Raw genomic sequence first — 57,671 nt, 5'->3', positions numbered from 1 at the left:
TCGATTCGCCGCCGGCGTTGAGCACAGGGAGGTTCTCACTGGTCGTGTTCGTGTATCTCGAAGCGCCCGAACGAAACGCAAGGGTTGCCACGAACTGGAATGGTGAACGTGGCAACTTTGGTTTGTCTCTTAACGAGAACGGATTGCTGCAGGTCCGCATCAGGAGCGGCGATGGAGAGGTATCGTCCATCGAAGGTGGATCAGGATTACCGCTGAAAACGTGGCGGCACATCGTTGTGACTGCTAATGGTGAGCAATTGCAGCTCTACGAAGACGGGAAACTCGTCTCGTCCAAACCCTGTGCAGTCGTGGCAGCCAGCGACTCCGATACGGTCTGGTTCGGAACCGACGCCAACGCGGCGCAGGTGTGGGACGGCCGGATCGATGAGGTGGCATTATTCGACAGAGCACTTGCCGCGGAAGACGTCGCGGCCCTTTATCGCACCGCTCAAGAGGAGATTGCCAGATCACGATGATGACAACCAAACGGGCAAGAGTGCCCGTCCCACAAAGAAAGCTACAACTCATGAACCTACCCACGCAATTCTTTTTCACCATCGTTTTCTTGGCAAGCTATGCTGCCCATCTGTCGGCAGCCGAGACGCGACCCAATATCGTGTTTCTGGCGGTGGACGACATGAACGATTTCGTCGGATGTCTGGAGTCACGCCCGGGTGCGGTCACACCCAACATCGATCGGCTTGCCTCTCGTGGCGCGTGCTTTACCAATGCACACACCGCCGGCGTGTTTTGTGCGCCCAGTCGGGCGGCTATTTTTTCCGGCCAGCACGCTTCGACAACCGGATGCTACAACACGCCGAATTACTTTGTGCATCATCCAGAGATTGAATCGCTGCAAATGAGCTTTGCCAAAGCGGGCTACACGACGCTGGGCGCTGGCAAGCTGTTTCATCATCCTGCCGGAGCGATTGACAAGCGTGGTTGGACAAAGTTTTTTCTGCGAAATCAGTTCCAACGTGAAGGCGGTTGGGCTCTGGAATCGTGGAGCAGCGACACGCCCGTGCCACAGCCCTTTCCGGCCAGCATCTACAACCAAGGCAAAGAGATCACCGGAGGACTGTTCCTGGAATGGGGAGCGATTTCGAACGACCAGGAAGAGGAAATGGCCGACACGATACGAGCCAACTGGGCTGTCGAACAACTGGGGCAAACACACGACAAGCCGTTTTTTTTAGCCTGCGGCTTCTATGCTCCTCATTACCCCAACTACTGTCCGCAGAAGTATTTTGATTTGTACGATCGAGACGCCATCGAGACTCCGGCGTTCAAAGAAGATGACTTGGACGACCTGCCGGACAAGATTCGTAGGCAACGCCAGAATCGCAAGGCCCTTCACTATGACAAACTGGTTGCGATGGGTGCCTGGAAAGACGCGCTGCACGGATACCTTGCCTGCACCAGCTACGCCGATGCAATGGTTGGACGAATTTTGGATGCACTCCAAGCAAGCCCCTCTGCCGACAATACCATCGTCGTGCTGTGGAGCGATCACGGTTATCACCTCGGTGAAAAAGGCCAGTGGGGCAAACACACGTTGTGGCAGCGGACCTCCAACGTGCCGTTCGTGTGGGCCGGCCCCGGCGTGGCCGAAGGTGCTCGAACGGACGTGACGGTCAGCCTGATCGACATCTATCCGACGCTGGTTGAAAAATGCAATTTACCGACACCGCATCAGGAGCTGGAAGGCGTTTCGCTGGCAGCGACACTGAATCAGCCCGCCGAAGCCGAAGACCGAACGGTGTATCTGCCCTACATGAACCCCGGTGAATACGCGGTCATGAATCGCGACTGGCGTTACATCCATTACGACGACACGAACCAGGAACTGTACAACGTCAAAGAAGATCCGCACGAGTGGAACAACCTGGTGTCCGATCCGCAATACGCTGACGTCATCACCACGCTGCAGGCTTCAGCACCGAAGGAATTCGCTGATCCGGAACCCAAGTTGAACGCGAGGCGTGATTTGGTCGTCGAGGGCGAAGCGTTCCGCTGGGAGAAAGGCAAAGGTAACTACGTTCCCCATCCAAAGTACTTGCCCTACACCGACCCTGCAAAGAAGCAAGTACAGCCGAAGAGAGATTGAGCAACAAATGAAACCAACATTTCTCGCAGTGACGATCTTTTGCGTGACCGTCACCCTATCGCACGGCCAGTCAACGGCGCAGCGACCGCCGAACATCGTCTTCATGTTCGCTGATGATCTTGGTTACGGCGACCTCGGCTGCTACGGGCATCCATATGCGAGGACGCCCGCGCTTGATCAACTGGCTAAAGAAGGAACGCGGTTCACGCAGTTTTATGTGACGGGCGTAACCTGTAATCCGAGCCGCACGGGACTGATGACGGGGCTGTTCCCAGCTCGATTCCCGAAGTACGCAGCCGATTTTGGTTTCGGCGAGCGTGTGACGATCACCGAATTGCTGAAGAAACGCGGCTATCGGACGAGTCACTTCGGCAAGTGGCATATTGGCCCGGATGATGCGCACGGCACGTACGGTATCGATACAGTACAAGTCATCGGCAAGAGCCGCGACAAGACCACCGGTGACACCGGGCGTGACGACGACCTGTATTCGGCCGCGATCGACTTCATTCGCGAAAACAGGGACGGGCCCTTCTACGTCAACGTTTGGGGACACGCGACACACTTCCCTGTCAATTCTGCCGACGGACTGGTCGCTGAGTTCAACGATGTCACCGTCGACCGGAACGAATTCTCGCCGACTATGCAGCACAAGTTCGATGAGTGCGTGAAGATCGGCGGCGACCTCGATGAATCCATGCAGCAATACCTCGGCGATGTCTACCAGATCGATCGCAACGTGAATCGTCTGTTGAAGACGCTGGACGAACTTGGGTTGCGGGATAACACCATCGTCGTGTTTTCCAGCGATCACGGCCCCGCACCCGTGATACTGGGCAAGCAGGGGGCCCGCGAGTATTCGAAGAACATGCTCGGCTACGCGGGCGAATTCCGCGGCGGCAAGCACGAGCAATACGAGGGCGGAACGCGCGTGCCGTTCATCATCCGTTGGCCCGACAAGGTCGAAGCCGGTCGAGTCGATACCCAAAACGTCTGCTCGTTCATCGACTGGATGCCGACTTTGTGTTCCATTGCCGGAATCGAAGCACTACCGAAGAAATTCGACGGCGAAGACATGTCCGACATCTGGTTCGGAGCCGATCGCCCGCGAACAAAGCCACTGTTCTGGAAGACCAGCTCCACCGGCGGCACGCCTGCCATCCGAGATGGGAAATGGAAACTCCATCTGCCCCGCAAGCAACGCGGCGAACCGGAACTCTACGACTTGTCGATCGACCCGAGCGAAAGCAACAACGTGGCCCCAGAACATCCTGAGATCGTGAAACAGTTGTCCGTGAAGGTCAAAGCCTGGGGCGCCACGCTGCCGACGAAGTACACCAAAACCAAGGACAAACAAGATTGAGCCAAGCCAAGAAAACGAACACTCACATGAAAACACACCAATTTATTTGTGCAATATTCGTCGTTGCAGCGGCCAGTGGGGGCACGCCACGAACGCTGATCGCCGCCGAAAAACCTAACATCGTACTGCTGTTCATCGACGACTGGGCTTGGAACGGGTCGCCGGTTGCAATGGACGATTCGTTGGTCAACTCGCGAATGCCCGTTATTCAGATGCCCAACATCCAACGCCTGGCTCGCGAAGGCATGAAGTTTCGCAACGCCTATGCATCGCCGCAGTGCTCACCATCTCGCGTCTGCGTGCAGACCGGTCAGTCATCGCCTCGCAACGGCTTCACGGTCTACATGAACGATCGAGGACAGGAGTACTACGACGAGAGCAAGCAGTACGCCGACTTTCCCGTCGTGCCTTGCGTTTCGGACATGACCCTCGACGCCGATGCAGTGACGATCCCCGAAGCACTGAAACCACTCGATTACGTCAGTGCGCACATTGGTAAATGGCACATGCGAGGTGATCCCGACGACGAGGGTTACGTGGAGCACGACGGCGACACTGACAACAAGCCTGGCAATACGTTGAGCACTTTTGCCAAAGACGGCGAGCAGAAACCACGACGACTGCCTGAAAATTTGATCGATCCCAAGTTGATGTTCAGTGTCACCGAAAAGGCGATCGGTTTCATGGAGCATCAGGTCAAGGCAGACAAGCCGTTCTATCTTCAGATCTCACATTACGCCATGCACGCTGGGCAGGAGTGCTTGCCGGCCACGCGGGAGAAATACGCTGATCACCCGCTCGTACAGGCCTGGTATGAAGCCAACAACAAACATAAGGACACGGTTCGTATTGGCGACGACCCTGCGGTTTGGCTCGGCATGGCCGATGACCTCGATGGACGCATCGGTGCCGTACTGGACCGCATCGATGCGCTCGGAATCGCAGACAAAACGTACGTGATAATGGTCTCCGATAATGGCTATCGCCATGAGGAATTGCGTCTTCAGCCCGGTTTGACCCAGCCGCATCACGGGTCCAAGTGGTGGATTTGGCAAGGCGGGATTCGAGTGCCGATGATCGTCAGAGGGCCTGGAATCGCCGCCGGCAGCACGTTCACTGGCAATGTCGTCAACTATGATTTCCTGCCTACGTTTGTTGACTGGGCCGGAGGCGATGCACGCCAACTGGAAGGCATCGACGGCGTCAGTCTGGCTAAATACATGGCGGGTGAGAAACCGGACGATGCCTTTCTGAACCGCAACCTCTACTTCCACTACCCACACTATCGCACCAGCATGCCGCACTCGGCGGTCGTCTCTGGCCAGCGAAAACTATTGCACTTCTATGATCAGCGCGATGTTCCAATGTTATTCGATTTGTCAGGCGACATGGGGGAAGTCCATAACATCGCCGCACAGGAACCGGAAACGCACCGGCGACTATTCAAAGACATGATGACCTATTTTGAGAGTGTTGGCGCAAGGATCCCCAAGCCCAACCCGGAATTCGACGCATCTGCTTACCAGCAGGATAAAGATTACCCAAAACGCAAACTCTGGGGAGCGTTCACCGGAAGCAGACCGCTGGAAGATGACGAGACGTAGACAACATCGAATTAAGGCGAGCGGCAGATAAGTCTGCACTCGCCGTAGTGGACGAGATTACGAGTCCCTGTTGTGAACAACCGTGGCGAGGACTCGTGACCTCGTCCACGACACAAAGTTTTCATCTACTTCTCGCCTAACGGAACCCCAAGACAAATGTACCGGACCCTTTTTGCAATTTCAGTCCTTTGCCTGGCGGCTACGCATTCGCATGCTCAATCGGAGCCGCGAAAGCCGAATGTCATCTTCATCCTTGCGGACGATCTGGGCTATGGCGATCTGTCGTGCTACGGTGCCGAAGACATCGCGACACCGAATATCGACGGGATGGCGGCTGAGGGAACGAAGTTCAGCAGTTTCTACGTTTCGTCTGTCTGTTCTCCGACTCGCGCTTCGCTGATGACGGGAAGCCATTCCACTCGCGTCGGTATCGGCGGTGTGATGTTCCCTCGGAACAATCACGGGCTGAACCCCGATGAGATCACGCTGCCGGAGCTGCTAAAAGGTCAAGGTTATGCCACGGCCATCATTGGCAAGTGGCATCTCGGCAACCAAGACATGTTCCAGCCGCTCAATCACGGGTTTGACTACTGCTACGGAACGCCTTCGTCCAACAGCCAAGGCTTCTATCCCAACATCAAGCAGTATGCTTCCGATTGCGTGTTTCGCAATGGCTACACCCGCGAGAACGTTCTCGAATTGAACGAAGCAAAATGTCCACTCGTGCGGAACAACGTCGTCATCGAAGTTCCCGCGGATCAGACGCAGTTCACTCAGCGGTACACCCGCGAGACCATCCGCTTCATCACCGAGAACAAGCGCAAGCCGTTCTTCGTATACCTGGCGCACAACATGCCGCACATTCCGCTGCATGCATCCGAGAAGTTTGTCGGCAGCAGCAAGCGAGGTATTTACGGTGACACGGTTCAAGAACTCGACTGGAGTACCGGCGAAATTCTGCATTCACTGAAAAGACTCGGGCTCGATGAGAACACCCTGGTCTTCTTCACGTCCGACAACGGTCCGAACACCAGCACAGGTGGCAGTGCCGGAACGTTGAAAGGGGGCAAAGGCTCGACTCTGGAGGGAGGCGTACGAGTCCCGTTCGTTGCTCGCTGGCCAGACAGTATTCCTGCGGGCGCTGAATCTGACGAAGCGATTACGGTCATGGATTTGCTGCCGACGCTGACGCGGCTCGCCGGCGGAGAGGTTCCCAGCGACCGCGTGATTGACGGAAAAGACATCTGGCCGCTACTGGCCGGAAAGCCGGATTCCAAATCACCCCACGAAGCCATTTACTATCTGCGAGGCCGGGGCGTGCAGGCAATCCGCGTCGGCGATTGGAAGTACCGAGTCGCGACCGAAAAACCACCGAAGGAAAAGAGATCAAATCGACAATCCGTCAGCGACAGCAGCTCGAAGAAGGTCAGCGTCGAGACGCTATACAACCTGAGCGACGATCTCGACGAACAAAACAACCTGCTTGCAAAACACCCCGAGATCGCCAAACGGCTGAAGCAGCGAATGGATGATTTCGCAAAAGAGCTCCGCGCCAACTCGAGACCTGCGGGAGTAGCAAAACCTCACCACAGCCAGAATTGAATAGCTACAGACAAGGCGAATGGCAGATAAGTCTGTACCCGCCGTAGTGGACGAGGTTACGAGTCCCTGTTACGAGTCCCTGTTACGAGTCCCTGGTACGAGTCCCTGTTGTGAAAACCGTGGCAAGGAATCGTGACCTCGTCCACTACAGGTAAATTTCCATCTCCGCCAAATCACTGATTTAGCAATATGTGTTTATGCTCGACGATGAATAGACGACTAACATGAAATCCCTCTCTGCTATAGCAGTTGTCCTGCTATCCTCTTCGGTTGCGTCTGCAGCGAGTTCCGAGTGGCCGAACATCGTTGTCTTTCTGACGGACGATCAAGGATACGGTGATCTGGGTTGCTATGGATCAGAAGTCATTGCGACGCCGAATATTGACCGACTGTGCGCCGAAGGCATGAAATTTACCAGCTTCTATGTCCACAACCGCTGTTCACCCACACGTGCTGCCTTTATGACCGGCTGTCATGCTCCCCGAGTGGGTGTTGATAACGTGGTCTACCGGAGAGAAAGAACCGGACTTCACACCGATGAAATCACTGTCGCCGAGCTTCTTAAGACTGCGGGCTATGCGACCGGCATCGTCGGAAAATGGCATCTGGGCGAGTGGGAGGATTTCAATCCGGTAAACCATGGCTTCGACAGCTTCTTCGGTTTCATGGACTGCGATGACAAGAAGACAACCGCAATCTATCGCAATAAGGAAATTGTCGAGAAGATTAAACACAAGACGGACGGAACCCACTCGCCAAAGCTACTCGCCGCTGGCATTGAGTTCATCAAACAGCACAAAGAACAGCCCTTCTTCCTTTACTACGCTTCACCACTGCCGCATGTGAAGTGGCTTCCCCATCCCCGTTTCAAGGGAAGCTCCAAACAAGGTATCTACGGAGATGTGGTGCAGGAGATTGATTGGCAAGTCGGTGAGTTGATGAAAACACTCGAAGAACTCGACCTCACCGAGAACACGCTCGTCGTCTTTGCGTCCGATAACGGACCGCAGCTCAACGTGGAAGGTTACGGGAGTGCTGGAGTGCTGCGAGACGGCAAATGGACTAACTTTGAAGGCGGTATTCGAGTTCCCTGCATCATGCGGTGGCCAAGCGCGATTCCCCCGAATTCGACCAATGATGAAATCACCGCGATCATCGACCTGCTTCCGACGTTTTGTTCCATCGCAAGTGTGGCCCCGCCAGCGGACCGAGTGATCGACGGTCGCAACATCCTTCCTTACATGCGAGGTGAGCAAGTTGACACGCCGATTCATGACACCTTCATCGTGCCTGGTGCCAGCATTCGCCACGGGGGCTGGAAGCTGCTTGTCAAAGGCCAAAAACCCGGCGGCGGAAAGTCAGATCGGGTCGGAAAGACAGATCGAGTCCCCGCACCCGCTGGATCGCTTTTTAACCTGAAAGTCGATCCGAGTGAATCAACCAACGTTGCCGCCGAGTACCCAGATCAGGTCGCCGAGCTGACCAATAGGATGAACGATTTCATGAAAGACCTCGATGCACATTCTCGCCCCATTGGAAGCCTGTCAACGGAGAGCGGCAAGTAAATACTTACCCACCGAAGTGGTCGATTCTCAACTACCTCTCGCCGAAGAATTCAAAATTGAAGATGACAAATATGAACAAAATCTGGTTGGTATTCCTGCTGATTGTCTCATCGTTTGGTGTCACCAGGGCCGACGCGGCTGATCAGCCGATGAATGTGCTGTTTCTGGTTGCCGATGATTTGAACAGTTGGCTGCTGGACGATGCGGATCGCTACGCGGGTAAAGTCGTCGCGCCGAACCTTCGCAAGCTGGCTGACAGTGGAGTCAACTTCACACGCGCGTACACCGCAGCGCCGGTTTGTTCGCCTTCTCGCACCGCATTCTTTTCTGGCATCGCGCCCTGGAAGTCCGGGATCTACAACAACGCGCAGACCATCAACAAGAGTGAGGTCGTGAACGGGGCCGAAGTGCTATCACTGGCAGGACTGTTCAAGAAGAACGGCTACGGCACTTTTGGGTACGGCAAAATCACCCACGGCTGGGACCAGAAAGAACACTGGGATGACAAAGTTGGCCACAAACGCGATCCGGCTCCTCCCGGTGCGCCGCTGGCTGGACTCAGCAGGGGGGAACAGGATTGGGGGATGATCCATCTCACCGAGGAACAAATGAATGACACCGGCGGGGCCAGTAAGGCAATCGCAGTCCTGGAGAAGCAACACGACAAGCCATTCTTTCTGGCGTACGGCACGTTCAATCCGCACATGCCCTGGTATGTCCCGAAAAAGTATTTTGACATGTACCCTCTGGACCAGATTGTCCTTCCCGAGCTTAAGGAGGATGACCTGGACGACCTTTCTCCTTTGGCCAAAGCGGTGAGTGACGGGATCGGGAGCTTCGCCGACAAGGTCATCGAGTCTGGCCAGCACAAAGAGGCGGTGCAGGCCTACCTGGCCACAACTACCTACGTCGACACTCAGTTCGGGCGTGTCCTCGACGCCCTCGAAAACAGTCCGTACAAGGACAACACGATTGTGGTCTTCCTCACTGATCACGGATTTCACCTTGGAGAAAAACATCACTGGCAAAAGACGACGCTCTGGGAGGAGGGCACGCACACTTTGTTGATGTTTCGCGCGCCTGGAGTCAGCCAAACCAGCGACATGTCTGAACGGTTCGTTTCCCTGATGGACATCTATCCGACGCTTGCGGAACTCTGCGGCCTCGCGCCGCCCGCGTACATCGATGGACGCTCGTTAGTTCCGCTGCTCAAGGACCCAAAGGCCCCGTGGGAAAGCACCGCCATCACCGGTTTGTGCGATAAAAGCAAAACAGATCTGGCCTACATCAGCATCCGCAACGAACTCGGACGCTACACCCGTTACGGGGCGAACGAAGAGGAATTCTACGACACCACCAAGGACCCTCATGAGTGGACTAACCAGATCGACACCCCGGAATACGCCACCACCGTCAAAACGCTCCGCGCCCTGGTCCCCAGTTTCGAGGAGGCTGCTCAACCTCTTCCCTCTGCCCTGACCAAGGAGCGCAGGGAAACCCGAGAAAAGAAGAAAGAGAAAAAATAGTCCAACCCTTTCACATCGTGAGCATAAGCTGACCAATCATGAACTCATCACCTCAAAATCACGCTTCACGTCGAACGGCGTTGAAATCAATCGGCGCGACCACCGCGTTGGCCGCGTCTGGCGTCTTACCGTCAACGATTTATGCCGCACCGTCAACTTCCGCTAGCGACAAGTTACGCGTTGGATTGATCGGCGCTGGCGGGCGGGCCAAGTGGCTGACGCGCGCGCTGTCTCGCGAATCCCATCGAGCCGAATTGGTTGCCGTAAGCGATTGTTACCTTCCGCAGATCGACGCCCTTGCGGCTGATAACGAGAAGGATCCGACGGCCGGTGATTCCTGGCGACGCTATCAGAACTACGAACAAATGTTTGAGCAGGAAGATCTCGATGCGGTCATGATCGCGACTCCGGATCATGTGCGCGTGCGAGCGGCAATCATCGCCTGCACCAAGGGCCTGGATGTCTACGCGGAAAAACCGCTCAGTTTCAGCATTCCGGAAGGTCGTACACTGGTCAAAGCGGTGCGAAAGCACGAACGCATTTTACAGGTGGGCACGCAGCAACGCAGCACGCCGATCAATCAATATGCGTGCGAGTTCATTCGTGACGGTGGACTTGGGAAAGTCGCCACGATCCTCGTGAAGAAGTACTCAGGCTCTCGGCCTGCGACCGGCCTCGCCCGACAACCCGTTCCCGAAGGAATGGATTGGAATCGATTTTGTGACCAGGCAACGTTGCTCGATTATCACGAACAGCTTCATCGTCGGTGGCGAAATTTCGATACCTTCACAGGAGGCCCCATCTGTGATCGTGGGTCGCACGCGCTGGACATGGTTCATTTGGCGATGGGTTGGGAGAACGTCGCCCCCACTCGGATTGAACCCACCACAGAAGCGGAGAATGACAGGGATCGCGGTGTGAGGTTGTATTACCCGGACGGCACCGTCATTCGACTGGAAAGCACCGACGGACCGGCCTTTGGCGGAATCTTTATTGGCGAACGCGGCAAAATCGAAATCAATCGTGGGCGTTTTGCCTGCAACCCGAAGGACTTGCTTCAGCCTTTTACCGGCTCTCAAACTGAATCGCATGTCGGCAACTGGCTGGATTGCATTGAAACCCGCGAACAGCCCAACGCTCCGGTGGAAGTCGGCCATCTGATTACCAGCGTCGCGCACCTGATCAACATCTGTCGCATCACGGGCCGCACGATCAACTGGGACGCCACCAAAGAACAAATCATCGGCGATGACGCCGCCAATGCATTGCTGATTAAAGAACGACGTCCCGAGTTTTCACTTCCCAGCGTTTAGTTTTAGGATTTCATATGCTTTCCCATTTCCTCCGTTGTTCGGATCGCGCGAAAACGCAACGGTATTACTCAATCATCGCATTCGTGACGATCTCGTTTTGTTGTGGCTCCGTCGTCGCCGACGATTGGACTACCCTGTTCGAAGGTGACAGCCTCGGCGACTGGAAACCATCACGCGACAACACGCAATTTGCGATTTCCGATGGAGTGATCGTCGGCACGAGCTCCGACCAGACTCATTTTCTGCACACAGTCGAAACGTATGGTGACTTCGAACTCGAATTGGAAGTCAAGCTTCACGACACCGACCTGAATTCAGGCGTTCAAATCCGGACCGCGTTGACTCGTAAGAACCCAAAAGGAGAGCCAAGAGAATCGATCCACGGCCCCCAGGTCGATCTTGGGAGATCTCCCGGACGCAGCGGACACATTTTTAACCAGGGCAATGGTGCCTGGATTACGCCCAAAGAAGACTGGACCCGCAACGAGCTGATGGTCAATGGCGAGTGGAACAAGCTGCGTGTGTTGGCCGTTGGGCCACGAATTCAAACTTGGATTAATGGCAAGCAAGTCGCGGATGTCACTGATGACGAAGCCTACGCAAAGTATCCCTCCGGCGTGATCGCCTTGCAGGTACACGGTGTCAAAAAGTCACCCGAGAGACCACGCCACGTTTCGTTTCGATCCATTCGCATTCGCAGAATCGAATCGTCCAAATAACCCCCATCCCCACCCAACCCCATTGCGAAACGCTGACGACCATGAGTCTTCGCCATTCAGTGCTGAGATCGCTTCGCGCCTCTGTGCGCGATCACGTCCCTGCTTTTCACCTCGTTTGGTCGTGCATCGTAAGCCGCTGAGAAGCCCAACATCATGCTTCTGTATCTCGACGACTGGGCGTGGAACGGCACGCCGGTCCCGATGCTTGATGGCATGGAGAATTCACGCATGCCCGCACTACCGTTCGAGCATGCCGCACTCCACCGTCGTCTCTGGTAGTCGCAAGTTGCCACATTTCTATGAGCGACCGGACCTCCCCATGCTCTTTGACGTGACTTCCGACATGGGCGAAGTTCACAACATCGCACTCGCTCAACCGAAACCAACTACCGGACGACCATGGCAGCACGAGTCGCCGGAGAAGACACCAAGCGACCGAAAGGCGGTGATAGTGAAAGTGACAATTGTTTTGCTCACCATGTCAATGTTCGCTATATTGCTGACCGCTAAAACTGAACGACTGAAAAGGTACTGACGTCAACTAACGGCGCGTCATTGGTCATTGCATGAATCGAAACTCTTTCCGATACGGACTGGCTTGCTTTTTCATTGCGGCAGTCCTCGGCCCGCCTCATTTTGTTCACGCGGGAGATGACGCGATCGATCCGGACGTCTTGTTCATCGTCGTTGACGACATGAACGACTGGATTTCATTGCTTGATCCCGAAGCTCCGATCGAGACGCCGAATCTTGAGCGACTGGCACGTCGCGGCATGTTGTTTACGCGGGCCTACTGTGCTTCGCCGGCTTGCAATCCATCGCGGGCGGCCACTTTAACGGGACTGCGGCCCTCGACGACCGGCGTTTACGGTAACAAGAGCGATTGGCGCGGCGCGGTTCCCAATCGCAAAACGATCATGCAGCAATTCAATGCAGCGGGCTATGACGTGCGTGGAGCTGGAAAGATTTTCCACCATCACTTGGACGGAGCGTTTCACGACGACACATCATTCGGCGATTTCCAACACATGCGCCCACAGAAATACCCGACGAAGAAGTTGAACGGCGCTCCAAAGTATGGCTCCCGTAATACCGACTGGGGACAGTGGCCCAAACGGGTCGAAGACTCGATTGATTTTCATACGGCCGCCTACTGCGCCGAAGCACTGAGTCGCCCAGATCGCGACAAACCACTGTTTCTCGCTTGCGGAATTTACAAACCACATTCGCCGTTCTTTGCTCCTGCTGAATATCACAAGGCATATGACGACATCAAACTGCCCGCTCGAAAACCAGACGATTGGAGCGACCTTCCGCCCGGTGCGGCTTCGTTGGTCCGCAACAAGAAATGGTTCTGGCACGGCATGATGAACGTCGAGAAGAATCAACGAGGCTCTTACCAGAACTTCATTCGAGCATACGCAGCATGCGCCGCCTTTGCCGATGCTCAGATCGGTCGCGTGCTCGACGCGCTGGACGAGAGCCCGCGAGGCGACAGCACGATCGTCGTGTTGTGGTCGGACCACGGCTTTCATTTAGGTGAGAAAGACCACATCGAAAAATTCGCCTTGTGGGAAAAGAGCAATCACATCCCGTTCATTGTGGTTGCTCCGGGCGTGACGAAGCCCGGCAGTCGCTGTGGTCGTCCGGTGGACATGACCGCAATCTATCCGACTCTGCTGGAATTGTGCGGACTGCCCGCCGATCCAAAGTGCGACGGACGCAGCCTCGTGCCGTTGCTGCGAGATCCGAAGGGGAAGTGGGACCGACCTGCGGTGATGACTTACATGCGAGGCAATCACGCCGTACGAAGCGAGCGCTGGCGTTACATCTGTTACGCAGACGGCAGCGAAGAACTCTACGACCACGATGCTGACCGCAATGAGTGGCACAACCTGGCGGACAATAAGCGATATGCAGAGATCGTTGCCTCGCACCGCAGTTGGCTACCAACGACAGAAGCGAAACAAGTGCCGGATTTGAAGAAACCCAAATCGCAAACGGAGACGGTAAGATGACAACCTGCAACCGCATCGAAGCAGAGAAAACGAGATGAACGCGTGAAGACTCGGTGGCGCTGTGGCACCGACATACGCGCCGCTTGAGGACATTGGCGCGGTAGACTCAAAGAGGGTCGGCCTAACGGTCGAACACTGGCTCGACGGCGGGATCATCCAGGAACTTGGAAACGAGAGATTTTGCACGGTATTCTTCCGTTTTTCTCAGACATCTCAGTCAACAAAAACGCTTGCATACAGTTGTTATGCGGCCTGGCAACTCACAAATGACGGTCAATTCCATGGGATCCGGTTAATTTGACCGTCATCGGCTCGACGAAATATCGCTTTCAATAGTGCAGAGGAGCCTCCATGCACGATCACCTCGGCAGTTTGGCTGATGTCATTGGGGGGATTTGGTTTTTTACTCCAAAGGCTATCCCTTTGGGATCACCCACCTGAACGTCAAATCGCTGTTCGCGGTTTCACTCGGTCTGAAGCACGAGGTCGGCCTCGACGGCGCTTATGAGATGCTGGGACTGCAGATGGAAGGCACCCATCATAGAGGAGATGACGACGCCTGGAACATTGCCGGAATTTTGTGCCGGTTGCTTGCAGCCGCACAGAAGTCACACGAGTTCGGTTGGGCTCTTGTAATCGCAGCTCGCAACTTTATTCAGATTGCGTTTCACGAAGTCTGATCACGGCAGCGGAGGTGCCTGAGATGGTGGGCTGCGTGCGCCACGTGAATCTCCAAGATCCTGTCGCGTGGCAATCGGCCGAAACCAGGATGCGGAGCGAAGTTGCCGGAATGATTTGCCAAGCGTTCGACACTGGCAGCCAATGCGTCCACTTCGGCAGCATCGTCCAAATTGTCCGGCGGCACGAATATCGGTGCGGTCCGGATTCCGCGAGGTGAATCGCCACTGAGCACCTTCGTGTTCGGCGACAATTGGTTCTCCGCTTTAGCGACAACTAGTATTCCCGATTACGAATCCGATTTTTATTGAGAGGCCTTTGCTGACCGTCCAGCTGACTTCGTTTTCTTGGCTGTTTCCACGCGATAGCTTGGCACGTTCAACTCGATGATCACGCTGTGGTGAACCAAGCGATCGATCGCCGCCGCCGTCGTCATCGCATCTTTGAAGATCTGGTCCCACTTGCTGAACGCCAAGTTGCTCGTCAACAGAACACTCCCTCTCTCGTAACGTTCCGCCAGCAGCGTGAACAGCACCTCCATCTCTTCTCGATTCTGCTGCACGTAACCCAGGTCGTCGATCATCAGGCCCTCGAAACGAGACAGTTGCTTGATGTACTTCTGCAGGCGAAGATCCCGCTTTGCGATCAGCAACTGTTGCACCAGCAAGCTGCACGTTGTCAGAAGCATGCTCCGGCCTTGCTGGACGAGTTGATTCGCCAAGGCACAAAGCGCGTGACTCTTCCCCGCACCGGGCTGACCGAAAATCAGTACGTTCTCCCGACGATCCAAGAACGATCCCTCCCGAAGACTCTCCAGTTGTCGTGTCACTGACAATGGCAAGCGATCGAAGTTGAACGTCTCCCATGTCTTGCCCAGCGGAAGACGTGAGTTGGTCATTAGACGCTTGATCCGACTCTCGTTGCGGGCCTGGCATTCCAGTTCCGCCAGTTCCGATAAGTATTGAACATGGCTGAGATCCTCCGCGGCTGCTCGGTCGGCCGTCGCTTGAAACTGGTCGCGAAACATCGGCAGACGCAAGCTGCGAAACTGCTCCTTCAGCCGCTCCTCGGTCCGTTCGTTGCTCGTCCTCGTGGGCGGGGTCTTGGGAGGCTGCCGTATCGACGATTCGGTCTTTTTCGATTGGGGCTTTCGTGTGGTTGATTGATTCATCGTTTGGACTCTCCTTGTCAAACGTGTCAAATAATTCGTCATAGTCTTTCAAGTTCGGTGCTTTGACATCGATGTCGGTCACCGGCTTGATCTCGATCGCTTCACTCACCATCAGCCGAACCTGATCGACATCGATGGATTGTCCCGATTGGATTTGAAGACGCAGTGCATTCTGCACCGCATCTTGGCTTTCTCGAGCCGCTAATTGCAGGATCTCAAGATACTTCCTCACCGCCACCTTCTCGCTGTGAGCGTCGCATAGCATGTCATAGGCGATTCGGAAGTGACTCGTCGGGAACATGTCCTGACGGTATTTGTAGTTTTCGAATGCTCCCGGTTTGCGAACCAATGAATCGATCACGTGCCGGTAGTTGATGGCCGATCCGCCGACGCCAGTAAGTCGTGGCATCCGTTGCACGTGGATGCCGTGATGCGTCACATCGATCCACTCGGCACCGATCCGCACATCGACTTTTTGACCGATCAATCGGCTAGGAACCGAATAGATGTTTTTCTTGACATTAATCGTGCTGCTACTGCCGACGATGATGCCTTGTTGGTTGTCATCGGTATCAAGCTTACTATCGGGAAGTGGTCGCAAATGCGAGCGTTCAATTTCAAATCGATTTAAGCGCGCATCATTAGCGCGAACGATCAGGGATCGAACGAAATGCATGTAGTCTTCACGACTGGCGAAGTCGCGACTACCGCGAAGTAGCAATGCTTGGTCGACTCGATTCTTGAGATGACCGTTGGATGACTCAACGTCGCCGTTTTCGTTCGCACAGCGAACGTTGATTCGCTCTGACTTGGTGCCATAGTGATCCATCAACGCTCCATAGCGAGCAGTGAGTTCTTTCTTTGAAGAGTGATTGTTGATCGCAGCGCTAAGGCTATCAGTGCGGTGACGCTCGGGCACTCCGCCGAATTCCCAAAACGCATTTTGAATCCCCTCGCTGAGCGCTTCGAAAGATTCGGAGAAACACAGAGAGACCGACTCGACGTTGGAATACGTCAGGACACAATGAAAGAGCATGTGTTCAAACGAAACGCCCGCGATGGTCACGTTCAGTGTGTTCATGACGGTGAAGTCACTCGCAGCAACCCGAGCCGGATGATGGACCTGCGGGAAGATCACTGCTTTGTCTGGACCTTCTGTACTGCGCCACAATCGGACTCGACGTTCGAAGGTTCGTCGAGTGGAGTCTGGGTAGACGCCTGGATAGCGGTCTTGCAGCCACTGGAAAAGGGTCTTGGCCTGCAGTCGCGGTTCGGCCTCAAGCCTGATCTGCACCTCGTTCCAGACATCGGCGAATGGATCGATGCGAGTCCGGTAATCTCGCGGCTTCTTCCGCTGAGAGGGGAGCCGATTGTCGTTTCGATAATGTCTTGCCGTTTTCTCATCCATCTCAGTCATCCTTGACGATGCGGCCAGTGACTTGCCAGATGCTAGCAAACGCCGCAGTTCTTTAACCTTTCCGTCCGTGACCATCGCAATCTCCGTGAAAACAAGGAGTTACGATGATGACCCGAATCGCAAAATCCGGGAACGCATTGCCTCAACAATTCGGATACCGAACGATGGTGGTTGCCTCAACAGAAAGATACCCAAATCGTAGGTGGCGCCATGGAAATGCAAGCAAAAGCTGCACTGATTGACTCGATTCGTTCGCGATACTACGGCGCACGGAAACGAGACAAGTCGCGGATACTCGATGAATTTGTTGCGATTACCGGACACCAACGTAAGTACGCGCTGCGAATTCTCGCTGAACGCCAAAACACCACCCCAGAGCGTTGTGAAGTCGTGGGCCGCAAAATATACGACTGCGCGGTCAAGGAGGTGCTTGTAACGCTCTGGGAATCTTCCGATCGCCTATGCGGCAAACGCCTCAAAGCGATTCTTCCCGAGTTGCTGAAGTCGATGGAGTCGCACGGTCACATGAATCTTGATGATTCTCTCAAGACGCGGGTGTTGTCGGCAAGTGCTTCAACCATAGACCGACTGCTTCGTCCTATACGTGAGGAAGCGACTGGAAAGAAACGCGTTCGCCCAAAGAAAAAGGTCCGCGCTGCAGTTGCCGTCAAGACCTTTTCCGAATGGGATGATGTCGCCCCTGGGAGTCTCGAAGTAGATTTTGTTGCTCACTGCGGAGGGAATCTATCCGGCCCATTCATACACAGTTTGGTTGCTACAGACGTTGCGTCTGGATGGACGGAATGCATCCCGATTCTGATTCGCGAGCAGTCTCTCGTCGTCGAATCTTTGGAATTGCTGCGGAACAGATTTCCGTTTCCAGTCCTGGGAATAAACACTGACAATGACAGTTCGTTCATCAACGAATCAGTCATCAAATTCTGCGATTCCCAAAGTATCACATTTACTCGATCACGGCCCTATCGAAAAAACGATCAGGCATGGATCGAGCAGAAGAACGGTTCTATCGTTCGCAAACACCTCGGCTATCAGCGATTCTCGGGACCGATCGCATGCCAAACCATCGCACATCTTTTCGATAGTGTTCGTTGGTACGTGAACATGTTTCAGCCATCCTTCAAGCTCTTAAGCAAGACTCGTGACGGCGCCAGGGTAAGCAAGAAGTTTCACTCACCTCAAACGCCATGTGAACGGCTACTTAGTGACTCGCGAGTATCATCCGAATCGAAAGAGTATTTGCGACGCAACCGTCTTGAACAGGACCCGCTAGAACTACTACACGCAATCCGACAATCGCAAGCTGCGCTGGATTCGCTGTCGACGGAGGATTCGCTCTCCCAGGAGCAGCAGATTGATCTCGAAGAATTTCTTTCACAGTTACCGGAGCTATGGAAGAAAGGCGAGGCCCGACCAACTCATCAGCCGAAGCCGATGCGAACGCGAGATTATCGAACGCGTCCAGACCCCTTTGAAGGAGACTGGACGACGATTCTTGGATGGCTTGAAAAATCCCCAGACGCAACTGCGTCGTCGTTACTCGAAAGGCTCATCGAACGATCGCCCGACAAATACAACGGCGGTCAACTACGAACGCTTCAACGTCGCGTGAGTCAGTGGCGGAATATCATGGCAAGGAAATTAGTGACGGGCACCACGGCGACCTAAGTGTCTTGCTCGCCTATGAAAAATGTAACCGCTGGCATAGGGCGGCTTCGCTACGCTCAGCAGCCCTATGCCAGCATTCTTTCTAGTCCTTCCATTTGGGTATCCTTCTCGGCTGAGGCAACACGGCCGGGAAAACCAATCGCCGCTAGACACTTCGGCAGCAGTAGTCGTCGCATCAATGGCCGCAACGGCGCAAACAAAGACATCCAAGCCGGATAGCCATCAACGCTGGGATCCTGAACCAAAACCAAGTGCCGGCAGATTTGTGCTAGCGACCAGTTCCCTTGACGGACATAGCCACTCGCCAACAGTTGCCGAGCATCGTCGACCGCCTCTCCCAGAGTTTCGAATTTCAAATCGCGGAGCGCACCCATGTCGTATCTGCCGTTTACCAAAATCAGAATCAGTACAACGCTCAGTATGACCGACTCGCCCAATGATGAACATGAGTCATGAATTCCCACGCCTTTCAATTCCGACTTGCATGCGACAAAGACCGCGAACACGTGCTGGCGTTACATCGCGATGCATTTGGCGCTGAAGAAGGAGAAGGGATTGCGAACCTCGTCGAGGAGAAGCTCGATGATCTGCCTGCGGAGCCGGTCTATTCGTTCGTTGCCGATTGGGGTGACCAAGTCGCCGGGCGTGTTTCGTTCGCGGCGGTGCGCATCGAAACCGACGAAGAGGCCACCGCACAGATCCCCGCTCCGTTAGCGATAGTCAAACTGGACGGTTGCGTTGGTATCCGCGGTCGCTACCGCTCGAATCCAACAGGCTGAGAATTCCCTCGCGAATCCATGGCGCAGAGACTCGCCGGCGGGAACGTCGAAGCTTTTGTACTGCACCCAATGGCCGTTTCCATCCAGATCAATTTGAAGCGTGATGCGGACCGGCTGGGTGCTGCTGTGCGACATCGTGACGGTCTTTTGGTCGTAACCTTTCATCAGGTAGGGATCCGATGGAATTCCCGGCTCGACCGGGGTGGACAACCACGGCCCCCCACGGCCGACCGGTTTGCCGAGCTTCCAAAGGTCATCGACTCCACCGAACCAAAGACCCACGTTCTGCTTTGCGTCACGGAAGACGTGACCGTCGCTGGCCGCGTCGGCGCGGACCCCGCAAAGCACAAGGAGACCATTCCAGGAGCAGAAGTCCGTGATCTGTTTGGAATGGCTCGACACGGGGCGCATCAGGTTCCATGCGGGCGGCGCGCCGTTGGTGACCAAGGGGATTTCGTAGAACGTGCCATGAATGTTGGCGAGATGACGTTCCGATTGAACTTCGCGCGACGCTCGCGGCCACCCCGAGGCGAACGGTTTGTCGTAGGCGACGTCACCCTTGGGCAGTCGGTACGTTTGTCCTTGATCGTTTACAACCACCGATGCATCGTCGACCGTGAACTCAGGTTCGACGTGTAGCTTTTCGGCCAGAGCTGCGTCAGGTTGCATTGGTTCGAATTCGAATTTGGCTTTGCTAAAGTCGAAGAAGTGATCGTCGTCGGTGATGACTCGCAGATCACGGTTGCGTTTTGCCGGGTACGCGAGACCGGCCAGCACGTCCGTGTCTCGAACGTCTGCCAGCCCAGCGAACAACGCTTTGTTTTCTGCCTTGTCTGCGTCTACGTCGTTTGCCGTCGTTTGATGCAAGAAGGCAGTCGCGACGCAATCGCGATCGGTGCTCAGTCGCAGCCAGACGGCATCAAAATCCTTCGGCAAAACTTTTCCGACGTATCCGTTTCCGGGCACCTCGATGGTCTCAAGGTCGGTCCACGAACCGTCGCCGTTTCGATCGACTTGAAGATTGAACCGAACCGGGGCAGCCTTGTCCGCGATGTCGGTCACGCTGGCCGATGCAGTGGCGACGCTGGCTGCGCCCAGGGCAGAGACTCCAACCGATGTTTCGTCTTGAGATTTCACAAACGCGATGTGAGGTAGGATGTAGGCGCCTTTGCCGTGCTGGACCGCATTGCCGGGGATGACAATTTTGCCCGCAGGAAACTGCCGTCCATAGACTGAATCCCGCACGTTCTTACCCCACGTGATCGAATCATCCGTTGGCTTCCACGATGGCGGTAGCGGCGAGCCGCCTGCACTGTCGAGCCGCCCGTCAACCGCAAGGTAGACCGTTGCGGGTCGGTCGATCACAAACTCGAAACCCTTGGCAGGTTCGCGCCAGTTGCCGCGATCAATGGTCACTCGCGGTAGATCGGCGAGTTCCTTCGGTAGCCCGGTGATCTCGAAGTCGTCGGTTGTTCGAAAAACTTTGTTCGCGATCGATTGATTTCGTCCGACGGCAAGGTGCACGATGCGCCGATCAAATCCAGATACCAGATAGGGGTCCGACGGCGTGTTCGCTTTCACGTCGTCTTCGATCCAAGGTCCGCCATACCCACTGGCGGGCCCCCAGTTCTTCAGATCCTCGTACTTGCCGAACCAGAGATTGCTTTGCGGTTGGCCGGCAAGCGGGTTGCCTTGAATACTGGTTTCATCGGTGGCCAAGACCAGTTGTCCGTTCCAGTCACAGAAGTCCGGAACGTATCGCAGGTGGCTTCCGATCGGTTTGATGCCGGCCGAGTTACCGGCGGAGAATGTTTTTGGAAAGTCGTAAAACATCCCATGCATGTCCATCATCCAACGGCCGTCGGTGATTTCGCGAATCCGTGGCCATTCGGTATACCACCCATGACTGGCATCGTTGCAGTAGGCAGCTTTGGGCAGCAGATACGTGTGCCACTGGCCGTTGTCCAGAACTTTCAAGCGAACGCTGCGGCGGTCCCAGCCCATGCTCCAGATCGGATCGTTGCCATCGCTGCCGCCGGCGATTCCTTGGGGGCCGGTTACTTCGGTGAACTGTCGACGTTCCACAATGTTCCAGTTCGTTCCGTCAAATTCTGCGAGGACACCGCGTTCTTCGGGTGACTTTGCTTTTCCTCCAACGAGCACGTCACTGTAATCACCCACATGGAGCTCGCCGTTATTCGAAATGACAAGCCGCCCCTGTGACGTATAACCGCCTTTGCCGTGCCAACCGGGGACGGGCTTCTTGAATAGTCGCGTCACTGCGAGAGTGTGAACGTTGGCTTCCCAGATGGAGCCTTCCATGTCGATGTAGTAAACCATGTTCGCGGGATCTTTCAGGTGACGCGCGATCGCCGTGACACGGATGGGCATGTCCTGGGGCTGAATCGTGCGCACGTTTCGATCTGCATCGATCAGATGATGACCGATCAAAAGTTGGTTTGACTCGGCATGGATCATGCGACCGGCTGGCGTACCACCGACGCTTTCGGGATGGATGGTCAGCGGCTTGCCGAGATCTGGGTCCACCGAAAACAGTTTGTGCTCGCTGCCGCGGGGCATGTGCGGCGCGTAATTGACCATCCACAATTTCCCGGCCCACGGAACGACTGCTCCGATGCCACATTCGTTATGGCCGTTCTTAAAGTGACCACCGTTCTGGCTGTAGACACCGTAGGTCGTCAGGTGTGGGTAGACGCCGCTGATATGAATATCGGTACGCGGAGTTGACGCTGCCGTGGCGACTGTCTCCCGTGATTCGGCGGCGCTAGCCGCGCTTGTCGTCGGCTGATCGTGTTTGCTCTGGTCGCCTTGGCTGACGGGGCCAGCGGCGAGCGTCGTCGGATCGGGTTGTGCTGCGATCTTTCTCTTGGAGGACTGCAACTCGGTTGCCAGCCGGTCCACTGTTTGGCGGTATTCTAACTTGCCCGCCAGATTCTCCATTTCGACCGCATCGGATTGGAGGTCATACAATTCGACAAGCTGATTCGTGGGATCTTGTTCCGGCTTGGTTTCGATGTACTTCCAGCGTTCGTTGCGCACCGCCCACAGCGGCTGGCTGCCTAATTGCGGTGTCGGGGCTTCGTATAAAAAACTCGTTCGCCAGTCGTCCACCGCTTCACCTGCGACGATTGGCAACAGGCTGCGGCCGTGCAGCGCCGCGGGAACCGTCAAACCGGCCAACTCGTAGATCGTTGCCGTCAAATCGAGATTCAGCACGAGTGCATCGGAGACCCGGGCGGATGTCTGTGGCCCGGCGATTGCCATCGGAACTCGCATAGATTCTTCATAGGGCAAGACTTTGCTGGTGAATCCATGTTCGCCCAGGAACCAGCCGTTGTCGCCCATGAAGATGACCCATGTGTTCTCCTTCAGTTTTTTGACTTCCAGTTCATTCAACACCCGGCCCACCGCAGCATCCATCTGTTCGACACTGGCCCTATAGTCACGGATGTGGCTGCGAATCTTCGACGGATCGTCGTAACCGTATTCCAACGCCCGTGTGCGATTGCGGGCCGACTTCAGATACTCGGGTTTACCGTTTAGATTGTCGTTCCACGTTGCGGGCAGTGGCATTTCATTGGCTTTATAGCGATCGAGATACTCCTGTTTCGCTGGCCACGTGTGCTTGTGGTCCATGTGAGGGACCTGCGTGCACATCCACAACACGAACGGCTTACCTGCGTCTGCTGCCTGGCGAATAAAGCGAATGGACTCGTCGGCCGTCACGTCGTCAACGAATCCGGGCATCGTTTTGGACTCGCCGTCGATCGTGAATCGGCGGTTGTACCACGTTCCGTTGGACCAGCAGGTCGATGCGAAGTCAAAGCCGCACTCTTGGGGCGTCGTTTTGAGGTGCCATTTGCCGGTGACGCCCGTTGCATAGCCCGCTTGCCGAAGCGCGTGAGCAAACGTCGTTTCTTTCTCATTGAGAGAAACGTTGCCAAACGCAGTCACTCCGTTTGCACTGCCGTAGCGGCCGGTCAGACACGCCGCTCGACTGGGCGAGCAGATCGCCAGGGTGACGAACGCGTTTTCAAAGCGAGTGCCTCCGTTGGCGATGCTGTCGAGATTCGGCGTGCGGATCCGCTGCAGGTTTGGAGCACCGTAGCTGTCCCAGCGATGATCGTCGGTCAGAATGAAGACCATGTTCGGCACACGAACTTGTTGCCCGTTCGCCCGCTCTGCAGAGGAGCTTGATACGAAACCGAACAACAGGACCAGGCAAATCAACAAACGCATCAGATATCTCTCAGCTCGCATTAAAAATCATCACGATAATCGACCAACCGAACCTATCAAATCGACGGTCACTCCTCAGTTCCACTCGATGCAGCATTTTCTGCTTCGGCTCACTTAGCAACGAGCGAAAAATAGGTGGGATAGGCTTCCAGCCTGTCGATGCTGAAATGACAGGCTGGAAGCCTATCCCACTTTAAAAGATCCGACACTTCTATTCCGCTCGTTGCTTAGCCCGTACCAATCATGCCAGGCACCAATGCCGCACGAATCAGATGCATGGCCGATAAACGCATTTTCATTGGAAACGTCCTGGCGTCTGCGATTCTGGAGGGGGAAGATGAAGAAAATGTCAGAGAAATTTGACACGGAGGCGATTTCGCATCACCAACGCACGGGAACTCGGCGTTCAGATTTTTGGATCTGAAATATCTGGGGAATTTTTCCAAAACGGCCCTCCAAATGCCGTGGCGGATGACGTTTCCAATACGCAACGTGGGGCAAATTGGCGGCACACATGACGGTGGACCCAAGATGAATGATGCAACAACACAGGCGGATTTTGTGCGTTTGTTTTCGGCCAACCAACGCCGCATTCAAACGTTTATCCTGACGTTGTTACCCGATCGCGATCAGGCACAGGACGTGATGCAAAACACCTCGGTCGTATTGTGGCAGAAGTTTGAGACGTTCCAGCCGGGGACTGATTTCACGGCGTGGGCCTTTCGAATCGCACGACTGGAGGTCTTGAGTCTGGTTCGTCGGCAGGGAAAAGGACGCCTGGTCTTCGACGAGTCAATCTGCAATGGGTTGGCCGATGAGATCACGGATCGGGACGCGATTTCGGACAGCCGACTGCGCGCCCTTGAGGGATGCGTCAAAAAACTGTCCGCCGTTGATCGCGATCTCTTGCAGCGTCGGTACGAAGAGGGCGCGACCATCAAAGCGGTCGCTGAAGCAGTCGGACGTCCGCTGGAGGGAATGTACAAAGCGATGCGTCGAATTCACCGCACACTGTTTGAATGCACTCAGCGGAAGTTGTCCGCAACAGATGAGTCCGTTGCGACTTAGAACCTCGGCACGCGTATACATTTCGACGAAAAGGCAACACCGATGGACACAAATAATCGAGACGAGTTCTTGGAACTGTGCGAATCCGTGCGAGAGCAAACCATTTCCGAAGCGGATTGGCATCGACTGGAAAAGCTGTTGCAGGATCAGGAGCTACGCCGCCTCTATACCGACTACATGGCGATGGCCGGGCAGCTTGGAGAATGCTTGGAAGACTTTGGTGCCGCGCGTGGGGGAGATCCCGATGACGCCAGGCAGATGATGCTGGATGCACTGCTGGAAAGAAACGCCCGGAGCGCACAGGCGACGGTGACGCGACCAACAAAGCGACGGTGGATGATTCACGTCGCGTATGCAACCGCACTTTCTGTCTTGGCGATGCTGCTGTGGCGAGGTCTCGGAACGACAGATAATTCCAAAAAAGTCGCGTTCGCGTCGATCAGCATGGCGCGCGATTGCAAATGGGGTGCGGGAACACTGCCAACGGTCGTGGGATCGCGTCTCAATCCAGGACGACTCGACCTGCTGGAAGGCTTCGCCAAGATTGATTTCGACAACGGCGTGCAATTGTCGCTGGAAGCTCCCACTTCGGTCACCCTCGAATCACTGACGGATTGTGAAGTTCACTCGGGGCAGATGCTCGCACACGTTCCAGGGGCCGAAATCGGATTCACCGTCACGACGCCAACCACGGAAGTTTTGGACCTGGGAACTGAATTCGCTGTTCGTGTCGAAGACGACGGACGCACCGGGGTTCATGTTCTAAGCGGTGAAGTGAACATCACAAACCTGCGTTCCAACGAATCCCAAAGACTTCTCGAGCGTGAGATTGCGGAGGTTGGCAAGAAGGCAATTGCACGTCCCGATGTTGATGTTGAGGGGTTTGGTACACGAGCAGACGATCCCGGCGATGAGCTGAAGGATAGGGAATCACGCTTGATTTCCACCGCCCAAGGCAGCGGCCGCGACGCCTTCATTTGGAGGGAACGTACACGCGGATATGAAGGACCAGAAATGTTGCTCGTCAAACACTGCGTTGCGCATCGTGATCTGTGGGATCGAAAGGTCTATCTGGCATTCGACATTGAATCATTGAAGGGATTCAAATTGGATCAGGCTGAACTTCGGCTCCACCTTGTTCCGAGCGGCCTTGGCTACGTATCGGGTCAGCTTGATTCCACATTTCAAGTTTATGGCCTCATCGACGAATCCTTGGATGACTGGAGCGAGAAGACGATCAATTGGCAAAACGCTCCAGCGAATGAGACGGGAGCCGCCTCGGTCGCGTCTGAGATGACAGTTCCAGTTGGATCCTTTGAAGTCCGCCAAGGTGTGCAAACCGGAAGTGTGAGCGTCTCAGGAGACCGGCTTCGCGATTTCATCGAATCCGACACGAATGGAGTCATCACGCTGATCGTTGTTCGTGAGACACGAGAACGAGCTTGGGACGGAGGTGGGCTGGTGCATGCATTCATGAGTAAGGAGCACCCGTCTGGCTTGCCCCCCACGTTGCGACTGACTGGGACGCAGGAGTCTGACGATTGATCCAGACCCGAATGGCACGGGCATCGGGAAAATGGGATTCGGCAACCGCCGGCGTTTAGCTTCTGGCGACTACTTTTCACACGTACGATGGCCCTTCCGGGCCGTCGTCCGTTGGACTCCCAACGACGACCCAGATAGGACGTCGTACAACGGTCTGCTGATTCGAGGAACCGGACGGGGCAATCGGTGGGTTGAACGCTGACAGCATCGAGCGCGAATGAGATACGGTTTCCTCTTCGATTGCTGGCAACCGCACGATTGCAAATTGACGGGCGACCCACGATGAGACTCAATGGTAGGCAATTGCCAATTTGCATTGTTCAATTTGCAATTTGCAATCTCCCGATCGTTTCCGGTGAGGCACACACGGCTGCGGACGCCATCACGATGACCCAACGGAAATGCTGGTCTTTTCGCACGTCGTTTTTCGATTCGACTGCAATGGTGGATTCTGGCTTTGCCGGCGGGCGTCAGGTTATCGCCGGGGCAGGCCTTGTGTTCAGTGTTCCGGGGGCTAGCTCGAGTCCCATTTCTCGCGTTTCCGATTGCAGGAACGATGCCCAGACCGCCTTGACGTCGGTTCGCTATTTCAAGCCGGCGATAGCCGCCGGCCCGAGGAACTGCACGGGGCAATCGGTGGGTTGAACGCTGACAGCATCGAGCGCGAATGACATACGGATTCCTCTTCGATTGCTGGCAACCGCACGATTGCAAATTGACGGGCGACCCACGATGAGACTCAATGGTAGGCAATTGCCAATTTGCATTGTTCAATTTGCAATTTGCAATCTCCCGATCGTTTCCGGTGAGGCACACACGGCTGCGGACGCCATCACGATGATCCAACGGAGATGCTGGTCTTTTTGCACGTCGTTTTTCGATTCGACTGCAATGGTGGATTCTGGCTTTGCCGGCGGGCGTCAGGTTATCGCCGGGGCAGGCCTTGTGTTCAGTGTTCCGGGGGCTAGCTCGAGTCCCATTTCTCGCGTTTCCGATTGCAGGAACGATGCCCAGACCGCCTCGACGTCGGTTCGCTATTTCAAGCCGGCGATAGCCGCCGGCCCGAGGAACTGCACGGGGCAATCGGTGGGTTGAACGCTGACAGCATCGAGCCCGAATGAAGTACGGTTTCCTCTTCGATTGCTGGCAACCGCACGATTGCAAATTGCAAAATGACCATTTCAAAATGCAAATTGACGGGCAACCCACGATGAGACTCAATGGTAGGCGATTGCCAATTTGCATTGTTCAATTTGCAATCTCCCGATCGTTTCCGGAGAGGCACACACGGCTGCGGACGCCATCACGATGACCCAACGGAAATGCTGGTCTTTTTGCACGTCGTTTTTCGATTCGACTGCAATGGTGGATTCTGGCTTTGCCGGCGGGCGTCAGGTTATCGCCGGGGCAGGCCTTGTGCTCAGTGTTCCGGGGGCTAGCTCGAGTCCCTTTTCTCGCGTTTCCGATTGCAGGAACGATGCCCAGACTGCCTCGACTTCGGTTTGCTATTTCAAGCCGGCGATAGCCGCCGGCCCGAGGAACTGGACGGGGCAATCGGTGGGTTGAACGCTGACAGCATCGAGCGCGAATGAAGTACGGTTTCCTCTTCGATTGCTGGCAACCGCACGATTGCAAATTGCAAAATGACCATTTCAAAATGCAAATTGACGGGCAACCCACGATGAGACTCAATGGTAGGCGATTGCCAATTTGCATTGTTCAATTTGCAATTTGCAATCTCCCGATCGTTTCCGGTGAGGCACACACGGCTGCGGACGCCATCACGATGATCCAACGGAGATGCTGGTCTTTTTGCACGTCGTTTTTCGATTCGACTGCAATGGTGGATTCTGGCTTTGCCGGCGGGCGTCAGGTTATCGCCGGGGCAGGCCTTGTGTTCAGTGTTCCGGGGGCTAGCTCGAGTCCCATTTCTCGCGTTTCCGATTGCAGGAACGATGCCCAGACCGCCTTGACGTCGGTTCGCTATTTCAAGCCGGCGATAGCCGCCGGCCCGAGGAACTGGACGGGGCAATCGGTGGGTTGAACGCTGACAGCATCGAGCGCGAATGACATACGGTTTCCTCTTCGATTGCTGGCAACCGCACGATTGCAAATTGCAAAATTTCCATTTCAAAATGCAAATTGACGGGCGCCCCATGACGAGACTCAACGGTAGGCAATTGCCAATTTGCATTGTTCAATTTGCAATTTGCAATCTCCCGATCGTTTCCGGAGAGGCACACACGGCTGCGGACGCCATCACGATGACCCAACGGAAATGCTGGTCTTTTTGCACGTCGTTTTTCGGTTCGACTGCAATGGTGGATTCTGGTTTTGCCGGCGGGCGTCAGGTTATCGCCGGGGCAGGCCTTGTGTTCAGTGTTCCGGGGGCTAGCTCGAGTCCCTTTTCTCGCGTTTCCGATTGCAGGACCGATGCCCAGACCGCCTTGACGTCGGTTCGCTATTTCAAGCCGGCGATAGCCGCCGGCCCGAGGAACTGCACCAGGCAATCGGCGGGTTGAACGCTGACAGCATCGAGCGCGAATGACATACGGATTCCTCTTCGATTGCTGGCAACCGCACGATTGCAAATTGCAAATTGCAAAATTACCATTTCAAAATGCAAATTGACGGGCAACCCACGATGAGACTCAACGGTAGGCGATTGCCAATTTGCATTGTTCGATTTGCAATTTGCAATCTCCCGATCGTTTCCGGTGAGACACACACGGCTGCGGACGCCATCACGATGATCCAACGGAGATGCTGGTCTTTTTGCACGTCGTTTTTCGATTCGGCGCCGCACCTCAGTTCGACTTTCGCAACCTTTGCCAGACGTCTTGCAAACACTCATTTGCCGTGGCTCGCCAGGTCTCCGCAGAGTATTGGATGCGAGGGGAGCCAGAACCTTGATTTGACTGCGAAACTGCTACTCAATTCCTTCAATGACCTCGAAGTTGTCAAACATGGCATGCACGGTCACGTAGTTGCCGCTTTGATCTTTCGGGGCAAACGACGGGGAGCTTCCGCCATGAAACGTGCTGAACAGGAACAGTTCGATCAGCGTGTTCGCTTCGTTGGCCCCGCGAAACTCGATGCTCCGGGATTCAACCGCCGGTTCGCCATCGACCGAGAACCGGACGAAGCCGTCTTCTTTGCCGGGCGTGTTGACACTCACCTGCATCGAAACATGGTGCCATTTTCCGGGCGTGAAAACCGGACGCTTTGACGTCTTACCGACGCCGAATGTCTTTTCAACACTTTGCTCATAAAGATACGTCGCACATCGCCCCCTGCTCTTGAACAACATCCGGGCGCTCCAGCCGTCCGGTTTGCGGGGGCGGCCGCCCGTGATCGGACGAGCCGGCCCCAGCCCGTGCAGTTTGCCGGATCGCACCCACTGAAAGCCCTCTTCAAAGCAGACGTCGTACGAAAGCGTCGCCTGCTCGACCGCCTTTCCAAGCGGCAACCGCACCACGACGCGCTCGCTTCCCCGATCGTATCCAACGTACTCCGTCCGCAGGGTATCGCTGCCGTCAGGGCCTTTGCCTTTGGCTAATTCGTTGTGTTCGTTCTTAAGTAGTTTTTTGGCAAACTCGTCATCCGAATCGCCGTCGAAATCGACGCGCAGCAACGACTTTGATCGGGGCTTCGAATCGTTCGCAGCCTGACCGGCTTGCTCAAGGTGTTTGCCCAATTGATCCTTGATGGTGGACTGCTCAGGCATGTCGGCGAGATTCGTCCACTCATTCGGGTCCTTCGTGTGGTCGTACAGCTCTTCGGTTCCGTCCTCGTAACGAATGTAGCGGTGCGTTTCGGTTTGGACCGCTGCGTGACCGCGCCGACAATGGATGATCGCCGGGTACGGCCACGGTGTTTGCGGGTCTTCCAGCAGCGATTGAAGGCTGCGTCCTTCACACTTTGAATTCTCAGGCAGGCCGCACATGTCCAACAGCGTTGGATAGAGGTCCAGCAAACTGACGACGCGGCTGGAGCGTCCGGCTTGAATCTCGGGTCCAGAAATGATGAGCGGCGTTCTCGATGAGCGTTCCCAGGTGGTGTGCTTTTGAAACGTGTTTTTTTCTCCCAGGTGATAACCATGGTCCGACCAAAGCACGATGATGGTGTTGTCTTTGTAAGGGCTCTCGTCCAACGCCGTCAGCACACGGCCCACCTGCGCGTCGACAAATGAAAGGCAGGCCAGGTAGCTGTGCAGAATTTCTTTCCAGTTTCCCTCTTCTTTGGCCCATTCGGTTCGCGGATAGCCGTCATTGATCGTTTCCCGGGCAGCGTCGGGAACATCGGCGAGATCATTTTTCAGGTAGGGTGGCAGCGTGATTTTGTCCGGATCGGGATACAGGTCGAACCACTCTTGTGGGACGTGCCAAGGAACGTGCGGCCGCAAAAACCCCACCATCAACAGAAACGGTTCCTCGTGCAGCTCGTCCAATCGTTCCGTTGCCCAACTGGCCGCTTTGTAATCGCTCATCTCGGTGTCGTCGCCAGGATACGGTCCCCAGTCGGTCATGGTCTTTTGGCTTTTCCAGTGGCGTTTTCCGTCGGGCAGCCTGTTCCAGTCGCCTCGTCCGCCTGAAAGGTCCACGCTGCCTTTGGGGACATGCCGGTGCAACAATTTGCCCACCGCCATCGTTTTGTAGCCGTGTTTCTTGAAGTAACCGTGCAGCAGCATCGAGCCTTTCTCGACTGCAAGCTCTTCCACCTCGCTATCCTTGAATTGTCCGCGATAGCCACCGAGCGTCGGAATGCTCATGCCGGTAAAGATGCTCGCTCGAGACGGCCCGCAAAGCGGATAAGCACAGTGCGCATTGTCAAACACCACGCCCCGCTGGGCCAGCTGATCCATATTGGGTGTGATGGCATCCGGATATCGCTGCATAAAGCCGGGCCAATCGTTCATGTCATCGATTGCGATCAACAGCACATTGGGACGTGAACCATTCGGCTGAGCGTTCAGAGTTCCTGGCAGAGCGATTGCAATCGCCACAACGCCAAGCAAAAGCCTTGCTGAGATTCGACGTACGGCACCAAATGGGTTGTCCATGAACGTTTCCTGATGGTTGGCTGAATTTCGTTTGACGAGGGGGGGGAAGATGACTGCGGCAGCGTCAGCTTCCTGATGTAGGTCGGTGGACTGTCCAAATGGGGTTCAGTATACCGAACTGGGGGCCTGCCCCCCGGCGATCGCTCCATCGCAAGACGTTTTGCCATTTGACCTTTGGCGACAGCTTAGGACCGTCGGAAGAAGAAGTGGCGGGGATTGATTGTGGGATAGGCTTCCAGCCTGTCGTTTTCGCCATGACAGGCTGGAAGCCCAGGGCTGTAAGGGTATCCTGCTAGGTCAATCCTAGCAGTTTCGCGGTCGAAACATGAGACGAGGCTACATTCCTTGATCGGTGCGGCTTTTTCTTCTTCGGGCCGCGGACCGATTTTCTGTACTCCTTTAGGTCGATCGTCCGAGCGATCTTCTTCAGCATCGCGACGAGGCCTTTGATTGTCGTCGGAATCAATTCTGCCCACTCGTCCTCGGTGATCGCAATCAACATCCCTTCGGTTTTATCGGAGACATTTTTTGAGACGTGAAAGTGGCTGATCGCTTCCACCTCTGATTCGTCATGGGTCGCAAACAAAGCCGCAAAGATGGTTTGTCGAAGATTGAACGCGAGCAGCGACATACAAAACAGGAACGTTGCTGCTTTGGGATGACCGACACCTGATTTCTCGCAAGTGAGCGTCATCTGTAAAATATTGAACGCGGTTTCTTCTTCCCAGCGATGCCGGTAAACCTCTGCCACGTCCTTAGCCGAAACTGTGGCGGGAAGATTCGTCAACACGTGAATCTCTTCGTCGCCATCTCGCGTTGGCGAGTCCAATATGACAGTGATTCGGCGAACCACCATGGCATCTTCGGCAGCAGATAGTTTCAACGCTTGTTCGTAGACTACGCCTGTGCTGCTGCGGCCAATGCGTTTGCGTTTTCCCAGTAAAACGCCTTTCAAACGCCCGTGCTGGCGGATCACGAAGAAGCTTTTGGATTGAGCGAGTTTGTTGAGGAATGGGACGATGCAATAATGCCGGTCCGCAATTACGACATCATTCGGCTGGATATCATCCACGATCCGATCGCAACACGTCGACTCTTGCGCGTGGCCGTCAAGCAGCACGTACGCGCGGTCAAACACCTGTCGCTGTAGGTCAAACCTCGCGACTAGTTTACCCGGCAACGGTGCACCCTTGACGTCTCGAAGGTCTTTCAATCTTTTGTCAGACTTCGCCAAGACATTCCCATCAATACTCAAGCAACGATAACCTGGAAGCAATTCCCAGGGTGTGAACCCCATCGCGTCTTGCATTTGGATAGTCCGCTTTGCCGCGTGCGAAACGAGCGACTCACTTACCGCTGGTTCTATGCCTCTGGTTTTGGCATAGAATGACTGTCGAGAAACGTCGAGATTCTCTTTGTGCTCCTTGTAGGCTTGATTGAAATTCTCGCTGAAATTCAAGGCCACGTCAGCGACCGTCATCGCCACTGCCTGGAATGTGGCGAGGTACTCATACTGCTTTTCTCGATTGTTATCGAAAACCAGTTGCAAATCGCTCCCGATAAAGTCCTGCGTGAGCGCCCTGGTCATGACAGCAAATGGTGCCTTGGTTACAAACCGATCAAAAACTTTCGATGACATCGCGAACCTCCGTGTAGCGTAAAACACGGGAATACACAAAAATCGCGGTCACGCGATACCCTTACAGCCCTGGGCTGGAAGCCTATCCCACTTATTCTTCCGACGGTCCTTACTGAGCCAAACGGCGTTGATGTGGCCAGCCAGTGAGCTTGAAGATGTTGCAGGCGATGACTCGCAGCGGCTTCGGCTTGGATCCATCGGCGAACAAGTGGGTGTTGGCTGTGGCAAGACTCGTCCCGACCATGCCGCAGAACTTTCGTCGTGTGATTGGCACCGCAGTCTCCGGTGTTGACAACGCCAATTCTATCCTGACTTTGTTATTGCCGGTAGAATTGAGATCAGGGAGAACCGCTTTGAGACGAATCGATTTGAAGTAGCCACCATGTCACCACTGCTTGCCATTACTCTGATCTTTCTGCCTGCCATCGTGGGACTGTCGAATTGCGCCACCGCTTGCGGGGATGATCCACCATTTAAAATCACCACAAAGCGTGATGACGACAAAGTTGAAGTCAAAGCTGAAGAGAGTAAAGCACACATTTCAGTTCAAAGCCCATTTGGAATCAGTCAGGCAATCATCGCACGCAGGGGCGACAACTGGCCGACCACCGTGATGCTGCGGTTGCGTTTAAAGGGACTGGAGAAATTTAAAGTCACCAATGGCATCACCACGCTTGAAGCTGCGGTGTCGAGTCAGGACGGCAAAGTGCGACTTTGGAAGGATGGCAAGGAACATGCGCCACTGTCTCCGAAGCATCCGTACTGGATGATGATTCGAATGGTCGGTAGGGATGGCTACTTCGAGATGCAGTTGCCCAAAGCCTTGTTCGAGGACAAGCCAAAGTCGATCACGTTAAACTGGATCGATTTTTATCGCTGAACATGGAGGCATCATGAATCTAACCGGTGACGTAGTCTCAGACGCAATTTGGGAGGAGCAAAAAAGTTCAGGAGCCGGCTTGGTAAATCAGGAAGCTTCAGACTGCCTATTCTGTCTTAATTGCTCCTAAACCTTTTTCTCTCTGCGCGGCATACCCAGTAACGACAGCTCGAGTTCGATATCGTCATGCCGTAGAATCTCCATCTACGACCTATAGGAGGGAACGCCATTGTGAGTGATGCAATCAACGGAGAGCCGCGGGAAATCGATCCTGGCGAGAACGTCGACGGACCGTGCACTCCCGAAGAGAGGGAGCAACGGAGGCAATCTGGCCACGTGGAATCTGACGATCGTCTTTTGCGTCGTGAACACGCAGCAGAATTGAAGTACCGGCCCAAGGACTTTTCGGCAAAGTCGACGACCCGTGACATCGCCGAGCGATTTGACGGAGACGTCGAACGATTTAGCAACTTGGAAACGGGCCAGTCCGCCACGATCGACGCGCCGCTTTCGATGCAACTGATTACCGAGGCGGCAGTCCAAATAACGCCGAGCATCGAGCGAGTCTTGGATCTCGGCTGTGGGGCTGGGAATAATACGCTGAAGTTGCGTGAGGTCTACGGAAAACCGTTTCACAGCGACTTGCTCGATCTGAGTGGACCGATGCTGGAGAGGGCGGAGCAACGGGTGCGGAAGACCGGGATCGATTCGGTAACGGCCTGGCAGGCCGACCTTCGCGATGCTGATTTGCCGAAAGAGAGCTACGACGTGATCTTGGCAGCTGCCGTCCTGCATCACTTGCGAGATGACGCCGACTGGCAGGCTGCGTTTGAGAAGGTGTATTCGCTGCTGCGTCCAGGCGGATCGTTCTGGATCACCGATTTAGTGGTCCAGGAGACGGTGCCGATTCACGAGCTGATGTGGTCACGGTATGGTGACTACCTTGAGGGTATTGGCGGGGCGGAGTACCGTCAGACGGTGTTCGACTACATCGAGCGTGAAGATTCGCCACGGCCGGTGACGTACCAACTCGACCTGCTTCGGCGAGTGGGCTTCACGCACGTGGAACTGCTGCATAAGAACAGCTGCTTCGCCGCGTTCGGTGCATGGAAGGAATGATGCGATGACCGACCGAATCAATGTGCTGTTCGTGTGCAGCAAGAATCAGTGGCGAAGCCCAACGGCCGAAGCGGTTTATCGTGACGATCCGCGGGTGTCGGCTCGGTCTCGAGGTACCACGCGGTCGGCGAGACAGACGATTCAAGCTGGCGATCTCGCTTGGGCAGATCTGGTTCTGGTGATGGAAGACAAACATCGCCATCGATTGCTCGCGGACTTTCCTGGTGAAACAAGATTTCTAACGGTAGAGGTTTTGCACATCCCGGACGACTACCAGTTGATGGATCCAGAGTTGGTAGAATTGATTCGCGTCGCGACTGAACCCTTCATCGATTCTTTCCAACGAAGGCAGCGTCTAAAACCGTGATTGATTCAGTGTATGGACTACTACGAAGCAAATCGTGCCCAATCCCCGGAAAGGGTCGGCAGAGCAATCGCGGCAAACCTGCTCGGCAGTTGCTGGGTAATCCCTAAGCGATCGTTGGAATGAGGCCACCGTCGACTCGTATGGGTGCTCCGTTGATAGCCGATGCGAGTGGGCTGGCGACGAACGCAACCATGTCGGCGATCTCCTCCGGCCGGATCAGTCTCTGGATCAGCGAGGTCGGCCGATTGTCTGCCATGAATCGTTTTTCAGCCGAGTCGTATGCTTCGTCCGGGAACAGGTTGCTGACGAACTCCTTCACGCCCGGGGTCAACGTCGAACCAGGCATCACGGTGTTGACCGTGACAGAGCTTCCCTTGGTCAATTGGGCGAGACTACGGGAGACGGCAAGTTGTGCCGTCTTCGTCATCGCGTAGTGGGGCATTTCCGGAGCGGGCACGACGCCGGATTCACTGCTGATGAAGATGATGCGTCCCGTGTTTTGCTCCAGCATTCGCTTCAGATAATGCCGTGCAAGACGCACGCCGCTCATCACATTGACGTCGAAGACATGCTGCCAAGCTTCATCTGTTAAGTCAAAAAAATCGACCGCTTCAAAAATGCCTAGATTGTTGACCAGGATGTCAACCTGCGGATGTTCGGCGATGGTTCGTGCGACGCCTTCGACCGCCCCGTTATCGGACACCAGCCCGATCAGGTCAGCCTGTGGCTGACTCTCACGTATCTTCTCAATCGCCTTGTCGACGCTCGCTTCGCTGCGTCCGTTGACAATTGTTGTCGCCCCTTCGGCAGCCAGGCGAGTCGCGATCGCCAAGCCGATTCCGCCAGTCGATGCAGTGACCAAGGCTATCTTGCTGTTGAGTTCCAAATTCATCGAAGACTTATCCAATTTGTGTTTGACAGAGTGTTAGGGTTTCATGGACGGGGGGCGAAGCAGATGCTTCAACCGGGCTGGCATGCAGCCCTTCCACGCCATGAGTCTAGGGAGGCGGCCGGGACGCTTCTTGAACGATTTTGCGCGCCGTCAAAAGAATTGACCGCAAGGATTGACGCGGGCTCAGAACCTGCGGATCGCCCCAGGCGTTGTTCACTTTGGCATCAAGACGGTGGCTTTGGGGCTGCGACGGCGCGTCAGGAGCGGTTCGATGGATTCACCGCCTTGGAATACGCTCCCGGCGCGACCCCAATGAATCGTTTGAAATGACGCGTGAAGTGCGACTGGTCCGCGAAACCGGCAGCGTAGGCGACATTCGCTAGCGTCTCACCGGCCATCAACATCTGCTGCGCACGACGCACTCGGATTTGAGAGAGATAGGCCTGGATGGGAATGCCGACCTCTTTGGAGAAGACACGGCTTAGATACGGGGCGGAGGTCCCAGCCAATTGGGCGAGTTCGTCAAGCGAGACATTCTCGCGGAATTTCGCTTCCAAGCTCTCCTTGACTCGGCGAATGTTCGCACGCCCCTGCTTCTTCGGAATGTCCGGCATTGAGGCGTGCCGCACTAAAAGCTCGCAGATGGCGTCATAAAAGGCTGACTCCTGATCCAACTGCGGATCTCCCTCGTCCATCGCCCGGTGAGCCTGCAAAACGAGCTCCACAAGTTGCGTGTCGTCGATGACCGGGGGCAGCAACAAGGGTTCGATATCACCGTTGCGGTCAAACGTCCTGACGATATTGGCGACGACGTTCGGGTCAGCATAGAGATATCGCCACGCCCCAGTAGCCGTGCACGAATGCACTTCATTGGGGTGAATGACCAGCAGCTTCCCCGGTCCGGTGAAGTATCGCTGGCCACGATAGAAAAACGTCCCCGTCCCGCCTTCGGAAACCCCCAGTTTGTATTCAGGGTGTGAGTGATTCGGCCAAGTGTGTTCGACCGACTCCCATTGATGCACCGTAATCCTGTCATCTGCAGAACCACGGACCTTGAAATGCTTCACTGTGAATCCGGAAGCCATGCTGTCCTCGGTGGCGATTCAAACGACGTAAAACGTGTTCGACAGTTTACGTCGGGGGATGAGTGCGAGCAAGCGAAACGACGAACCCTGCAAAATTCTCGGCCAATCTCTCGTCACCGCTCGAAGAAATGAAGAACGATCAAAACCTCAACGCGTCAAACCAACTCCCAAGTAACCAATCACAATTCCCAATTTGCAATGTTCATTTTTCAATTTGCAATCCGCGGTACTTGATATGACCGGTTTCTGAAGATGGATTCCAACGGATCTGTCCTGTCAGCCGTGGGGCCTGTCATCCAAGGCGTACTCCACGCACACCTAAAAGATCGGAATGCTTCAGTCCGTCCGGCCAGGAGTGGAGCTCAACCAAACTCAACGATTGTGAGTGGAGGAGATTGATTGCAAATTGCAAATTGAACATTGAAAAGTTAAACATTGTCAAAAGTGGGCAATTTCAAGTTGAGGGAGCGGACCATGAAGCCGGATGATCTGTCAGAGCGTTTGCTAGACCTTGCGGTGCGTGTTGGAAAAGTTGTCGATGCGTTGCCGGACACTCGATTGGGAAGGCACATTGCTGGGCAACTGGTTCGTAGCGGAACATCCCCCGCACCGAACTACGAAGAGGCCTGTGCTGCGGAAAGTCGCCGGGATTTCATCCACAAGGTACGAATCGCACTCAAAGAACTTCGAGAAACACGCTGCTGGATCAAGCTCATCATGCGCTCCGAACTGCTTCCAGAAGCAAGGATGAGCGAACTCGTAAACGAAGCCGACGAACTCTGCAAAATCCTCGGCCAATCTCTCGTCACCGCTCGAAAAAATGAAGAACGATCAAAAGCTCAACGCGCAAAACCACCTCCCAACTAACCAATCACAATTCCCAATTTGCAATGTTCAGTTTTCAATTTGCAATCCGCGGTACTTGATATGACCGGTTTCTGAAGGTGCATTCCGACGGATCTGTCCTGTCAGCCGTGGGGCCTGTCATCCAAGGCGTACTCCGCGCACACTTAAAAGATCGGAATGCTTCAGTCCGTCCGGCCAGGAGTGGAGCTCAACCAAACTCAACGATTGTTAGTGGAGGAGATTGATTGCAAATTGCAAATTGCAAATTGAACATTGAAAAGTTAAAAACTGTCAAAAGTGGGCAATTTCAAGTTGGGGGAGCGGACCATGAAGCCGGATGACCTGTCAGAGCGTTTGCTAGACCTTGCGGTGCGTGTTGGAAAAGTTGTCGATGCGTTGCCGGACACTCGATTGGGAAGGCATATTGCTGGGCAACTGGTTCGTAGCGGAACATCCCCCGCACCGAACTACGAAGAGGCCTGTGCTGCGGAAAGTCGCCGGGATTTCATCCACAAGGTTCGAATCGCACTCAAAGAGCTTCGAGAAACACGCTGCTGGATCAAGCTCATCATGCGCTCCGAACTGCTTCCAGAAGCAAGGATGAGCGAACTCGCAAACGAAGCCGACGAACTCTGCAAAATCCTCGGCCAATCTCTCGTCACCGCTCGAAGAAATGAAGAACGCTCAAAAGCTCAACGCGCAAAACCAACTCCCAACTAACCAATCACAATTCCCAATTTGCAATGTTCATTTTGCAATTTGCAATCCGCGGTACTTGATATGACCGGTTTCTGAAGATGGATTCCGACGGATCTGTCCTGTCAGCCGTGGGGCCTGTCATCCAAGGCGTACTCCGCGCACACTTAAAAGATCGGAGTGCTTCAGTCCGTCCGGCCAGGAGTGGAGCTCAACCAAGCTCAACGATTGTGAGTGGAGGAGATTGATTGCAAATTGCAAATTGAACATTGAAAAGTTAAACATTGTCAAAAGTGGGCAATTTCAAGTTGGGGGAGCGGACCATGAAGCCGGATGATCTGTCAGAGCGTTTGCTAGACCTTGCGGTGCGTGTTGGAAAAGTTGTCGATGCGTTGCCGGACACTCGATTGGGAAGGCACATTGCTGGGCAACTGGTTCGTAGCGGAACATCCCCCGCACCGAACTACGAAGAGGCCTGTGCTGCGGAAAGTCGCCGGGATTTCATCCACAAGGTACGAATCGCACTCAAAGAGCTTCGAGAAACACGCTGCTGGATCAAGCTCATCATGCGCTCCGAACTGCTTCCAGAAGCAAGGATGAGCGAACTCGCAAACGAAGCCGACGAACCCTGCAAAATCCTCGGCCAATCTCTCGTCACCGCTCGAAGAAATGAAGAACGATCAAAAGCTCAACGCGTCAAACCAACTCCCAAGTAACCAATCACAATTCCCAATTTGCAATGTTCATTTTGCAATTTGCAATCCGCGGTACTTGATATGACCGGTTTTCGAAGGTGCATTCCGACGAACGCGTCGTCACGTTCCATTCCAAACACCCGAAAGCAGCCAGGAACGAACGGCACGGGCATACGTGTTGGTGTCTAGCCATTAGAGACCACCCAGCTTAAGGCGATCGCTTTTCTGGTGTACGATGGCCCTTCCGGGCCGTCGCCCGTGGGGCTCTGCGCGACGACCTAGAAAGGACGTCGTACACGCCTCCGCCGACCACCTCTCACCCATTCGGTCAGATCATTCAGATTTGCCGCGTTTCACGCTAGTCCTAAGCCGGACGGTCTCTTTAGACGATTCCCGGTCGCTGCACTGCAGCGACCGTGGCGGATCAAGCCTGCACACCAGCGGTTGCCGCATCTCTGCTTCGTTGTCCCCGTGCCATTCCAGCCAGGAATGGATCAATGCAAGTTGAGACCAAAGTCGGCGATGTGCTGCAAGGTCCCGCTGACGTCTTGATCTCGACGGTAAGCCCCTGGTCGAATCTTCCTGGTGGAGTCAACGGGGCGAGTTATTGCAAATTGCAAATTGAACATTGCAAATGGTGAATTGCCGGAGGACTGGATTTCTCTAAGACCAGGAGCGAAGGCAGATGAAACCGGATGACCCCTCTGATCGATGACTTAAACTGGCAGGGCGCGTTGGAAAAGTTGTCGACGCATCGACGGACTCGCGTTTGCTACAATCGATCTCAAAATGACTGCATTTCGCCTGTGGGGGCTCGAATGGGAGGTGAATCGGAAGAATGAACACGGCGGATGATGACCTATCCAAACGGCAGGCTGTTCTGGCAACTGTCTTTGGCTTTTCTCAGGCCGATCTTGCCGCCAATCAGTCCGGTGAACTATCGGCAGCCCAGAAGGAGCGGGTCTCAACTAAGCACTACGCGAACTCACGTTTTGCATGGGTTGCCTTCTCGATTGTTTTTGGAGTTGCCTTCCTTGGCTTCTGTGCAGACAGGCTTCGCACTGGCACCTTCGGGACGCAATCCTTGTCAGCGTACGTTGGTGTCACGGTGTTTTTCGGCCTGATTCTGTGGGGCTTCATTCTTCACCACCGGCATCAGATGAAGCGAACTCTTCGGGATGGAAAAACGTTCCCCGTGAAAGGAAAAATCCAGTTATTCACGGTGCGAAAAGAAAGATCAATGCATCGATATTTCTGCATTGATGACCATCGGTTTCAAATTGAGCGGTATGATCTTTTTGTATTGCTGCAGCAGTCCGGCTTAGCAGGACAGGAAGCCACCCTGTACGTTTCAGCACCGCGGAAGGAGGTTCAGTCGGTCGAGTTGAAAACCTGACTTTCTCCATGTTGCTTGCGGGTCGGATTTTGAATGCATCGTTGCTCGAGGAGACTGAGTGAACCACCACGCGATCATTGGATGCATTCTGGGGACAGCGGTCGGTGATGCGCTTGGTCTGCCCTACGAAGGCGTGTCGCCAACGCGGTCACCCAGGCTGTTGGGTCCGCCAAACCGGCACCGATTCTTCTTTCGTCGCGGCATGATCTCCGACGACACCGAACACACTTGCATGGTCGCTCAGGCGTTGATTGACGCTTGTGACGACGTTCCAAAGTTCACACGCGGCTTCGCGAGACGTTTGCGGTGGTGGATCCTGGCTTTGCCGGCCGGCGTTGGCAAAGCGACGGCGCGATCGGGCATCAAGTTGTGGCTCGGGGCAAGTCCCGAGAAGGCAGGTGTGTTCTCGGCCGGGAATGGTCCAGCCATGCGTGCGGCGATCTTCGGCGCGGCGCTGGACGATGTTCCGTCAATGCTAAACTTCGTTCGAGCCTGCTCGCGGCTGACCCACAGTGACCCCAAAGCCGAACACGGAGCGATTGCCGTTGCGTTGGCGGCCATACACTCCAGAGTCCATAAAAAAATCGACGCGAACCTTTGGCTGGGCGAAGTTGTCGATGCCGTGGGAGAAGGTGGCACGGAACTGATCGATTTGCTCCGCCAAGCGATTCGCAGCGTTGACGCAGGCAAAGCCACAAAGACCTTCGCCGATTCGCTTGGACTGCATCGTGGTGTGACAGGATACACTTACCACACCGTCCCGGTCGCGATCCACGCATGGCTGTCCAGCCCCAACGATTTCCGTCAGGCCGTCACGAGCATCATCGAGTGCGGCGGCGACGCGGACACGACGGCCGCGATCGTCGGTGGCATCATGGGCGCAAGTGTCGGTAAAGAAGGCATCCCCAGCGAATGGCTCGACCGCATTTGGGAATGGCCACGTAGCGTTTTTTGGATGGAACGCCTCGGAGAGTCACTGGCGAATTCACTTGACGGCGATAGCGCGGTCAGTTCGCCTACCATCAATCCCATCGCAGTTCTTCTCCGCAATCTGCTGTTCCTATCCATCGTTCTCTTTCACGGCTTCCGCCGACTTGCTCCACCTTACTGATGCACTGACTGACCAATGAAAGTGGACCGCGACACGATCGAAGAGAATTTGCGACTGCATGTGGATCGGCTGGCGGGCCTGATCGGTCCACGCACCTTGAGCAAGCCCAAAACGATTCAAGCCACGATCGGCTACATCGAAGGCCAGTGGTCCGAGATGGGATACAGTCATTCGCGGGAATGCTACGACGCGATGGGCGACGAGGCGACGAACCTGATTGTCGAGCGTCCCGGTACCAAGCGAGCGGATGAGATCGTTTTGCTCGGCGCCCACTACGACACCGTGTTCAGCACTCCCGGTGCCGATGACAACGCATCTGCCGTCGCGGTGTTGATCGAAGTCAGCCGCTTGCTGCGCGAGTACAGCGGAAAACGGACTGCAAGGTTCGTCGCGTTCGCTTGCGAGGAACCGCCTTACTTCAACATGGATTCGATGGGCAGCCAGCACCACGCCCGACGGTCTCGCGAGCGCGGTGACAACATCGTCGGCATGCTGTGCCTGGAGATGGTCGGCTACTACAGTCTCACGAAAGCCTCGCAGACGGTTCCACCGGGAATCCCCAAATGGATGCACCGGTTTTTCCCCAGGCGGGGCAACTTTCTGGCGGCCGTCGGCAACATGCCATCCTGGAAGTTGTGCTGGAGATTCCGTCGAGGATTCAAGCGCGGCACACGCCGCTTGCCCCTGTTCTCGATCTGCTTACCCGAAACGATCCACGAGATCCGCCTGAGCGACAACAGTTCGTTTTGGGATCAAGGCTACCCGGCATTGATGCTCACCGACACCAGCTTTCTGCGCAACCCGCATTACCACCAAGCCACCGACACTCCGGACACGCTCGACTATCCCCGGATGACCGAAGTGACTCTCGGAGTCGCGTCCGCGATCCGGAAGCTGCTGGGCTAGGATCGGATGATTGCAAATTGCAAATTGATCACTGCAAAATGCAAATTGGAGATCGGGCCAAGCCGAAGCCCCGGAACATCGGCGGAACGACCGACGCCGCAACAAAAACTCCCGAAGCGACTTGCTCAATCCACCCATCAATAGCCAATTTGCAACGTTCATTTTGCAATTTGCAATCGCCCGTTCCCCTACAACCGAAACGCGACCGAAGAGAACCTGCGTCTGCACATCGATCGGATTGCGAGGCTGAAGCCACCCTCGGAGTCGCATCCGCGATCCGGAAGCTGCTGGGCTAGGATCGGATGATTGCAAATTGCAAATTGATCATTGCCAAATGCAAATTGGAGATTGAGCCAAGCCGAAGCCCCGGAACATCGACGAAACGACCGACGCCGCAACAAAAACTCCCGAAGCGACTTGCTCAATCCACCCATCAATAGCCAATTTGCAATGTTCATTTTGCAATTTGCAATCTCTCGTTCCCCAACAACCAAAACGCGACCGAAGAGAACCTGCGTCTGCACATCGATCGGATTGCGAGGCTGAAGCCACCCTCGGAGTCGCATCCGCGATCCGGAAGCTGCTGGGCTAGGATCGGATGATTGCAAATTGCAAATTGATCATTGCAAAATGCAAATTGGAGATCGGGCCAAGCCGAAGCCCCGGAACATCGGCGAAACGACCGACGCCGCAACAAAAAATCCCGAAGCGACTTGCTCAATCCACCCATCAATAGCCAATTTGCAATGTTCATTTTGCAATTTGCAATCGCCCGATCCCCAACAACCGAAACGCGACCGAAGAGAACCTGCGTCTGCACATCGATCGGATTCCGAGGCTGAAGCCACCCTCGGAGTCGCGTCCGCGATTCGGAAGCTGCTGGGCTAGGATCGGAGGATTGCAAATTGATCATTGCAAAATGCAAATTGGAGATCGGGCCAAGCCGAAGCCCCGGAACATCGACGAAACGACCGACGCCGCAACAAAAAATCCCGAAGCGACTTGCTCAATCCACCCATCAATAGCCAATTTGCAATGTTCATTTTGCAATTTGCAATCGCCCGTTCCCCAACAACCGAAACACGACCGAAGAGAACCTGCGTCTGCACATCGATCGGATTGCGGGGCCGAAGCCACCCTCGGAGTCGCATCCGCGATCCGGAAGCTGCTGGGCTAGGATCGGATGATTGCAAATTGCAAATTGATCATTGCAAAATGCAAATTGGAGATTGAGCCAATCCGAAGCCTCGGAACATCGGCGAAACGACCGACGCTGCAACAAAAAATCCCGAAGCGACTTGCTCAATCCACCCATCAATAGCCAATTTGCAATGTTCATTTTGCAATTTGCAATCGCCCGTTCCCCAACAACCGAAACACGACCGAAGAGAACCTGCGTCTGCACATCGATCGGATTGCGAGGCTGAAGCCACCCTCGGAGTCGCGTCCGCGATCCGGAAGCTGCTGGGCTAGGATCGGAGGATTGCAAATTGCAAATTGATCATTGCAAAATGCAAATTGGAGATTGAGCCAATCCGAAGCCTCGGAACATCGGCGAAACGACCGACGCCGCAACAAAAAACCCCGAAGCGACTTGATCAATCCACCCATCAATAGCCAATTTACAATGTTCATTTTGCAATTTGCAATCGCCCGTTCCCCAACAACCGAAACACGACCGAAGAGAACCTGCGTCTGCACATGGATCGGATTCCGAGGCTGAAGCCACCCTCGGAGTCGCGTCCGCGATCCGGAAGCTGCTGGGCTAGGATCGGAGGATTGCAAATTGGAGATCGGGCCAAGCCGAAGCCCCGGAACATCGGCGAAACGACCGACACCGCAACAAAAACTCCCGAAGCGACTTGCTCAATCCACCCATCAATAGCCAATTTGCAATGTTCATTTTGCAATTTGCAATCTCTCGTCCTCCAACAACCGAAACACGACCGAAGAGAACCTGCATCTGCACATCGATCGGATTGCGGGGCCGAAGCCACCCTCGGAGTCGCGTCCGCGATCCGGAAGCTGCTGGGCTAGGATCGGAGGATTGCAAATTGCAAATTGATCATTGCAAAATGCAAATTGGAGATTGAGCCAATCCGAAGCCTCGGAACATCGGCGAAACGACCGACGCCGCAACAAAAAACCCCGAAGCGACTTGATCAATCCACCCATCAATAGCCAATTTGCAATGTTCATTTTGCAATTTGCAATCGCCCGTTCCCCAACAACCGAAACGCGACCGAAGAGAACCTGCGTCTGCACATCGATCGGATTGCGAGGCTGAAGCCACCCTCGGAGTCGCATCCGCGATCCGGAAGCTGCTGGGCTAGGATCGGAGGATTGCAAATTGCAAATTGATCATTGCAAAATGCAAATTGGAGATCGGGCCAAACCGAAGCCCCGGAACATCGGCGAAACGACCGACGCAGCAACAAAAAATCCCGAAGCGACTTGCTCAATCCACCCATCAATAGCCAATTTGCAATGTTCATTTTGCAATGTTCATTTTGCAATGTTCATTTTGCAATGTTCATTTTGCAATTTGCAATCTCTATTCCGCCGGCGGGCATTCCCTGACCTTCGTCGCGTTTAATTCAATGAAACGATGCCATTGCTCCGGCACGTCATCTTCATGGAAAATCGCTTCAGTTGGGCATTCGGGAACACACGCACCGCAGTCGATGCATTCATCAGGGTCGATGTAGACCATCGTCTCGTCTTCGTGAAAGCATTCGACTGGGCAAACCACCAGGCAGGCCTTGTCTTTGCAGCCGATGCAGGGTTGCGTAACCACCATTGCCATTTTCGTGTCTCCTAAAGTGGGATAGGCTTCCAGCCTGTCAGTTTTGGAATCACAGGCAGGATGCCTATGCCACCCAGGAAGTGAGAAACCGCGTTTGGAACCGGACAGCGACGACGAAAAAGAATTGGAAAAGTCCGGGTCGATGGCGGATCGGCCGGATCGCTGGCTGCTGCGCCGGTGGAAAAACGGAGATGAGAAAGCCGCCGAAGTCCTATTCGACCGTTACGCATTCCGGCTCGTGGCCCTGGTTGCCAGCCGTCTGAACCGTCGGTATCGATCGCAAATCGATCCGGACGAAGTCATGCAGTCGGCCATGGGAAGCTTCTTCGACGCTGCCCGGCACAGTCGCATCCAAGTCAGCCACAGCGTTTCGCTCTGGCGGTTGCTGGCGACGTTCGCCCGTCGAAAGCTTGCGCGATCGATCGAGCGTCATTCGGCGTCAAAGCGAGGCGGCGACCAAACTCGAATCCCCCTTGATCAAGCTGCGTTCCTAACCGAGGTCGTTGCAGCGGACGACTCCGACGCGGATGAATTTGCGAACGACCTGAAAGCCGAGCTACCTGCCGATCAGTTCTCCGTCGTCGAAGGGTTGCTTGCCGGCCAGACACAGCGCGAGATTGCCGAATCGCTCGGAATCGATGAGCGAACCGTGCGAAGACGACTTTCAAGAGTTCGCCAGTTGCTTTCACCTGGTCTGGATGAGTCGACGGACTTCCCCTCTGGCCATCCGGACAACAAGGGTCTCGTTGATTCGCCCTCAACGAGCTTGCCGTACGTGAGCTACAACCAATTCGTGCTTGGCAAACTGATTGGCAGCGGCGGGTTCGGCAAAGTGTATCGCGCCAGCATGCAATCCGACGGCAGCACCGTCGCGGTAAAATTCCTCCGCAAAGCGTTCTGGCAAAACGGTGAGGCTCGCGAGTCGTTCGTCCGGGAAATCAACGCTGCATCCCGCATCAATCACGCCGGTGTCATTCGCTACCTCGGCTATGGCGAGTCGCCGCACGGAGGCCCTTACGTTCTGAGCGAATGGATCGACGGCCGGCCGATGCAGGCGATCGATCGTCCCAGCGAACAGTGTTTCACAAAATGGCTACGACAAATCTGCGCAGCCATCCAGGCAGTCCACATTGCCGGAATGGTGCACGGCGACCTGACGCCGGCGAACATCCTGGTTGACGATCACGACAGGATCACCATCACGGACTTTGGATTTTCGCAAGCGTCCCTCGGCCCGTCCTCCCCGATCCTCGGTGGAACCCTCGGCTTCGCCGCCCCCGAGCAAATCGATCCCGCCTTCGGCAACATCAGCCCCAAAACCGACATCTACGCCATCGGCGGCCTCATCCACTGGCACCTCTTCGGCCAGCCCCCCAACCAACGCGAAGGCATCGCCGAAACCCTGATAGAAACCATCAACAACGAGCGATCCCAAGACGACTCCAGGTCGCAAGCCGGTGCGATCCTCCGAACGATCATGCAACGATCGCTGGCACCATCACCGGCCGACAGAGCAGCGACGGCCGGAGAGATCATTCAGCTACTTGCGGATTAAATAAGTGGGATAGGCTTCCAGCCTGTCGATGCTGAAAAGACAAGCTGGAAGCCAATCCCACTTGCAGAGATCCGCCACCGATACTTCGCTCGTTGCTTGGCTGATCCTGCACCACCTCGATAGGCTGCCTAAATCCCAGCCTCGTCAGCAAAATGTGTGGGTAAATCCTGGCTCCGGAAACCTTTCAAGCTGGTGATACGGGGCGATTTCGATCGCTCGATACGGTTTGAAACCGCATGCCTTTTCATTGCAAGCTTTGCTTCGCGTTGAGTCCCTCAACGCTGCCGCTTGAGAGTTCTCCGACGGCAGCCAACCAGTTCAAAAGCAATTCACGATACGAACGTAAGGTACGAGCCATCCGTTTCATCAGATCGAGATTGAAACGTGTCGCCCGAGTGCGTCATTGCCCCAAAAACTCCCCCGCCACGTCGCACTTCGGTATTGTCAGACGCGTTGAAACTCTTCACGCATCAGAATTGCTCGCACACTCCGAAGATTGTATTGTAGTAACTCATTCAACCTGTCCGTCAGGTTGTCGGGACGTTTCACTAACGTCCATCGAGCGTTCTTGAGAACGGACTCGTATCCATCCTGTTTCAATTGTTTGGCTTCGGTTGCACGCACCTGATATATTTTTTCGTTGAGCTTCATCATCACGTGAAACCGATCGAGAACTCGAACCGCGTGACCCGCCTCTTCGGCAGCGACCTTCAAGTAATTCGACCACATGTCGCTGCAAATGAACTTAAGGCCTGCCAACGTCTCGGCCGGTATAATCCGGACGAACCCGCGAAAACTATTCTCAGTGCAATCCTTCGCGACGTACAAAAAACGGCGGCACCCGGCATCAGGTCGATAGACCAGCGCCACGTACTTTCGCCCGTATCGAAGTCGGATTCCATCGACCCCAATCGCCAGAATTTCGCCCAATTTGCAATTGGCAAGCCTTCACATTACGCTCCAACCGATGGATCGGAACACGTCGCCCCAATCGCACCAAAACAAGTCTCCCGGGCAATTTGGATCAAAAACGCAACGATGCCTCGACAGTTTGCGTCGGTGTGTGCGGAACGTCTTGTTCGATTGCAACCTGGCAGATCACGAGATGCGAGCGTGATGGCTCCAACAACGAAACACGCCGTTCAAGGTGATGGGGGGCATTCATGAGAACTTGGCTGCATCGCATCGCGAATCTGAATAAAGCAAGAAACAATGCGCCGCATAAGCCATTGCTCTTGCTGACGGTCCTCGACCTAGCTGAATCTGGTGAGCTTGGAGGCCAACCGCTTTACTTGTCTCCAGAGATCGCCTTTCGTTTCGAGACGTTTTCGCAGATCGTTGCTTATCGGCGGACGCAGCGAATCGATATTCGGATGCCTTTCCATCATTTGAAATCGGATGGATTCTGGAAGACCTTCGCTCAAGATGGAGCTCCCTCGAAGCATCGCTCCGTGACGTCCTACGTCCTGCCAGACCCCAATTTCCTAGCAGCATGTTTGGATCCGCAATTTCGAGAGGCTGCGCGGCGGTTAATCATTGCCAAGCACTTTGAGCCGGCCGAGCGGAACGCTCTGTACCACATGGTTGGTTTGGCCATTCCGGACAACGATCAGATCGCTCGGGACGCAAGCTTTCAGATGCCGGATGACGCTGAGCAGGCTGGCAGGAACGGGCGGTTTCGAATTGATGTCGCGGCGGCCTACGCATTCACTTGTGCCTTGACTGGCTATCGAATCACGACGCTGGACGGCGGATCGATTGTGGATGCAGCACACATTCATCAGTTCGCCGACTCGCGAAACAATGATCCTCGCAATGGATTGGCTTTGAGCAAGAACGCTCATTGGCTATTTGATCGCGGACTCTGGTCCACCGACGACGAATTTCGCGTAATCGTCGCCGCTGACGAGTTTGTCGAATCCTGCCCCGATCAAACGTCGCTTGCCGAATACCACGGCGAGCGATTACGGCTGCCATTCAACGAGCAACTCTGGCCCGACCGGTGCCACTGCCGCTGGCATCGCAAGCATCGTTTTCGAGGATCGGTATAGCCATGGGCCAGCTAGCAAGATTCATTCAACAATCCTTCTCGACACTGTGTCCAAAAGGCTGGACTTGCTCTGCCGAGAAACGTGTTGTTTCGTTGGAGTTGGAAAAACTGCTCGGCTACAGCCCCAGGGCGGACGTGTGCCTTGAACGTGACGACGGGTCTCGCAGGTTGTGGATTGAGTTTGAGATCAGTCGTGCGGATCCGGTTGCCAATCATGCGAAGTTCGCGACTTCTCACTTATTTAGGTCGTTTGAGCCCTCCGACGTTTTTGTTTCGATGGTTAGTTCGCATGTGACACGCGGGCGGCGCAACCTGGCTTCCAACACCATCCACTTACTTCGACATGTCGGAATCAACTCGTTTCAAACGGTCCTGCTCCCGGCGATCGAGCCCGAGAGAATCAAGCAGCTAAACCACTCTTCGCTTCAGCAGCTTAAACATGCAGGGCTAGACATCCCCGCCGAGCAAAAGCGGGTCTTTCAGGTCGTGGATCCTGTGCTTGAGAGCGATGGACATCGGATTCATTTTGCGTCTGAGTTGTTTGAAGTGATGCGGAACCTTCACTTGTGGAACCAACAGATTTCGGCACCGCTTGCTGGGGAGCAATGGAAGCGGCGAACCGTTACCTATTTTGTCTTTGATCCAGTGTCGAAGCTCTTTGCGCCGTCGAAGTTCTGCGCCTATGTGATTCCCAATGGACCAACAGAAATTGACGACGTGTCTAGCGTTGGCATGATGAATGTCGCAACCTATTCCAAGCTAGATCAAAAGGACCGGCGATTTGACGGTCAACGTGCTCGAGTGCACCTCACGACAAATTTGGGGATGGTCATCACGCAGCCGTCAGAGTCTCCCGCGATCGAACGTGCATTCGGGAATTGGTGCAGTAAGAACGAGGTGAGTATCAAAGTACATCCAAGCGGACCAAAGATCATTCGACCACCAGATTGGTACTGACCGGTCTCCGAAGATGGGTAAGAAACCATCGCTCGCATGAAAGCGTTAGAATCTAGATTCATTACATCAGGCAGCGTCATTCTGCCGGCAGATTTCATTGGGCATCAGGCAGCTAGTGGAACCGGGACTCTACGATCATCTTCTGACGAAAGCTATTGAAGACGAGATTGCTCGGTTAGGCGATCCCCGCCTGGCAACGCTTGCGCCAGTCGATTCAGAGGAGGCACACTCGGTCCTAGCTCAGTTTCTCGAGCGGTTGATAGCAAGCAGCTTGGCTGCGTTTCGCGGCGCGGATGCAGCTGAGAAGCAGCGGCAGCTCACCGACAGGATTCTTGGCACGCTGGCAGAAGCGTTGCATGACGGCGATACTGAAGTGCTGAGCATTGCCAGCCCGTTGCGACGACTGCTGGCAATTCATCGGTCAGTCGACGACGATTCAACAGAAAGGCCCGACAGCCCGCTTTCGCGTTGCTCGCTACTGACGGGGACTCGTCTCGACGCGAGTCTGGGGAGTCAGCTTCGCAAGGAGATCGCAACTTGCGATCGTGTCGATATCCTCTGTTCATTTATCAAGTGGAGCGGGCTGCGCGTCATTCTGGATCATCTTCGGGATCTTGTTGAGCGGAATGATGATTTGGCCGTTCGCGTGATCACAACCAGCTACATGGGGGCAACGGATCCTAAAGCGGTTGAGGCGTTGAGCAAGCTTCCGCGAACGGAAGTAAGGGTCAGCTACGACACCAAACGAACTCGGTTGCACGCCAAAGCCTATTTGTTTCATCGCAATACTGGCTTCAGCAGTGCCTATGTCGGTTCCGCCAATTTGTCCAATGCCGCTTTGTCCGAGGGGCTTGAATGGACGACGAAGCTGAGTCAGTACGAGCTGCCGTACTTGTGGGAGAAGGTTGCGGGAACGTTTGAGACATATTGGCAAGACGATGAGTTTCAGTCGTTCGATGTTCAATCGCTGCCTCGACTTCGCCAGGCGATTAGCAGGGAGCGGAAAGCGGGAACCGAACCCAGTCATGCGATCAATTTTGACTTACGTCCGTTTCCGTTTCAGGAAGAGATTCTCGATGTCATCGCTGCCGAACGCGAGGTTCAGGGCAAACGCAAGCATCTGATTGTCGCCGCGACGGGAACCGGCAAGACGATGATTGCTGCGTTCGATTATGCACGTGTGGCCAGAGAACTCGGTCGCAAACCAAGATTGCTGTTCATCGCTCACCGCAAAGAGATCCTGAGCCAAGCCTTGGCCGCGTTTCGATGTGTGCTGCGTGATCAAAACTTTGGCGATCTTCTGGTGGACGGGAATCAGCCAGAGCAGCACGAGCACCTGTTCTGCTCGATTCAAAGCTACAACTCGCGAAATCTTCAAGCGGAGTCAGCCGAGCAGTTCGAGTATGTCGTTGTGGACGAATTTCATCACGCCGCGGCACCCAGTTACCAATCCTTGCTGGATCACGTTCAACCAAAAGTCTTGCTCGGGTTGACGGCGACACCGGAGCGGACCGATCAAATCGATGTGTTTGGCTGGTTTGGCGGACGAGCGAGCGCCGTAATTCGGTTGCCAGACGCTGTGTCACGCCGACTGCTTTGCCCATTTCAGTATTTCGGCGTTGCCGACTCTGTCGACTTGCGTGGTTTGCATTGGCAGCGCGGTGGTTATCGCATCGACGATTTGGACAGAGTGTACACCGGGAACGATATGCGTGCGAATCTGGTATTCGAAAAGGTTGTCGAAACCGTACTCGATTCGCAGGACGTGCGCGGACTGGGGTTCTGTTGCAGTGTTGCTCACGCCAAATTCATGGCCCGCTTCTTTGATGAAAACGGAATTCCGGCGATTTCATTGTCGGCTGGCTCGACTAGCGAGGAACGCAGCTCAGCTCAGCAACAGCTGCGCGAGCGCTCCGTCAACTTTATCTTTGTGGTCGACCTCTACAACGAAGGCGTTGACATCCCCGAAGTCGATACTGTGCTGTTTCTGCGACCGACCGAGAGTTTGACGGTTTTCTTGCAACAGTTAGGACGCGGGCTGCGCTTACACCCGGACAAAGAGTGTCTGACGGTGCTTGATTTCATTGGCGCTCAGCGCAAGGAGTTTCGATTCGCCAGTCGGTTCCGTGCCTTGAGCGATAAGCCGACCACGAAACTTGACGAAGAAATCGAAAGCGGTTTCCCCCATCTTCCGAGCGGTTGTGTGATCAAGCTGGAGAGAGTCGCTCAACAAAGAGTGCTACAGAATGTTCGTGAGTCCATTCGCTTGGTCCGGCCACGGATGTTGGGATCGTTGCGAGATTTGAAGCAGTACTTGGGGAGAGTACCAACACTTGAAGATGCCCTCGACTATTTCGATACGACTCTCGATGAATTGCTCAAACGTGGCCTTTGGTCGCGACTGCTGGCAGATGCAGGTCTAATCGAGGCGTCCGAGGATCCTGACGAGAAACAGCTCGCCAAAGGCCTGCGTCGCCTGAGTCACGTCAACTGCCCGTTGCAGATCCAGGCTGTAAAGGAACACCTCGATCATGCTTCAAGCCCAGTGACTGGTATCGCTGAGATGTTGCACGTTTCATTGTGGGGAACTCAGCATGCAGAGATGTCACTCGCAGAGGCTGATAAACGATTGCGGTCCAATCCGGTAGTCATCGATGACCTTCGATGCGTCTTGGACTACCGATTGAAGCACTCGCCGCTGATTGCAAGTCGAAACACAACGATGTTCGAGCCGTTGGCCATTCACGCCGCGTACACACGGGACGAAATCTTGGTAGCGTTTGGACATTGGAGTTTCAACGATCGGCCAAGTCAACGCGAGGGCGTCCTTCATCTGAAAGACCGCAAGTTGGACGCGTTCTTTGTGACGCTACAGAAGACTGAAAATGAGTACTCTCCGACGACAATGTACGAAGACTATCTGATTTCGCACGATCAGTTTCACTGGCAGTCGCAGAGCAATACGTCCGAGCAATCACCCACTGGTCAACGCTACATCCGACACCGTGAAAAGAGCTACACACCGCTACTGTTCGTGCGCGAGACCAAGAATCTGCCCTCTGGGCTTTCGGCACCGTACCATTTCCTGGGGCCGTGCAAGTATTTGAGTCACACTGTTCGGCGACAATTGGTTCTCCGCTTTAGCGACAACTAGTATTCCCGATTACGAATCCGATTTTTATTGAGAGGCCTTTGCTGACCGTCCAGCTGACTTCGTTTTCTTGGCTGTTTCCACGCGATAGCTTGGCACGTTCAACTCGATGATCACGCTGTGGTGAACCAAGCGATCGATCGCCGCCGCCGTCGTCATCGCATCTTTGAAGATCTGGTCCCACTTGCTGAACGCCAAGTTGCTCGTCAACAGAACACTCCCTCTCTCGTAACGTTCCGCCAGCAGCGTGAACAGCACCTCCATCTCTTCTCGATTCTGCTGCACGTAACCCAGGTCGTCGATCATCAGGCCCTCGAAACGAGACAGTTGCTTGATGTACTTCTGCAGGCGAAGATCCCGCTTTGCGATCAGCAACTGTTGCACCAGCAAGCTGCACGTTGTCAGAAGCATGCTCCGGCCTTGCTGGACGAGTTGATTCGCCAAGGCACAAAGCGCGTGACTCTTCCCCGCACCGGGCTGACCGAAAATCAGTACGTTCTCCCGACGATCCAAGAACGATCCCTCCCGAAGACTCTCCAGTTGTCGTGTCACTGACAATGGCAAGCGATCGAAGTTGAACGTCTCCCATGTCTTGCCCAGCGGAAGACGTGAGTTGGTCATTAGACGCTTGATCCGACTCTCGTTGCGGGCCTGGCATTCCAGTTCCGCCAGTTCCGATAAGTATTGAACATGGCTGAGATCCTCCGCGGCTGCTCGGTCGGCCGTCGCTTGAAACTGGTCGCGAAACATCGGCAGACGCAAGCTGCGAAACTGCTCCTTCAGCCGCTCCTCGGTCCGTTCGTTGCTCGTCCTCGTGGGCGGGGTCTTGGGAGGCTGCCGTATCGACGATTCGGTCTTTTTCGATTGGGGCTTTCGTGTGGTTGATTGATTCATCGTTTGGACTCTCCTTGTCAAACGTGTCAAATAATTCGTCATAGTCTTTCAAGTTCGGTGCTTTGACATCGATGTCGGTCACCGGCTTGATCTCGATCGCTTCACTCACCATCAGCCGAACCTGATCGACATCGATGGATTGTCCCGATTGGATTTGAAGACGCAGTGCATTCTGCACCGCATCTTGGCTTTCTCGAGCCGCTAATTGCAGGATCTCAAGATACTTCCTCACCGCCACCTTCTCGCTGTGAGCGTCGCATAGCATGTCATAGGCGATTCGGAAGTGACTCGTCGGGAACATGTCCTGACGGTATTTGTAGTTTTCGAATGCTCCCGGTTTGCGAACCAATGAATCGATCACGTGCCGGTAGTTGATGGCCGATCCGCCGACGCCAGTAAGTCGTGGCATCCGTTGCACGTGGATGCCGTGATGCGTCACATCGATCCACTCGGCACCGATCCGCACATCGACTTTTTGACCGATCAATCGGCTAGGAACCGAATAGATGTTTTTCTTGACATTAATCGTGCTGCTACTGCCGACGATGATGCCTTGTTGGTTGTCATCGGTATCAAGCTTACTATCGGGAAGTGGTCGCAAATGCGAGCGTTCAATTTCAAATCGATTTAAGCGCGCATCATTAGCGCGAACGATCAGGGATCGAACGAAATGCATGTAGTCTTCACGACTGGCGAAGTCGCGACTACCGCGAAGTAGCAATGCTTGGTCGACTCGATTCTTGAGATGACCGTTGGATGACTCAACGTCGCCGTTTTCGTTCGCACAGCGAACGTTGATTCGCTCTGACTTGGTGCCATAGTGATCCATCAACGCTCCATAGCGAGCAGTGAGTTCTTTCTTTGAAGAGTGATTGTTGATCGCAGCGCTAAGGCTATCAGTGCGGTGACGCTCGGGCACTCCGCCGAATTCCCAAAACGCATTTTGAATCCCCTCGCTGAGCGCTTCGAAAGATTCGGAGAAACACAGAGAGACCGACTCGACGTTGGAATACGTCAGGACACAATGAAAGAGCATGTGTTCAAACGAAACGCCCGCGATGGTCACGTTCAGTGTGTTCATGACGGTGAAGTCACTCGCAGCAACCCGAGCCGGATGATGGACCTGCGGGAAGATCACTGCTTTGTCTGGACCTTCTGTACTGCGCCACAATCGGACTCGACGTTCGAAGGTTCGTCGAGTGGAGTCTGGGTAGACGCCTGGATAGCGGTCTTGCAGCCACTGGAAAAGGGTCTTGGCCTGCAGTCGCGGTTCGGCCTCAAGCCTGATCTGCACCTCGTTCCAGACATCGGCGAATGGATCGATGCGAGTCCGGTAATCTCGCGGCTTCTTCCGCTGAGAGGGGAGCCGATTGTCGTTTCGACGCATTGCCTCAACAATTCGGATACCGAACGATGGTGGTTGCCTCAACAGAAAGATACCCAAATCGTAGGTGGCGCCATGGAAATGCAAGCAAAAGCTGCACTGATTGACTCGATTCGTTCGCGATACTACGGCGCACGGAAACGAGACAAGTCGCGGATACTCGATGAATTTGTTGCGATTACCGGACACCAACGTAAGTACGCGCTGCGAATTCTCGCTGAACGCCAAAACACCACCCCAGAGCGTTGTGAAGTCGTGGGCCGCAAAATATACGACTGCGCGGTCAAGGAGGTGCTTGTAACGCTCTGGGAATCTTCCGATCGCCTATGCGGCAAACGCCTCAAAGCGATTCTTCCCGAGTTGCTGAAGTCGATGGAGTCGCACGGTCACATGAATCTTGATGATTCTCTCAAGACGCGGGTGTTGTCGGCAAGTGCTTCAACCATAGACCGACTGCTTCGTCCTATACGTGAGGAAGCGACTGGAAAGAAACGCGTTCGCCCAAAGAAAAAGGTCCGCGCTGCAGTTGCCGTCAAGACCTTTTCCGAATGGGATGATGTCGCCCCTGGGAGTCTCGAAGTAGATTTTGTTGCTCACTGCGGAGGGAATCTATCCGGCCCATTCATACACAGTTTGGTTGCTACAGACGTTGCGTCTGGATGGACGGAATGCATCCCGATTCTGATTCGCGAGCAGTCTCTCGTCGTCGAATCTTTGGAATTGCTGCGGAACAGATTTCCGTTTCCAGTCCTGGGAATAAACACTGACAATGACAGTTCGTTCATCAACGAATCAGTCATCAAATTCTGCGATTCCCAAAGTATCACATTTACTCGATCACGGCCCTATCGAAAAAACGATCAGGCATGGATCGAGCAGAAGAACGGTTCTATCGTTCGCAAACACCTCGGCTATCAGCGATTCTCGGGACCGATCGCATGCCAAACCATCGCACATCTTTTCGATAGTGTTCGTTGGTACGTGAACATGTTTCAGCCATCCTTCAAGCTCTTAAGCAAGACTCGTGACGGCGCCAGGGTAAGCAAGAAGTTTCACTCACCTCAAACGCCATGTGAACGGCTACTTAGTGACTCGCGAGTATCATCCGAATCGAAAGAGTATTTGCGACGCAACCGTCTTGAACAGGACCCGCTAGAACTACTACACGCAATCCGACAATCGCAAGCTGCGCTGGATTCGCTGTCGACGGAGGATTCGCTCTCCCAGGAGCAGCAGATTGATCTCGAAGAATTTCTTTCACAGTTACCGGAGCTATGGAAGAAAGGCGAGGCCCGACCAACTCATCAGCCGAAGCCGATGCGAACGCGAGATTATCGAACGCGTCCAGACCCCTTTGAAGGAGACTGGACGACGATTCTTGGATGGCTTGAAAAATCCCCAGACGCAACTGCGTCGTCGTTACTCGAAAGGCTCATCGAACGATCGCCCGACAAATACAACGGCGGTCAACTACGAACGCTTCAACGTCGCGTGAGTCAGTGGCGGAATATCATGGCAAGGAAATTAGTGACGGGCACCACGGCGACCTAAGTGTCTTGCTCGCCTATGAAAAATGTAACCGCTGGCATAGGGCGGCTTCGCTACGCTCAGCAGCCCTATGCCAGCATTCTTTCTAGTCCTTCCATTTGGGTATCCTTCTCGGCTGAGGCAACACGGCCGGGAAAACCAATCGCCGCTAGACACACACCGGAAGCCGCCCCATGAGCATTGTCTGGGAGCTCGAATACCCCGTTCCCGC

The 57,671-nt window shown here is 54.7% G+C and carries 42 protein-coding genes and 4 pseudogenes (1 of these 46 running past the window's edge); 30 read left to right on the top strand and 16 right to left on the bottom strand.

All coding sequences use genetic code 11. From position 1 onward, the window contains the following. The 12 genes from Enr13x_RS02020 to Enr13x_RS01965 all read left to right on the top strand — a co-directional run. On the top strand, positions 1 to 476 hold the final stretch of the coding sequence (locus tag Enr13x_RS02020) for a LamG-like jellyroll fold domain-containing protein (RefSeq protein ID WP_145384469.1). Its footprint begins 1,066 nt before the window's first position; only the last 476 of its 1,542 coding nucleotides appear in the window; its start codon lies beyond the left edge, outside the window; the stop codon is at positions 474 to 476. A gap of 50 nt (positions 477 to 526) precedes the next feature. Further along, positions 527 to 2,107: a sulfatase gene (locus tag Enr13x_RS02015; RefSeq protein ID WP_145384468.1), complete on the top strand. Its 1,581-nt coding sequence runs from the start codon at positions 527 to 529 to the stop codon at positions 2,105 to 2,107. Positions 2,108 to 2,114: 7 nt separating this feature from the next. Continuing rightward, positions 2,115 to 3,470 (top strand): sulfatase family protein, encoded by a 1,356-nt coding sequence (locus Enr13x_RS02010; protein WP_231744378.1) that lies wholly within the window; start codon positions 2,115 to 2,117, stop codon positions 3,468 to 3,470. A 26-nt stretch (positions 3,471 to 3,496) separates the two neighbouring features. Continuing rightward, complete coding sequence (locus tag Enr13x_RS02005; protein WP_145384467.1) at positions 3,497 to 5,074, top strand: sulfatase-like hydrolase/transferase; 1,578 nt, start codon at positions 3,497 to 3,499, stop codon at positions 5,072 to 5,074. A gap of 156 nt (positions 5,075 to 5,230) precedes the next feature. Beyond that, the gene (locus tag Enr13x_RS02000; protein WP_145384466.1) at positions 5,231 to 6,676 is read left to right on the top strand and encodes a sulfatase family protein; all 1,446 of its coding nucleotides are present in this window, start codon (positions 5,231 to 5,233) and stop codon (positions 6,674 to 6,676) included. 224 nt (positions 6,677 to 6,900) lie between these two features. After that, a complete protein-coding gene (locus Enr13x_RS01995) occupies positions 6,901 to 8,241 on the top strand; it encodes a sulfatase-like hydrolase/transferase (RefSeq protein WP_145384465.1) in 1,341 nt (446 codons plus the stop codon). 62 nt (positions 8,242 to 8,303) lie between these two features. After that, the gene (locus Enr13x_RS01990) at positions 8,304 to 9,767 is read left to right on the top strand and encodes a sulfatase (RefSeq protein WP_231744377.1); all 1,464 of its coding nucleotides are present in this window, start codon (positions 8,304 to 8,306) and stop codon (positions 9,765 to 9,767) included. A 38-nt stretch (positions 9,768 to 9,805) separates the two neighbouring features. Next, positions 9,806 to 11,080, top strand: coding sequence for a Gfo/Idh/MocA family protein (locus tag Enr13x_RS01985; RefSeq protein ID WP_145384464.1), 1,275 nt, complete (start codon positions 9,806 to 9,808; stop codon positions 11,078 to 11,080). A gap of 14 nt (positions 11,081 to 11,094) precedes the next feature. Then, positions 11,095 to 11,799, top strand: coding sequence for a 3-keto-disaccharide hydrolase (locus Enr13x_RS01980; RefSeq protein ID WP_145384463.1), 705 nt, complete (start codon positions 11,095 to 11,097; stop codon positions 11,797 to 11,799). 153 nt (positions 11,800 to 11,952) lie between these two features. Continuing rightward, a complete protein-coding gene (locus Enr13x_RS39320; protein WP_261344167.1) occupies positions 11,953 to 12,078 on the top strand; it encodes a hypothetical protein in 126 nt (41 codons plus the stop codon). 287 nt (positions 12,079 to 12,365) lie between these two features. Continuing rightward, the gene (locus Enr13x_RS01970) at positions 12,366 to 13,817 is read left to right on the top strand and encodes a sulfatase (RefSeq protein WP_145384462.1); all 1,452 of its coding nucleotides are present in this window, start codon (positions 12,366 to 12,368) and stop codon (positions 13,815 to 13,817) included. Between the two features lie 395 nt (positions 13,818 to 14,212). Then, positions 14,213 to 14,497: a 3'-5' exonuclease family protein gene (locus Enr13x_RS01965; protein ID WP_231744049.1), complete on the top strand. Its 285-nt coding sequence runs from the start codon at positions 14,213 to 14,215 to the stop codon at positions 14,495 to 14,497. Here the strand turns inward: Enr13x_RS01965 and Enr13x_RS01960 are convergent. From Enr13x_RS01960 to istA (Enr13x_RS39610), 3 genes and pseudogenes are all read right to left on the bottom strand, one after another. Continuing rightward, on the bottom strand, positions 14,485 to 14,730 hold the full coding sequence (locus Enr13x_RS01960) for a DUF1569 domain-containing protein (RefSeq protein WP_315857101.1): 246 nt from the start codon (positions 14,728 to 14,730) through the stop codon (positions 14,485 to 14,487). The genes Enr13x_RS01965 and Enr13x_RS01960 overlap by 13 nt on opposite strands. Positions 14,731 to 14,799: 69 nt before the next feature. Then, on the bottom strand, positions 14,800 to 15,522 hold the full coding sequence (gene istB / locus Enr13x_RS39615) for an IS21-like element helper ATPase IstB (RefSeq protein WP_390621092.1): 723 nt from the start codon (positions 15,520 to 15,522) through the stop codon (positions 14,800 to 14,802). A gap of 541 nt (positions 15,523 to 16,063) precedes the next feature. Then, positions 16,064 to 17,158: pseudogene (gene istA / locus Enr13x_RS39610) on the bottom strand (IS21 family transposase); the annotation flags it as partial. A gap of 96 nt (positions 17,159 to 17,254) precedes the next feature. Between istA (Enr13x_RS39610) and Enr13x_RS01950 the strand changes: the two are divergent. After that, a complete protein-coding gene (locus Enr13x_RS01950; protein WP_197455208.1) occupies positions 17,255 to 18,769 on the top strand; it encodes an integrase catalytic domain-containing protein in 1,515 nt (504 codons plus the stop codon). 152 nt (positions 18,770 to 18,921) lie between these two features. On the opposite strand, the pseudogene Enr13x_RS01945 reads toward Enr13x_RS01950, so the two are convergent. Next, positions 18,922 to 19,143 (bottom strand): annotated as a pseudogene (locus Enr13x_RS01945) (DUF1569 domain-containing protein); the annotation flags it as partial. Between the two features lie 78 nt (positions 19,144 to 19,221). On the opposite strand from Enr13x_RS01945, the gene Enr13x_RS01940 reads away from it, so the two are divergent. Continuing rightward, the gene (locus tag Enr13x_RS01940; protein ID WP_145384460.1) at positions 19,222 to 19,548 is read left to right on the top strand and encodes a hypothetical protein; all 327 of its coding nucleotides are present in this window, start codon (positions 19,222 to 19,224) and stop codon (positions 19,546 to 19,548) included. On the opposite strand, the gene Enr13x_RS39525 is transcribed toward Enr13x_RS01940, so the two are convergent. Beyond that, positions 19,480 to 23,808 (bottom strand): sulfatase-like hydrolase/transferase, encoded by a 4,329-nt coding sequence (locus Enr13x_RS39525; RefSeq protein WP_315856997.1) that lies wholly within the window; start codon positions 23,806 to 23,808, stop codon positions 19,480 to 19,482. The two genes, Enr13x_RS01940 and Enr13x_RS39525, sit on opposite strands and share 69 nt — an antisense overlap. A gap of 531 nt (positions 23,809 to 24,339) precedes the next feature. Between Enr13x_RS39525 and Enr13x_RS01930 the strand changes: the two genes are divergently transcribed. Then, positions 24,340 to 24,876, top strand: coding sequence for a sigma-70 family RNA polymerase sigma factor (locus Enr13x_RS01930; protein WP_197455711.1), 537 nt, complete (start codon positions 24,340 to 24,342; stop codon positions 24,874 to 24,876). A gap of 42 nt (positions 24,877 to 24,918) precedes the next feature. Continuing rightward, positions 24,919 to 26,421: a DNRLRE domain-containing protein gene (locus tag Enr13x_RS01925; RefSeq protein WP_145384457.1), complete on the top strand. Its 1,503-nt coding sequence runs from the start codon at positions 24,919 to 24,921 to the stop codon at positions 26,419 to 26,421. A 2,461-nt stretch (positions 26,422 to 28,882) separates the two neighbouring features. On the opposite strand, the gene Enr13x_RS01920 is transcribed toward Enr13x_RS01925, so the two are convergent. From Enr13x_RS01920 to Enr13x_RS37580, 4 genes are all read right to left on the bottom strand, one after another. After that, on the bottom strand, positions 28,883 to 29,179 hold the full coding sequence (locus Enr13x_RS01920; protein ID WP_145384456.1) for a hypothetical protein: 297 nt from the start codon (positions 29,177 to 29,179) through the stop codon (positions 28,883 to 28,885). Between the two features lie 171 nt (positions 29,180 to 29,350). After that, positions 29,351 to 31,483: a sulfatase gene (locus tag Enr13x_RS01915; RefSeq protein WP_145384455.1), complete on the bottom strand. Its 2,133-nt coding sequence runs from the start codon at positions 31,481 to 31,483 to the stop codon at positions 29,351 to 29,353. 292 nt (positions 31,484 to 31,775) lie between these two features. Continuing rightward, positions 31,776 to 33,071, bottom strand: a complete 1,296-nt coding sequence (locus tag Enr13x_RS01910; protein WP_197455625.1) for a transposase — start codon at positions 33,069 to 33,071, stop codon at positions 31,776 to 31,778. A 160-nt stretch (positions 33,072 to 33,231) separates the two neighbouring features. Further along, complete coding sequence (locus tag Enr13x_RS37580) at positions 33,232 to 33,396, bottom strand: hypothetical protein (protein WP_197455709.1); 165 nt, start codon at positions 33,394 to 33,396, stop codon at positions 33,232 to 33,234. Between the two features lie 108 nt (positions 33,397 to 33,504). On the opposite strand from Enr13x_RS37580, the gene Enr13x_RS01905 reads away from it, so the two are divergent. From Enr13x_RS01905 to Enr13x_RS01895, 3 genes are all read left to right on the top strand, one after another. Further along, positions 33,505 to 34,002, top strand: coding sequence for a hypothetical protein (locus Enr13x_RS01905; protein ID WP_145384453.1), 498 nt, complete (start codon positions 33,505 to 33,507; stop codon positions 34,000 to 34,002). Positions 34,003 to 34,359: 357 nt separating this feature from the next. Continuing rightward, positions 34,360 to 35,121 (top strand): class I SAM-dependent methyltransferase, encoded by a 762-nt coding sequence (locus tag Enr13x_RS01900; protein WP_145384452.1) that lies wholly within the window; start codon positions 34,360 to 34,362, stop codon positions 35,119 to 35,121. A gap of 4 nt (positions 35,122 to 35,125) precedes the next feature. Continuing rightward, positions 35,126 to 35,488, top strand: coding sequence for a low molecular weight protein tyrosine phosphatase family protein (locus Enr13x_RS01895; protein WP_145384451.1), 363 nt, complete (start codon positions 35,126 to 35,128; stop codon positions 35,486 to 35,488). A gap of 103 nt (positions 35,489 to 35,591) precedes the next feature. On the opposite strand, the gene Enr13x_RS01890 is transcribed toward Enr13x_RS01895, so the two are convergent. Then, positions 35,592 to 36,380 (bottom strand): SDR family NAD(P)-dependent oxidoreductase, encoded by a 789-nt coding sequence (locus Enr13x_RS01890; protein ID WP_145384450.1) that lies wholly within the window; start codon positions 36,378 to 36,380, stop codon positions 35,592 to 35,594. 257 nt (positions 36,381 to 36,637) lie between these two features. Then, on the bottom strand, positions 36,638 to 37,447 hold the full coding sequence (locus Enr13x_RS01885; protein ID WP_145392057.1) for a helix-turn-helix domain-containing protein: 810 nt from the start codon (positions 37,445 to 37,447) through the stop codon (positions 36,638 to 36,640). A 492-nt stretch (positions 37,448 to 37,939) separates the two neighbouring features. On the opposite strand from Enr13x_RS01885, the gene Enr13x_RS01880 reads away from it, so the two are divergent. The 6 genes from Enr13x_RS01880 to Enr13x_RS01855 all read left to right on the top strand — a co-directional run bounded on the left by Enr13x_RS01880 (position 37,940) and on the right by Enr13x_RS01855 (position 43,115). Beyond that, entirely contained in the window at positions 37,940 to 38,332 is a 393-nt protein-coding gene (locus tag Enr13x_RS01880) for a four helix bundle protein (RefSeq protein ID WP_145384449.1), read from the top strand. A 306-nt stretch (positions 38,333 to 38,638) separates the two neighbouring features. Further along, the gene (locus tag Enr13x_RS01875; protein WP_145384448.1) at positions 38,639 to 39,031 is read left to right on the top strand and encodes a four helix bundle protein; all 393 of its coding nucleotides are present in this window, start codon (positions 38,639 to 38,641) and stop codon (positions 39,029 to 39,031) included. A 299-nt stretch (positions 39,032 to 39,330) separates the two neighbouring features. Beyond that, entirely contained in the window at positions 39,331 to 39,723 is a 393-nt protein-coding gene (locus Enr13x_RS01870; protein ID WP_145384447.1) for a four helix bundle protein, read from the top strand. A gap of 817 nt (positions 39,724 to 40,540) precedes the next feature. Continuing rightward, positions 40,541 to 41,098 (top strand): hypothetical protein, encoded by a 558-nt coding sequence (locus tag Enr13x_RS01865; protein WP_145384446.1) that lies wholly within the window; start codon positions 40,541 to 40,543, stop codon positions 41,096 to 41,098. 58 nt (positions 41,099 to 41,156) lie between these two features. Continuing rightward, on the top strand, positions 41,157 to 42,209 hold the full coding sequence (locus Enr13x_RS01860; protein WP_145384445.1) for an ADP-ribosylglycohydrolase family protein: 1,053 nt from the start codon (positions 41,157 to 41,159) through the stop codon (positions 42,207 to 42,209). A 15-nt stretch (positions 42,210 to 42,224) separates the two neighbouring features. Beyond that, positions 42,225 to 43,115 carry a M28 family peptidase gene (locus Enr13x_RS01855; protein ID WP_145384444.1) on the top strand — a complete coding sequence of 297 codons (891 nt, stop codon included), beginning with the start codon at positions 42,225 to 42,227 and terminating at the stop codon, positions 43,113 to 43,115. Positions 43,116 to 45,669: 2,554 nt separating this feature from the next. On the opposite strand, the gene Enr13x_RS01850 is transcribed toward Enr13x_RS01855, so the two are convergent. Next, the gene (locus tag Enr13x_RS01850) at positions 45,670 to 45,921 is read right to left on the bottom strand and encodes an indolepyruvate ferredoxin oxidoreductase subunit alpha (RefSeq protein ID WP_145384443.1); all 252 of its coding nucleotides are present in this window, start codon (positions 45,919 to 45,921) and stop codon (positions 45,670 to 45,672) included. 94 nt (positions 45,922 to 46,015) lie between these two features. Between Enr13x_RS01850 and Enr13x_RS01845 the strand changes: the two genes are divergently transcribed. Then, on the top strand, positions 46,016 to 47,476 hold the full coding sequence (locus Enr13x_RS01845; protein WP_145384442.1) for a protein kinase domain-containing protein: 1,461 nt from the start codon (positions 46,016 to 46,018) through the stop codon (positions 47,474 to 47,476). A gap of 244 nt (positions 47,477 to 47,720) precedes the next feature. Here the strand turns inward: Enr13x_RS01845 and Enr13x_RS39605 are convergent. Both Enr13x_RS39605 and Enr13x_RS01835 read right to left on the bottom strand, forming a co-directional pair. Then, positions 47,721 to 47,858: pseudogene (locus tag Enr13x_RS39605) on the bottom strand (ISL3 family transposase); the annotation flags it as partial. 62 nt (positions 47,859 to 47,920) lie between these two features. Beyond that, a complete protein-coding gene (locus Enr13x_RS01835) occupies positions 47,921 to 48,406 on the bottom strand; it encodes a transposase (protein WP_145384440.1) in 486 nt (161 codons plus the stop codon). Between the two features lie 521 nt (positions 48,407 to 48,927). On the opposite strand from Enr13x_RS01835, the gene Enr13x_RS01830 reads away from it, so the two are divergent. The 3 genes from Enr13x_RS01830 (at position 48,928) to Enr13x_RS01820 (ending at position 53,637) form a co-directional block, all read left to right on the top strand. Beyond that, positions 48,928 to 49,527: an HNH endonuclease gene (locus Enr13x_RS01830; RefSeq protein WP_197455707.1), complete on the top strand. Its 600-nt coding sequence runs from the start codon at positions 48,928 to 48,930 to the stop codon at positions 49,525 to 49,527. A gap of 2 nt (positions 49,528 to 49,529) precedes the next feature. Beyond that, complete coding sequence (locus Enr13x_RS01825; RefSeq protein WP_145384438.1) at positions 49,530 to 50,483, top strand: hypothetical protein; 954 nt, start codon at positions 49,530 to 49,532, stop codon at positions 50,481 to 50,483. Positions 50,484 to 50,754: 271 nt separating this feature from the next. Beyond that, the gene (locus Enr13x_RS01820; RefSeq protein WP_197455706.1) at positions 50,755 to 53,637 is read left to right on the top strand and encodes a DUF3427 domain-containing protein; all 2,883 of its coding nucleotides are present in this window, start codon (positions 50,755 to 50,757) and stop codon (positions 53,635 to 53,637) included. Between the two features lie 24 nt (positions 53,638 to 53,661). Here Enr13x_RS01820 and istB (Enr13x_RS39600) read toward each other — a convergent pair whose 3' ends face one another. Then, the gene (gene istB, locus Enr13x_RS39600; protein ID WP_390621092.1) at positions 53,662 to 54,384 is read right to left on the bottom strand and encodes an IS21-like element helper ATPase IstB; all 723 of its coding nucleotides are present in this window, start codon (positions 54,382 to 54,384) and stop codon (positions 53,662 to 53,664) included. A 541-nt stretch (positions 54,385 to 54,925) separates the two neighbouring features. After that, positions 54,926 to 55,852 (bottom strand): annotated as a pseudogene (gene istA, locus Enr13x_RS39595) (IS21 family transposase); the annotation flags it as partial. On the opposite strand from istA (Enr13x_RS39595), the gene Enr13x_RS01810 reads away from it, so the two are divergent. Continuing rightward, positions 55,760 to 57,463, top strand: a complete 1,704-nt coding sequence (locus tag Enr13x_RS01810) for an integrase catalytic domain-containing protein (RefSeq protein ID WP_231744486.1) — start codon at positions 55,760 to 55,762, stop codon at positions 57,461 to 57,463. The pseudogene istA (Enr13x_RS39595) and the gene Enr13x_RS01810 sit on opposite strands and share 93 nt — an antisense overlap. Positions 57,464 to 57,671 lie beyond the last annotated feature (208 nt).

The organism is Stieleria neptunia, assembly GCF_007754155.1.
GTDB classification, from domain to species: Bacteria; Planctomycetota; Planctomycetia; order Pirellulales; family Pirellulaceae; genus Stieleria; species Stieleria neptunia.
This window is presented reverse-complemented; position numbering and strand designations above follow the sequence as displayed.

Bases quoted from the DNA above. Each gene is read 5' to 3' on its own strand.
- Enr13x_RS01930 (WP_197455711.1), top strand. From the start codon at position 24,340: ATGAATGATGCAACAACACAGGCGGATTTTGTGCGTTTGTTTTCGGCC.
- Enr13x_RS01980 (WP_145384463.1), top strand. From the start codon at position 11,095: ATGCTTTCCCATTTCCTCCGTTGTTCGGATCGCGCGAAAACGCAACGG.
- Enr13x_RS39525 (WP_315856997.1), bottom strand. From the start codon at position 23,808: ATGCGTTTGTTGATTTGCCTGGTCCTGTTGTTCGGTTTCGTATCAAGC.
- Enr13x_RS01905 (WP_145384453.1), top strand. From the start codon at position 33,505: ATGTCACCACTGCTTGCCATTACTCTGATCTTTCTGCCTGCCATCGTG.
- Enr13x_RS01995 (WP_145384465.1), top strand. From the start codon at position 6,901: ATGAAATCCCTCTCTGCTATAGCAGTTGTCCTGCTATCCTCTTCGGTT.
- Enr13x_RS01925 (WP_145384457.1), top strand. From the start codon at position 24,919: ATGGACACAAATAATCGAGACGAGTTCTTGGAACTGTGCGAATCCGTG.
- Enr13x_RS01875 (WP_145384448.1), top strand. From the start codon at position 38,639: ATGAAGCCGGATGACCTGTCAGAGCGTTTGCTAGACCTTGCGGTGCGT.
- Enr13x_RS01870 (WP_145384447.1), top strand. From the start codon at position 39,331: ATGAAGCCGGATGATCTGTCAGAGCGTTTGCTAGACCTTGCGGTGCGT.
- Enr13x_RS01865 (WP_145384446.1), top strand. From the start codon at position 40,541: ATGAACACGGCGGATGATGACCTATCCAAACGGCAGGCTGTTCTGGCA.
- Enr13x_RS02010 (WP_231744378.1), top strand. From the start codon at position 2,115: ATGAAACCAACATTTCTCGCAGTGACGATCTTTTGCGTGACCGTCACC.
- Enr13x_RS01855 (WP_145384444.1), top strand. From the start codon at position 42,225: ATGAAAGTGGACCGCGACACGATCGAAGAGAATTTGCGACTGCATGTG.
- Enr13x_RS01970 (WP_145384462.1), top strand. From the start codon at position 12,366: ATGAATCGAAACTCTTTCCGATACGGACTGGCTTGCTTTTTCATTGCG.
- Enr13x_RS01850 (WP_145384443.1), bottom strand. From the start codon at position 45,921: ATGGCAATGGTGGTTACGCAACCCTGCATCGGCTGCAAAGACAAGGCC.
- istB (WP_390621092.1), bottom strand. From the start codon at position 54,384: ATGTTTCGCGACCAGTTTCAAGCGACGGCCGACCGAGCAGCCGCGGAG.
- Enr13x_RS02000 (WP_145384466.1), top strand. From the start codon at position 5,231: ATGTACCGGACCCTTTTTGCAATTTCAGTCCTTTGCCTGGCGGCTACG.
- Enr13x_RS39320 (WP_261344167.1), top strand. From the start codon at position 11,953: ATGCTTCTGTATCTCGACGACTGGGCGTGGAACGGCACGCCGGTCCCG.
- Enr13x_RS01825 (WP_145384438.1), top strand. From the start codon at position 49,530: ATGGGCCAGCTAGCAAGATTCATTCAACAATCCTTCTCGACACTGTGT.
- Enr13x_RS01880 (WP_145384449.1), top strand. From the start codon at position 37,940: ATGAAGCCGGATGATCTGTCAGAGCGTTTGCTAGACCTTGCGGTGCGT.
- Enr13x_RS01990 (WP_231744377.1), top strand. From the start codon at position 8,304: ATGACAAATATGAACAAAATCTGGTTGGTATTCCTGCTGATTGTCTCA.
- Enr13x_RS01915 (WP_145384455.1), bottom strand. From the start codon at position 31,483: ATGGACAACCCATTTGGTGCCGTACGTCGAATCTCAGCAAGGCTTTTG.
- Enr13x_RS01985 (WP_145384464.1), top strand. From the start codon at position 9,806: ATGAACTCATCACCTCAAAATCACGCTTCACGTCGAACGGCGTTGAAA.
- istB (WP_390621092.1), bottom strand. From the start codon at position 15,522: ATGTTTCGCGACCAGTTTCAAGCGACGGCCGACCGAGCAGCCGCGGAG.
- Enr13x_RS01910 (WP_197455625.1), bottom strand. From the start codon at position 33,071: ATGACCAGGGCGCTCACGCAGGACTTTATCGGGAGCGATTTGCAACTG.
- Enr13x_RS01940 (WP_145384460.1), top strand. From the start codon at position 19,222: ATGAATTCCCACGCCTTTCAATTCCGACTTGCATGCGACAAAGACCGC.
- Enr13x_RS01890 (WP_145384450.1), bottom strand. From the start codon at position 36,380: ATGAATTTGGAACTCAACAGCAAGATAGCCTTGGTCACTGCATCGACT.
- Enr13x_RS01895 (WP_145384451.1), top strand. From the start codon at position 35,126: ATGACCGACCGAATCAATGTGCTGTTCGTGTGCAGCAAGAATCAGTGG.
- Enr13x_RS02015 (WP_145384468.1), top strand. From the start codon at position 527: ATGAACCTACCCACGCAATTCTTTTTCACCATCGTTTTCTTGGCAAGC.
- Enr13x_RS02005 (WP_145384467.1), top strand. From the start codon at position 3,497: ATGAAAACACACCAATTTATTTGTGCAATATTCGTCGTTGCAGCGGCC.